The organism is Thiobacillus sp., assembly GCA_024235835.1.
GTDB lineage: Bacteria > Pseudomonadota > Gammaproteobacteria > Burkholderiales > Thiobacillaceae > PFJX01.
In genome coordinates this window covers 741,746-799,416 of sequence record JACKLQ010000001.1, presented here as the reverse complement: position 1 = coordinate 799,416, position 57,671 = coordinate 741,746, and the positions used below count along the sequence as shown (strand labels likewise).

The 57,671-nt window shown below is 65.9% G+C and carries 49 protein-coding genes and 1 pseudogene (2 of these 50 running past the window's edge); 36 read left to right on the top strand and 14 right to left on the bottom strand.

Translation table 11 applies throughout. The annotated features are described in order from the left end of the window. The 5 genes from H6935_03855 to H6935_03835 all read left to right on the top strand — a co-directional run. A protein-coding gene (locus tag H6935_03855; GenBank protein MCP5277479.1) for a 4Fe-4S binding protein crosses the window boundary here: on the top strand, nt 1–1,470 show its 3' portion. The gene continues 57 nt to the left of window position 1, outside the view; the window shows 1,470 of its 1,527 coding nt (coding positions 58–1,527); its start codon lies off the left edge, out of view; its stop codon occupies nt 1,468–1,470. Nucleotides 1,471–1,485: 15 nt separating this feature from the next. Continuing rightward, nucleotides 1,486–2,067 (top strand): 4Fe-4S binding protein, encoded by a 582-nt coding sequence (locus H6935_03850; GenBank protein ID MCP5277478.1) that lies wholly within the window; start codon nt 1,486–1,488, stop codon nt 2,065–2,067. A 13-nt stretch (nt 2,068–2,080) separates the two neighbouring features. Then, complete coding sequence (locus H6935_03845) at nt 2,081–2,959, top strand: Crp/Fnr family transcriptional regulator (protein MCP5277477.1); 879 nt, start codon at nt 2,081–2,083, stop codon at nt 2,957–2,959. A 224-nt stretch (nt 2,960–3,183) separates the two neighbouring features. Beyond that, the gene (locus tag H6935_03840) at nt 3,184–4,122 is read left to right on the top strand and encodes a TauD/TfdA family dioxygenase (protein MCP5277476.1); all 939 of its coding nucleotides are present in this window, start codon (nt 3,184–3,186) and stop codon (nt 4,120–4,122) included. Next, nucleotides 4,097–6,472, top strand: coding sequence for a molybdopterin-dependent oxidoreductase (locus tag H6935_03835; GenBank protein ID MCP5277475.1), 2,376 nt, complete (start codon nt 4,097–4,099; stop codon nt 6,470–6,472). The genes H6935_03840 and H6935_03835 overlap by 26 nt, the downstream gene beginning before the upstream one ends. Before the next feature lie 137 nt (nt 6,473–6,609). On the opposite strand, the gene H6935_03830 is transcribed toward H6935_03835, so the two are convergent. After that, nucleotides 6,610–6,912, bottom strand: coding sequence for a hypothetical protein (locus H6935_03830; protein MCP5277474.1), 303 nt, complete (start codon nt 6,910–6,912; stop codon nt 6,610–6,612). A gap of 38 nt (nt 6,913–6,950) precedes the next feature. Continuing rightward, complete coding sequence (locus H6935_03825; protein ID MCP5277473.1) at nt 6,951–7,262, bottom strand: hypothetical protein; 312 nt, start codon at nt 7,260–7,262, stop codon at nt 6,951–6,953. 162 nt (nt 7,263–7,424) lie between these two features. Between H6935_03825 and H6935_03820 the strand changes: the two genes are divergently transcribed. From H6935_03820 to H6935_03790, 7 genes are all read left to right on the top strand, one after another. After that, the gene (locus tag H6935_03820; GenBank protein ID MCP5277472.1) at nt 7,425–8,141 is read left to right on the top strand and encodes a response regulator; all 717 of its coding nucleotides are present in this window, start codon (nt 7,425–7,427) and stop codon (nt 8,139–8,141) included. Nucleotides 8,142–8,147: 6 nt separating this feature from the next. Further along, nucleotides 8,148–9,557: a HAMP domain-containing protein gene (locus H6935_03815; GenBank protein ID MCP5277471.1), complete on the top strand. Its 1,410-nt coding sequence runs from the start codon at nt 8,148–8,150 to the stop codon at nt 9,555–9,557. Between the two features lie 56 nt (nt 9,558–9,613). Continuing rightward, a complete protein-coding gene (locus H6935_03810; protein MCP5277470.1) occupies nt 9,614–10,207 on the top strand; it encodes an EF-hand domain-containing protein in 594 nt (197 codons plus the stop codon). Nucleotides 10,208–10,397: 190 nt separating this feature from the next. After that, nucleotides 10,398–11,402, top strand: a complete 1,005-nt coding sequence (locus tag H6935_03805; GenBank protein MCP5277469.1) for a DUF1207 domain-containing protein — start codon at nt 10,398–10,400, stop codon at nt 11,400–11,402. A 31-nt stretch (nt 11,403–11,433) separates the two neighbouring features. Continuing rightward, nucleotides 11,434–11,901 carry a cytochrome c gene (locus H6935_03800; protein MCP5277468.1) on the top strand — a complete coding sequence of 156 codons (468 nt, stop codon included), beginning with the start codon at nt 11,434–11,436 and terminating at the stop codon, nt 11,899–11,901. 159 nt (nt 11,902–12,060) lie between these two features. Beyond that, nucleotides 12,061–12,735 carry a hypothetical protein gene (locus tag H6935_03795; protein ID MCP5277467.1) on the top strand — a complete coding sequence of 225 codons (675 nt, stop codon included), beginning with the start codon at nt 12,061–12,063 and terminating at the stop codon, nt 12,733–12,735. 3 nt (nt 12,736–12,738) lie between these two features. Then, nucleotides 12,739–13,491, top strand: coding sequence for a hypothetical protein (locus H6935_03790; GenBank protein MCP5277466.1), 753 nt, complete (start codon nt 12,739–12,741; stop codon nt 13,489–13,491). Between the two features lie 15 nt (nt 13,492–13,506). Here the strand turns inward: H6935_03790 and H6935_03785 are convergent, their stop codons facing one another. Next, nucleotides 13,507–14,376 (bottom strand): LysR family transcriptional regulator, encoded by an 870-nt coding sequence (locus H6935_03785; protein ID MCP5277465.1) that lies wholly within the window; start codon nt 14,374–14,376, stop codon nt 13,507–13,509. A 120-nt stretch (nt 14,377–14,496) separates the two neighbouring features. Here H6935_03785 and H6935_03780 point away from each other — a divergent pair, with 120 nt between their 5' ends. The 8 genes and pseudogenes from H6935_03780 (at nt 14,497) to H6935_03745 (ending at nt 25,175) form a co-directional block, all read left to right on the top strand. Then, a complete protein-coding gene (locus tag H6935_03780) occupies nt 14,497–15,705 on the top strand; it encodes an MFS transporter (protein MCP5277464.1) in 1,209 nt (402 codons plus the stop codon). Nucleotides 15,706–15,770: 65 nt separating this feature from the next. Beyond that, nucleotides 15,771–17,344, top strand: a pseudogene (locus H6935_03775) (IS21 family transposase). Then, on the top strand, nt 17,338–18,072 hold the full coding sequence (locus H6935_03770; GenBank protein MCP5277463.1) for an ATP-binding protein: 735 nt from the start codon (nt 17,338–17,340) through the stop codon (nt 18,070–18,072). Before H6935_03775 ends, H6935_03770 begins: the two are co-directional and overlap by 7 nt. Nucleotides 18,073–18,119: 47 nt before the next feature. Then, the gene (locus H6935_03765; GenBank protein MCP5277462.1) at nt 18,120–19,241 is read left to right on the top strand and encodes a 4Fe-4S binding protein; all 1,122 of its coding nucleotides are present in this window, start codon (nt 18,120–18,122) and stop codon (nt 19,239–19,241) included. 15 nt (nt 19,242–19,256) lie between these two features. Further along, nucleotides 19,257–19,838 carry a 4Fe-4S binding protein gene (locus tag H6935_03760; GenBank protein MCP5277461.1) on the top strand — a complete coding sequence of 194 codons (582 nt, stop codon included), beginning with the start codon at nt 19,257–19,259 and terminating at the stop codon, nt 19,836–19,838. 253 nt (nt 19,839–20,091) lie between these two features. Then, nucleotides 20,092–21,351, top strand: a complete 1,260-nt coding sequence (locus H6935_03755; protein MCP5277460.1) for a biotin/lipoyl-binding protein — start codon at nt 20,092–20,094, stop codon at nt 21,349–21,351. A gap of 103 nt (nt 21,352–21,454) precedes the next feature. After that, complete coding sequence (locus H6935_03750; protein MCP5277459.1) at nt 21,455–24,568, top strand: efflux RND transporter permease subunit; 3,114 nt, start codon at nt 21,455–21,457, stop codon at nt 24,566–24,568. 7 nt (nt 24,569–24,575) lie between these two features. Further along, nucleotides 24,576–25,175, top strand: coding sequence for a class I SAM-dependent methyltransferase (locus tag H6935_03745; GenBank protein ID MCP5277458.1), 600 nt, complete (start codon nt 24,576–24,578; stop codon nt 25,173–25,175). 210 nt (nt 25,176–25,385) lie between these two features. Here H6935_03745 and H6935_03740 read toward each other — a convergent pair whose 3' ends face one another. The 6 genes from H6935_03740 to H6935_03715 all read right to left on the bottom strand — a co-directional run bounded on the left by H6935_03740 (nt 25,386) and on the right by H6935_03715 (nt 31,097). Further along, complete coding sequence (locus tag H6935_03740; protein MCP5277457.1) at nt 25,386–26,246, bottom strand: transglutaminase family protein; 861 nt, start codon at nt 26,244–26,246, stop codon at nt 25,386–25,388. A gap of 82 nt (nt 26,247–26,328) precedes the next feature. After that, entirely contained in the window at nt 26,329–26,544 is a 216-nt protein-coding gene (locus tag H6935_03735) for a hypothetical protein (protein ID MCP5277456.1), read from the bottom strand. Nucleotides 26,545–26,777: 233 nt separating this feature from the next. Next, nucleotides 26,778–26,987: a hypothetical protein gene (locus H6935_03730; protein ID MCP5277455.1), complete on the bottom strand. Its 210-nt coding sequence runs from the start codon at nt 26,985–26,987 to the stop codon at nt 26,778–26,780. Between the two features lie 34 nt (nt 26,988–27,021). After that, complete coding sequence (arfB, locus tag H6935_03725) at nt 27,022–27,426, bottom strand: aminoacyl-tRNA hydrolase (GenBank protein ID MCP5277454.1); 405 nt, start codon at nt 27,424–27,426, stop codon at nt 27,022–27,024. A 434-nt stretch (nt 27,427–27,860) separates the two neighbouring features. Beyond that, on the bottom strand, nt 27,861–30,296 hold the full coding sequence (locus tag H6935_03720; protein ID MCP5277453.1) for a glycogen/starch/alpha-glucan phosphorylase: 2,436 nt from the start codon (nt 30,294–30,296) through the stop codon (nt 27,861–27,863). A 216-nt stretch (nt 30,297–30,512) separates the two neighbouring features. Beyond that, nucleotides 30,513–31,097: a hypothetical protein gene (locus H6935_03715; GenBank protein MCP5277452.1), complete on the bottom strand. Its 585-nt coding sequence runs from the start codon at nt 31,095–31,097 to the stop codon at nt 30,513–30,515. 72 nt (nt 31,098–31,169) lie between these two features. On the opposite strand from H6935_03715, the gene H6935_03710 reads away from it, so the two are divergent. Continuing rightward, nucleotides 31,170–32,018 (top strand): SDR family NAD(P)-dependent oxidoreductase, encoded by an 849-nt coding sequence (locus tag H6935_03710; GenBank protein MCP5277451.1) that lies wholly within the window; start codon nt 31,170–31,172, stop codon nt 32,016–32,018. A 16-nt stretch (nt 32,019–32,034) separates the two neighbouring features. Next, nucleotides 32,035–33,186, top strand: coding sequence for an RNA methyltransferase (locus tag H6935_03705; GenBank protein MCP5277450.1), 1,152 nt, complete (start codon nt 32,035–32,037; stop codon nt 33,184–33,186). A gap of 30 nt (nt 33,187–33,216) precedes the next feature. On the opposite strand, the gene H6935_03700 is transcribed toward H6935_03705, so the two are convergent. Further along, a complete protein-coding gene (locus H6935_03700) occupies nt 33,217–33,513 on the bottom strand; it encodes a cupin domain-containing protein (protein MCP5277449.1) in 297 nt (98 codons plus the stop codon). A 55-nt stretch (nt 33,514–33,568) separates the two neighbouring features. Between H6935_03700 and H6935_03695 the strand changes: the two genes are divergently transcribed. Genes H6935_03695 through H6935_03685 form a run of 3 tightly spaced genes read left to right on the top strand, consistent with a single transcriptional unit; the run spans nt 33,569 to nt 35,998 of the window. Then, complete coding sequence (locus H6935_03695; GenBank protein ID MCP5277448.1) at nt 33,569–35,248, top strand: DUF1538 domain-containing protein; 1,680 nt, start codon at nt 33,569–33,571, stop codon at nt 35,246–35,248. After that, a complete protein-coding gene (locus H6935_03690; protein ID MCP5277447.1) occupies nt 35,245–35,622 on the top strand; it encodes a P-II family nitrogen regulator in 378 nt (125 codons plus the stop codon). The genes H6935_03695 and H6935_03690 overlap by 4 nt, the downstream gene beginning before the upstream one ends. 10 nt (nt 35,623–35,632) lie before the next feature. Further along, nucleotides 35,633–35,998: a hypothetical protein gene (locus H6935_03685; protein ID MCP5277446.1), complete on the top strand. Its 366-nt coding sequence runs from the start codon at nt 35,633–35,635 to the stop codon at nt 35,996–35,998. A 139-nt stretch (nt 35,999–36,137) separates the two neighbouring features. Here H6935_03685 and H6935_03680 read toward each other — a convergent pair whose 3' ends face one another. Then, nucleotides 36,138–38,900 (bottom strand): pyruvate, phosphate dikinase, encoded by a 2,763-nt coding sequence (locus H6935_03680; GenBank protein MCP5277445.1) that lies wholly within the window; start codon nt 38,898–38,900, stop codon nt 36,138–36,140. 345 nt (nt 38,901–39,245) lie between these two features. Next, nucleotides 39,246–40,226 (bottom strand): MBL fold metallo-hydrolase, encoded by a 981-nt coding sequence (locus H6935_03675; protein MCP5277444.1) that lies wholly within the window; start codon nt 40,224–40,226, stop codon nt 39,246–39,248. Between the two features lie 75 nt (nt 40,227–40,301). Here H6935_03675 and H6935_03670 point away from each other — a divergent pair, with 75 nt between their 5' ends. From H6935_03670 to H6935_03635, 8 genes are all read left to right on the top strand, one after another. Then, nucleotides 40,302–40,913 (top strand): hypothetical protein, encoded by a 612-nt coding sequence (locus tag H6935_03670; GenBank protein MCP5277443.1) that lies wholly within the window; start codon nt 40,302–40,304, stop codon nt 40,911–40,913. Continuing rightward, complete coding sequence (locus H6935_03665; GenBank protein MCP5277442.1) at nt 40,910–41,806, top strand: cobalamin biosynthesis protein; 897 nt, start codon at nt 40,910–40,912, stop codon at nt 41,804–41,806. Before H6935_03670 ends, H6935_03665 begins: the two co-directional genes overlap by 4 nt. Nucleotides 41,807–41,820: 14 nt before the next feature. Then, nucleotides 41,821–43,053 (top strand): hypothetical protein, encoded by a 1,233-nt coding sequence (locus H6935_03660; GenBank protein ID MCP5277441.1) that lies wholly within the window; start codon nt 41,821–41,823, stop codon nt 43,051–43,053. A gap of 33 nt (nt 43,054–43,086) precedes the next feature. Further along, complete coding sequence (locus tag H6935_03655; protein ID MCP5277440.1) at nt 43,087–47,043, top strand: DUF748 domain-containing protein; 3,957 nt, start codon at nt 43,087–43,089, stop codon at nt 47,041–47,043. A gap of 38 nt (nt 47,044–47,081) precedes the next feature. Next, nucleotides 47,082–48,731, top strand: a complete 1,650-nt coding sequence (locus H6935_03650; GenBank protein MCP5277439.1) for a methyl-accepting chemotaxis protein — start codon at nt 47,082–47,084, stop codon at nt 48,729–48,731. 101 nt (nt 48,732–48,832) lie between these two features. Beyond that, nucleotides 48,833–50,335, top strand: a complete 1,503-nt coding sequence (gene ppx, locus H6935_03645; GenBank protein MCP5277438.1) for an exopolyphosphatase — start codon at nt 48,833–48,835, stop codon at nt 50,333–50,335. A gap of 290 nt (nt 50,336–50,625) precedes the next feature. Continuing rightward, nucleotides 50,626–51,756 carry a methyl-accepting chemotaxis protein gene (locus H6935_03640; protein MCP5277437.1) on the top strand — a complete coding sequence of 377 codons (1,131 nt, stop codon included), beginning with the start codon at nt 50,626–50,628 and terminating at the stop codon, nt 51,754–51,756. A 42-nt stretch (nt 51,757–51,798) separates the two neighbouring features. Beyond that, nucleotides 51,799–54,363, top strand: coding sequence for an EAL domain-containing protein (locus H6935_03635; protein ID MCP5277436.1), 2,565 nt, complete (start codon nt 51,799–51,801; stop codon nt 54,361–54,363). Between the two features lie 39 nt (nt 54,364–54,402). Here H6935_03635 and H6935_03630 read toward each other — a convergent pair whose 3' ends face one another. Further along, on the bottom strand, nt 54,403–54,822 hold the full coding sequence (locus H6935_03630) for a winged helix-turn-helix transcriptional regulator (GenBank protein ID MCP5277435.1): 420 nt from the start codon (nt 54,820–54,822) through the stop codon (nt 54,403–54,405). Between the two features lie 98 nt (nt 54,823–54,920). Between H6935_03630 and H6935_03625 the strand changes: the two genes are divergently transcribed. Continuing rightward, complete coding sequence (locus H6935_03625) at nt 54,921–55,481, top strand: DUF1282 family protein (GenBank protein ID MCP5277434.1); 561 nt, start codon at nt 54,921–54,923, stop codon at nt 55,479–55,481. Here the strand turns inward: H6935_03625 and H6935_03620 are convergent. Then, a complete protein-coding gene (locus H6935_03620; protein MCP5277433.1) occupies nt 55,438–56,346 on the bottom strand; it encodes a LysR family transcriptional regulator in 909 nt (302 codons plus the stop codon). The two genes, H6935_03625 and H6935_03620, sit on opposite strands and share 44 nt — an antisense overlap. A gap of 140 nt (nt 56,347–56,486) precedes the next feature. Here H6935_03620 and H6935_03615 point away from each other — a divergent pair, with 140 nt between their 5' ends. After that, nucleotides 56,487–56,924, top strand: coding sequence for a TusE/DsrC/DsvC family sulfur relay protein (locus H6935_03615; GenBank protein MCP5277432.1), 438 nt, complete (start codon nt 56,487–56,489; stop codon nt 56,922–56,924). Nucleotides 56,925–56,985: 61 nt separating this feature from the next. Next, on the top strand, nt 56,986–57,671 hold the 5' portion of the coding sequence (locus H6935_03610) for an MFS transporter (GenBank protein MCP5277431.1). The gene runs 580 nt beyond the window's last position; only the first 686 of its 1,266 coding nucleotides appear in the window; the start codon lies at nt 56,986–56,988; its stop codon lies beyond the right edge, outside the window.

The following is a 57,671-nucleotide window of genomic DNA, read 5'->3' as shown; positions in this document are numbered from 1 at the left end:
ATGCTGCTGACCCTGGTCTGGGCGGTGCGCGCACCGCTCGCCGCAACCGGCATGGGCAGACCTGCCCTGCCGCTGATCGGTCACGGCGTCAAGGCCAGCTTCCCTACCCTTGGCCCCGGCCTCCTCCTTGCCTTGAAACTCGTGACGGTTTCGCTGTTTCTGCTGGTGATTGCCGCCGGTTTGTTCGGCTCGCCCATCCCCGAGAGAAATCTTGCCACCGTGCTGACCTGGAACCTGTGGTGGGCCGGGCTGGTGTTTTCGATCTTCTTCCTCGGCTCGGCCTGGTGCGCGGTCTGCCCCTGGGATGCCCTGGCGCAGTGGCTGGTGCGACGAAAAATCTGGGGCCGCGCCGAACTCAACAATTCACTCAATCTCGTGGTGCCGCGCGGGCTGCGCTGCGTGTGGCCGGCCCTGGGGCTGCTCGTCGGTCTGACCTGGCTCGAACTTGGCTTAGGCATCACCCTCGACCCCTATGCCACGGCCTTGCTCGCGCTTCTCATCGTGGTGCTGGCCACGGCCTCCCTGGCGATTTTTCGGCGCCGCGCGTTTTGCCACTATTTCTGCCCGGTAGGCCGCACCGTGGGGGCCTATGCGCAACTGGCGGCGGTGGAACTGCGCCCCGTCGACACCGACCTTTGCGCCCGCTGCAAGACCCTGGATTGCCACCACGGCAACGCAGCGGTGGAACCGTGCCCCACCGGTCTGGTGATGGGGCGGCTCACACAAAACACCTACTGCACGTCCTGCGGCAACTGCGCTCAAAGCTGCCCGCACGGCAACGTGGCCTGGCGTTTGCGTTCCCCCGGCATCGAAGCCGAACAGGGCGCGCGCCCGCATTGGGACGAGGCGGTCTTCATGCTCGCCCTGCTGGCGCTCACCGCCTTGCATGGGCTGTCCATGATGACCTTCTGGGAAGACTGGATGCGCACCCTGGCCCGCGCCATCGGCGACAGCGGCCGCCTGCTGTGGAGCTTCAGCCTTGGGCTTGTGGCCTGTCTTGCCGCCGTGGCCGGGGCCTATGCCCTCACGGCAGCGGCCACCCGCCGCCTGACCCGCAGCCGCCTGCCGTTCAAACGGTTTCTGACCACTTTCGCTTTCGCGGCACTCCCCCTCGCAATCGCCTACCACATGGCGCACAACCTCAATCATCTGGTGCGGGAAAGTGCGGGGGTCACCCAGGTATTGCACAACCCGCTGGGCACGGGGGCACTGCCCTTCAGCATGGCGGAAAAACAGGTGCGGCACATGAACCTGCTGCTCTGGCAGGACACGCTCTTTGCCATGCAGGCCGGCCTGCTGGTGCTGGGTTTTCTCGTCGCCGTGCGCATCGTGCGCCGACGCGGCGCGGCGGTGCTCGAAGCGGATCGGGCAGGGCAGGTCTGGCGGCTCCTTCCGATGCTGCTGTTCGCCGCCGGCATCACCGGCTTCAACCTCTGGTTGCTGATGCAGCCGATGGTGATGCGCTTGTAAATTGGGTGAAAACGGATGGATCGTCGAGCGTTCTTCCTCCAGGCCTTTCGCAATACGGGCGAAAAAGTCGTCAAGCTGTGCGATGCCAAGGCCAACCAGCAGGCCGCCCACTGGATTCGCCCGCCCTACGCCCGGGACGAGCTGGAGTTCCTGCTGGCCTGCACGCGCTGCGGTGCCTGCATGGAGGCCTGCCCCCACGAGGTGATCTTTCCACTGGCGGTCCGGCTCGGTATCACCGTGGCCGGCACGCCAGCGTTGAACCTGCTCCACAAGGGCTGCCATCTGTGCGACGGGTGGCCGTGCGTCGCCGCCTGCGAACCGGGCGCCCTGAGAAAGGCCGCCGAAGATGCCGAGGCGGGGCTGCGGCCTTTTGCCCGGGTCCATATTGATACAGAGGCTTGTCTGCCCCACCAAGGCCCGGAGTGCGGGGCCTGCGAGGGCAGTTGTCCCGTTCCCGGCGCACTCGTGTGGGATCTGTGCCGCCCGCGCATCGACCCCTTGCACTGTGTGGGCTGCGCCCTCTGCCGCGCGGCCTGCATCGTGCAGCCTTCGGCCATCAAGGTCGAAGCCCTGGCACGCACAGCCGACGTTGCCTGACAAGAAAATCGCCGTGAACAACCCGAAAAAACCCGCCAAACCTCCGTCCGCGCAGCCTGCCGAAGCGCCAGAGCAGAGCCCGGCTACGGAAGATGCCTGGCGCTTTATCGTCAATCTGCCACGCACCCGTATTCCACGGCGCAGCAGCTTGGCACCTGCTGTGGCCGAGCGTCTGAGTGAGGCAGAGATGATTGAACGCTTGCGCCGCTTCGAGATGTTCGAACCCTTGCCGGATGCGATTCTTAAGAAGCTCGCCAAGTCGGCCAGCATTCAGGTGTATCGCGCGGGAGATCGGCTCTGGAATCAGGGCGAACCCAATGAGCGTGTGGTGTTCATCGAACAGGGGCTGGCCAAGACCGCACGCCGCACACGTGGCGGTGACAGTCGGACTTTTGGCCTGTATGGCCCCGGTGATTCGATGGGCATTTATGCCATCTGGGCTGGCATGAAATACCCCACCGATGCCTGGGCCATGAGCGATGGCATGGCGGTGATTCAGCTTGATCCGCTCACGCTCCTGCAATGCGCCGAAAAACAGCCGCGCCTGTCCGTAGCGCTCATGGCTGAAATCAGCCGCTTTACCGAGGCGCTGGTGCACAAGATCGAAATCGTCGGGGCAGGTTCCATTTCCGAACGCGTGGCGGCCCTGATGGTGATGCTGGTGGATCGCTACGGCATTGAAGTGGGTGAAGGCAAGGCCTGCCTGCCGGTTTACCTGACCCTGGAACAGATCGGCGAGATCGTCGATTCACGCATGGAAACCGTAAATCGGGTATTGGCCAAGTGGAAACGGCAAGGCTGGCTGACCGTGAATGCCAGCGGCTATCACTTTCTGCATTTCGACAACGTACGTGCTTTATTGCCGGAATTTCCGGCCCGAGACGGTTTTTGAGCGTTGCCGCCGGCTACCCCGCCGGGAGGGTGCGGCTACCTATTCTGGAGGAGTGTTTGGGGTGGGTTCCGGGCTGAAAATGACAAGTTCTTGAACTGCCCGTGCCGGGGATAGCCGGCGCGGTCGCTTTGCAGCCGGAGATTCCAAAGTCCGACAGGCTCCTGGCGGCTTTGCCAGGTTGATTGACCCCGTTTATTGCCTCCCTTCGTTTTCAGGAGCGCTTCATGTCCCTCGCCGTTCGCCCCCAGGCCCAAGCCACCCCATTCAGCCCCTTTGATCTCGATGCTGATGCCCTTTACCAACGCTGGCGCGACGCCAAGCTCAAGGATTACCCGCAAAACCTGGGTGACCTGGTGGTGGAAATCAACGACCCACGCCGCCTCGCCGAAGCCGAACACGCCGCCATGCTGGCGCGCTGCCGCAAGGCCAACATGGTGGTGTACGTCGGCAAGACCGGGGCCGACCCCGACCCGGAAATTCCCCTCTCGCTCGCGCGCCGCTTTGGCCTGCAGGACATCAACAAAAACTGGCTGGCCGACGAGACGGGCCTGACCTCGCTGACCGTGCGCGAAGAAGGTATCCGCCAGCACTACATCCCCTACACCAACCGCGCCATTCACTGGCACACCGACGGCTACTACAACACCGCCGACAAACAGATTCACGGCCTTAACCTGCATGTGGTGCAGCAGGCCGCCACCGGCGGCGAAAACGCGCTGATGGATCATGAAATCGCCTACCTGATGCTGCGCGACAAAAACCCGGATTACATCCGCGCCCTCATGGCCCCGGACGTGATGACCATTCCTGCGCGCATCGACGAAGGCGGCACGGTGGGCCGCCGGGAAGAACCCGGCCCGGTGTTCAGTCTGACCCCGGCCGGCAACCTGCACATGCGCTACACCGCCCGTGCCCACAACGTGATCTGGACGGAAGACCCGGTAGCCCGCGAAGCGCTGGCCTATCTGCATGACCTGCTCACCGGCAACTCATCCTATGTGTACCGGGGCCGCCTTGAATCCGGCATGGGCCTGGTCAGCAACAACGTGCTGCACGACCGCGCCGCCTTCACCGACGACGCCACCCACAAACGCCACTACTACCGCGCCCGTTATTTCGACCGCCTCGCAGGCACGGATGTGGCGGAGGTGTACGCGCTGTAGCGCGGATGCAAGCGAGCGACATCGAGCAGCGCCCAAGATGGGCATCGAACTGCGCCGCGGCTACTGCGCCCTGTGCATCTCTCGCTGCGGCTGCGTCGGGCTCATCGAGGATGGTGTGCTCACCCGTATCGATCCCGACCCGGACCACCCCACCGGCCAGGCCCTGTGCATCAAGGCGAAAACCGCGCCGGAATCGGTCCATGCGCCGGAGCGCCTGCTGTACCCGCTGCGCCGCACCCGGCCCAAGGGGGAGGCCGATCCGGGCTGGGAGCGCATTTCCTGGGAGGCGGCGCTCGATCTCGTCGCCACCAAGGCGAGGGAGGCCATTTCCCGCCACGGCCCCCAGGCACTGGCCTTCGGCGTGGCCACCCCGAGCGGCACGGCGGTGGCGGATGCCTTCGCCTGGATCCACCGGCTCGCCCATGTGCTGGAAAGCCCCAACCTGGTGTTCGCCACCGAAAACTGCAACTGGCACAAGGATTTCGCCCCTGCCTACACCTGGGGCGCGGGCATCGGCATGCCGGACTACGAACACACTGGCTGCATCCTGCTGTGGGGCTTCAATCCCGCCACCACCTGGCTGGCGCAATCCACGCGGATAAAGGCGGCGCAAAAACGCGGGGCGAAGCTCATCGTCATCGACCCGCGCCGGGCGGGGCTGGCCGCCGGGGCCGATCTCTGGCTGCGCCCCCGGCCCGGCACGGATGCCGTCCTGGCTCTGGGGCTGGCCCATCAACTGCTGGAATCCGGCCATTACGACCAGGATTTTGTCCGGCGCTGGAGTGATGCGCCGTTTCTCGTCGCCGAGGCCGATGGGCGGGTGTTGACCCAGGCCGATCTGGAGGCAGGAGGCGATGCAAGCCGCCCCCTGAGCTGGGATGAAGCGGCAGGCCGGGCCGTGGCCTGCCCGGTACGTCCGCCCAATACGAACACGGAAACCCGGCTGGCCCTGGAAGGCCGATTCAGTGTGCCGACCCGACACGGCCCCCTCGTCTGCCGGCCGCTGTTCGCCCTCTGGCGTGAGCGTTGCCGAGACTATCCGCCGGAGCGGGTGGCAGCCCTCACCGGCATTCCCGCCGCGCAAGTCAGCGAAGCCGCCGACCTCCTCGCCGGCTACGGCCCGGTTTCCTTTTTCACCTGGACCGGCACGGCCCAGCAGGCCAACGCCACCCAGACGGGCCGCGCCATCGCCGCCTTGTATGGTTTGACCGGCAACCTGGATGCCCCCGGCGGTAATGTCTGGTTCGCCAAACCACAGGTCGCGGACATGATGGCCTTCGACCGGGTCGTACCCGCCACCCGCCGCCTCACCCTGGGGCTCACCGAGCGCCCCCACGGCCCGCCGCAAAAGGGCTGGATCACCTCCCGCGACCTGTTCCGCGCCATCGTCGAGGAACGGCCTTACCCCATCACCGCCTTCGTCTCCTTCGGCGGCAATTTCCTCTCCTCCAAGCCCCACACCCGGCTCCAGGGCGAAGCCCTGGCGAAGCTGGATTTCTTTGCCCTGGCCGAGCAGGTGGAAACCCCCACCGCCCGCCACGCCGATCTGCTCCTGCCGGTCTGCACCGCCTGGGAACGGGAAGGGCTGCAAGCCGGCTTTCAGGTGGATGCGGCGGCGGAAGCCCGCGTCCAGTTGCGCCCCGCCTTCGTCCCGCCGCGCGGGGAAAGCCGCGCCGATACCTGGATCGTGTTCGAACTCGCCCGCCGCCTGGGGGTGGCCCACGACTTCTTCGGCGGCGACCCGGAAGCCGCCCTCGCCGCCGTCCTCGCCCCCGCAGGACTGACCCCGGAGGCCCTGCGCGTAGCGCCCGGGGGCCTCGACCTGCCCCGGCAAACCCGTTACCGCAAATACGAGCAAACCGGTTTCGCCACCCCGAGCGGGCGCTTCGAATTCCTGAGCGCACGACTGACGGAAGCGGGCTTGGATGCCTTGCCGGAGGCCGTGGAACCGACTCACGGATCAACGCCAGACCCGGATTTTCCGCTCCTCCTCACCACCGCCAAATGGCCGCAGTACTGCCACAGCCAGCAGCGCCACATCACGGGCCTGCGGCGGCGGATGCCGGAACCGCTGGCGGAATTGCACCCCGCCACGGCGGCGGCGCGGGGAATCACGGAAGGCGACTGGTTTGAAATCGTCACTCGAATGGGCACCCTGCGCGCCCGCGCTCGTCTCGATACGCATCTCGACCCCGATGTGGTCTGCGCCCAATACGGCTGGTGGCAATTTGCCGATCATGCGGGGGACGCCAACCGGGTCATCGACGGCGAATGTTTCGACCCGGCCTCCGGCTCCAACTGCCTGCGCCGGTTTCCCTGCGAGGTGAGACGGGCGCGGCGCACCTTATAAGACAGTGGATCGAAACTCCAATGGGCAATCCGGGTTGGCTGCGAGCGTTGGCGGCTGCATGCCCGCCCCTCTCCCGCAGGCGGGAGAGGGCACGGCCGGCTGAACGACGGCCTCTCCCCGCGAGGAGGGACTGCCACTCATGGTGTGACCGTAGTGGTCTCGGTGGTGGGCGTGGCCGTCTGCCGATGCTCCTGGCGCATCTGCCGATTCTGCTGCGCGCCGCCTTCCTGTGAAGCATCGCGGGTGCGGGTGCGGGTCATGTCGCCTTGTTGCTGGCCCTGGCCGCCCATTTGGCCATAACCGCCGGAGCCCTGGTACGAGCCGCCACCGCTCCCGCCACCGCTCCCGCCTCGGCCGCCGCGGGCCTGGGCGTCCAGGGACAGGGTCAGGGTGGTCAGCGCCACCAGGGCAATCCGGGTAAGTAGAACCGTCTTGTTCATGAGATTTTCCTTTCGATCGATTTGAGGGATGTCGATCTTCAGCGTCCCCGTCCCCGGCCTCGGCCATATCCCCCGCCCCCCGTACTTTGCCGGGCTTCGTAGCCGGCACCGTAGGGCAGGCCGCCGCCCTGCCGCGCCGCACCGGCATGGTCCATGCGCGAGCCGCCCAGGTCGGGCAGCGGCATGGCATTTCCGGCGGAAGGCGGGGGCCAGACTTCGGCCAGGGCTTCGCGTGGCAGGGAGAGATCCAGTAGCCGGCGCGCCGCCCCCTCGCCCGCGCCATCCGCCGCGGCGGCGAGCGCCGGGGCGAGCAGGACGCCGAGCAGGAAGGGGAGGGTCGCGCTTTTCATGGCGGTTTCAAATTCGGGAGCAGGTTCGCCTCGGTTTCGACACGGTGCATTCTGGGCAGGCTTTGTAGCCACACATGGGCAACCGTGTAGCGCCGTGTATCGCTTTGTATCTGTGCGTGGCCAAACCAGCCCGCCAGCCGCCGCCACGATTACACTGCCGCCATGAACTCACTCTCACGCATCCTGGTGGTGGATGACGACCCCGCCTTGCGGGCGTTGCTCTCCGCCTATCTGTCCGACACCGGCTTCGTGGTCGATCTGGCCGGCGACGGGGCCGGCATGCGCCGCGCCATCGAACAGGCCCGGCCGGATGCCATCGTGCTGGACCTGATGTTGCCCGGCGAGGACGGCCTGACGCTCACCCGTTCGCTGCGGGCACAAACGGGGGCGGCGGCGATCCCCGTTCTCATCCTTTCCGCCCGCGGCGAGGAGATCGACCGGGTGGTGGGCCTGGAGATGGGGGCCGACGACTATCTGGCCAAGCCCTTCAGCCCGCGCGAACTGCTCGCCCGGCTGCGGGCGCTGTTGCGGCGTGCCCGGACCGTGCCCGCCGCGGCGGCAGCGCAGGCGATCCGCTTCGGCCCCTATCACCTGGACCTGGCGGCGCGGCGCCTGCTCAAGGGCGATGGCGATCTGGGGCTCTCGGGCGCGGAATTCGATCTGCTCAAGGCCTTTGCCGAACGCCCCAACCGGGTGTTGACCCGCGACATCCTGATGGATCTGCTCAAGGGCTACGACTGGGATCCCAACGACCGCACCGTGGATATTCGGGTGGCACGCCTGCGGCGCAAACTCGAACCCGATCCCGCCAACCCGGTTTACATCCGCACCGTGCGCGGCGAGGGCTATCTGTTCAACCCGCGCGGTGCCGCGGCCTGAGCCGCCATGAAATCCGCCGCGAAGCCCGCATTGAGCCTCAGCCAGCAGAATGCGATCCGGCTCGCCCTGGTGTTCGTGCTGTTCGAGGTGCTGGCCGTGCTGGCCGTGGTTTTCTTTCTTCTGCTGCCCCTGGCCCGCCGCGCGGCCAGCGATCTGGCCGGCCTGATGGTGCTTTCCGCGCAGACCTGGAGCGAGTTGCCGCCCGACACCCGGCCGGCCTTCGAGCGGGAACTGGCAACCGCGCATGGGCTCAGCCTCGCCGCTTCCGAGCCCGTCATCACCGCGCGGACCCTCAAGGGCAGCCCCTATCTGCGCCTGCTGGAATCGGAACTGGCCCGGCGCGCGAGGACGGCTGTCGCGTTTGCGAGCAAGGAACAGGCGGGCGAGACCTGGCATTGGGTCGGCCTGCCCAGCGGGGGGCGGGTATTGTGGGTCGGTTTTTCACATGGCCGCATCGGCCCCCAGCCGCTCGCCGCCGGGGTGTCGATTCTGGCCGTGGGGCTGATCCTGGCCGGGCTTGCGGCCGGGTGGCTGGCGCGGCGCACGGTGGCCCCGCTGCAACGTCTCGATGCCGCCGCCGCCAGCCTGGGGCGGGGGGAAACCCCCGATCTGCTGCCCGAATCCGGCCCCCGCGAGATCGCTGCCCTGTCGCGCCGTTTCAACGCGCTCGCCAGCCAGGTGCGCGATCTGCTGGATGCGCGCACCACCCTGCTGGCGGGCCTGTCCCACGACCTGCGCACACCGCTGGCGCGCATGCGGCTCGCCCTGGAAATGCAGGCCCGCCGCCCCGATCCGGCCTGGATCGCGCGGCTGGACCAGGATGTCGAGGAGATGAACCGCCTGGTGGGCGATCTGTTGAACCTGGCGCGCGGCCTGGGCCGGGAAGAAGCCACCCGGATCGACCTGGCCGGGTGGCTGGAGGAACTGGCCGGGCGGGCGCGGGAGACGGGCAGCGAGGTTCATGTGCACTGTCCGCCCAACCGGATCGACGCCCCGCCCGCGGCCCTGCGCCGCGTGCTGGCCAATCTCCTGGCCAATGCCCAGCGCTATGCCGGCGGCAACCCCGTGGAACTGAGGGTCGAATCGGATGCAGGCGAGTGCCGCATCGGCGTGCTGGACCGCGGGCCGGGCATCCCGGAAGACCAGTTGGAGGCGGTATTCCGCCCCTTCCACCGGGTGGAATCCTCACGCAGCGCCGCCACCGGCGGCACCGGTCTGGGGCTGGCCATCGTGCGCCAGCTCGCCCAGGCCAATGGCTGGCGGGTCTGGCTGGAGAACCGGCCCGAGGGCGGGCTTGCGGCCTGGGTCGGCTGCCCCGTCCGACAGGCGGCCGGGCGGGCGATCCACACCCCGCCTGCGCAGGGCGAAAGCGGGCTGAAACAAAGCGATACATCGGGATACGGCCGCGATACCTGACGCCGTGATGATGGCGGTGTTGTTCGAGGGTTCGGACAAACTTCCAAGGAGACATCATGAGCAGCGCAATCGGCGGTATCGGAGGAAGTTCCTCCATGATGATGCAGGGCATGGGGCGGATGCAGCGCCCGGATGCGTCGAAGATGGCGGAAGCACTGTTTTCAAAACTCGATACCGGCGGCAAGGGATATATCGAGCAAGCCGATCTTCAGGCCGCATTCCAGCAGGTTCCCACAGCCAACAGCGGCAGCGCCGAGGAGGTCTTTGCCACCCTGGACGGCGACAGCGACGGCAAGGTGACCCGCCAGGAGATGTCGGACAGCCTCAGGAAACTGTCGGAGGCCCTGGACGACCAGTTCAACAGCATGCGCATGCGTGGGGGCGGAGCCGGCCTGACCGCAGCGGATCTGAACGGCGAGCTGGCCGCCATCGGCAATTCCGACAGCCAGCGCGCCGACACCCTGACCCGCCTGCTCGAAAACTTCGATCAGACCGATGCCGACAGCAAGGTCAACCGCGAGGAAACCCAGGCCGACAGGCAGTCGAGCCAGAACACCGCCGAGGTCATGAAACAGATCATGAATCTGGCCCAGGCCTACGGCCTGGACGGGGGGCAGGCCGGCAGCATCGGCCTGTCGGTCAGCGCATGATCGACGCATGCTTGGCAGCCTGTCGGACTTTGGAATCTCCGGCTGCAAACCGACCGCGCCGGCCCATTTTTCGCCCATTTCTTGGGCAATATTCTGGATATTCCCCAGCGAAATGGTCGAAAACTGATCTCGGCGGGGCCGATTTTCGCTATCGGAGCCCAAAGTCCGACAGGCTGCTAGCGAGGACACCATGAACCGCCTGGCCATTGCCCTTCCCTGGTTGCTGGTCGCCGGTACGGCATGGGGAGGCGGGCAGATTCCGGCGGCCGACGAAGAGGTGATCCGGCTGCGCGCCGAAGTGGCAACCCTGCGCGCCGAAATCGAAACCCTGCGGACGCGGAGCGAGAGCGGGTTGCGGCCGGCCGCGGTGCAGCAGATGCCAGACGGTGGCCTGCGGGATGAGAGCGGCGCCGAGGCCGTGCACACCACGCCGCTGCCTGCAAACGAACTGTTTGCGCCCCTGCGCGCCGACCCCAAGGAGCCGCGTTTCTTCGTCAGCGCGCTTCAGGTCGATTCCGCCCTGCGCGAAACCACGCTCGGCGCGGTGGGGTTTGGCGAGCACTTCGGCCTGGTGCGCCGCGAAACCCGTTCCGGGCTGGCCTGGCAACTGGGCATCGCGGGTGCGGTATTCGCCCAGTTCGATCTGGAAGCGCCGTCCTCCGATCTCATGAATGCCGACTATGTCATCGGCCTGCCGCTGACCTGGCGGCAGAACGACTGGTCCGGGCGGGTGCGCCTGTATCACCAGAGTTCACATCTGGGCGATGAATTCCTGCTGAGCGCCCAACCGCAGCGGGTGAATCTCAGCTTCGAAGCCATCGAAGCGATCATCGCCCGCGACTTCGGCAATCTGCGCGTCTATGGCGGCGGTGAAACCCTGTTCGACCGCGATCCCGCCGATCTCGGCCGGCATCTGCTGCATGCCGGCCTCGACTGGCGCGGGCGTGAAACCGCGTTCCGCCTGGGTGGCCTGGGCGGCGCGCGCTGGGTGGCCGGCCTGGATGTGAAACGGTGGCAACAGAACGACTGGGCGGCCCAGATCAGCGCCAAGGCAGGGCTGGAGTTTGCGCCGCTTGCCGAAACCGGACGCCGCTGGAATGCGCTGCTGGAGTTTTATGACGGCCCGTCACCCTACGGCCAGTTCTATCCACAGGATGTGCGCTACTGGGGTATCGCCATCCAGTTGGGCCTGTAAGCACTCTCTACAACCTCCAAAGAGCAAGACCATGAAACGATCCCTTTTCACGCTTTCCATCCTGACGATCCTGGCGGTGCCGGGCGCGCAGGCCGAGTCAACCCAACCGCCCACCCAACCGCCCACCCAACCGCCCACCCAGCCGCTCGCCCTGCGCGGCATCATGCAGGACCTCGGGCGGCACATGGAGACCATCACCCAGGCCCTGGCCCGCGAGGACTGGACGCGGATCGAGGAAACCGCGCCGCTCATCGCCGACCATCCCCAGCCGCCCTTCATGGAGAAGGCGCGCATCCTGGCCTACGTCGGCACGGACATGCGCCGCTTCAAGCGCCACGACCAAAAGACCCACGAAGCCGCGCAGGCACTGGGCCAGGCGGCCGGCAAGCAGGACGGTCAGGCGGTCGCCGCCGCCCTCCAGACCCTCCAGGGCCGTTGCAACGACTGCCACCAGGAATTCCGCAAGCCCTTCGTCGAACACTTCTATGGGGCGCGCTGAAACGCCCCTGAGCCGCCCGTTTCGCGTTTGCCGTGGCGGGCAGGTACGGCCCAATACGGACCGATACACACCGCTACAGGGTTGCGGGATGCCGGTTACCCATGCCGTCCAGAATGGGTTGCGGCGAATGGCCGCCGCGAATGAAACAGGAGACGCATCATGCAGACGGACGACAGGAAAGGATTCGACCACGCGCATTTGCAGGCATGGTGGGCCGCCACCCGCGACTACCTGTCCGCGGATCTGGAAAATCTGCCAAGGGCCATTGACCGGGCCGGTGATGGCTGGCCGCCGTCGCAGATGGACAGCCACGGTGGCCGCAAACGCTTCATCGCCCGGGCAAGAGGCCGGTGCCTGCGTTCGCTCGGATGCGGGGAACACGACGATCCGCTGCGGGAACTGGAGCGCGCCTTCCAACGGCAGATTGCCTTCATCGCGTGGCATCCCGAGGTTCCCAGACGCTTGTTGACCTGGTTGCGCCAGGACGGCGATGTACGCCTGAGACGGCGTATCCAGGCGCTCATCGGCCACTATGCCGGCCGTCTCGCCAGGCTCATCGGCCAGGCTCGGCAACAGGGCCTGGTCAGGTCCGACATCGAACCGCAGTCCGAGGCGATGCGCCTGGTCGGGCTGATCCAGAACCTGGCGCTGGGCATCGACCCGTGCACCACTCACCGGGAAACCCTGTTCAGGGAGGCGGCCAGCACCTTCGCCCTGTTCCGGGCCGGGCTCTCGAACCATTCGCCAGGCCCAGACTACGGCGCGGACGCTTTTGCCGCGTTGGGGGCTGCGCTGGTCCAGCCTTTGGATTGCCCCCGTGCGGCAGTGGAGTAAACGATGCGGATGAAGATGCTCCCCCGGCAAGACGCGATGGCCGCACTGCGTTTTCCCGTCGTGATCGGTATGGGTCTGGCCTTGCTCGGCTGCGCCAGCCCGCCGCCCGCGGTTAGCCCCGCGCGTCCGGCCGTTGCCGAAGCCGATGTGCATGCCTCCGTCCCCGCCGAGCGGCCATCCCACGCCAGGCCGGATTTTTCCGGGCACTGGAAGCTCGATGCCAAGGCCAGCGACGACCCGCTGGAAAAGGCCAGGAAGTCCACGCAGACGGCGCGACAAGCCAGCGGCGGCGGGCGCGGCATGGGCCGGGGTGGTGGCATGGGCGGCAAACGCCAGGGGCGCGGCACATCGGCAGGCAGGGATGGCGGCGGGCTGCCATCCGGCGAATTGGCTGCGTTGCTGGTGCCATTGGCGGAACTCCACATCACCCAGCAGGACCCGATGCTGCTGATCACCGACGAAAACGACCGGCACCAGCGCCTCTACACCGATTTTCGTGGTGCCAGCGTTTCCGCCTCGGGCGGCTTGCGGCAGCGGGTGAGCATCGCGGGCTGGGAAGGCGGCACCCTGGTGGTCGAGTCCACGGTGCTCGGCGGGAAACTGACCCAGCGCTACCAGATCGACGAAACAGGACAACTCGTCATCGCCTCGGTGGCCCAGGTTTCCGGGGCGCGGCCGGTTTCATATCGTCTCGTGTATGGACGCATGCCGCCCGGGGCCGCGCTGGCAAGCCGTGGATCGGCCGAGGGTCAGTGAACCGGGTCTATGCCGCTACGGTCCCCCGACCGCCGACGCCGTCCGTTCCTCGCCCCCCAGGTCGCGCAGCACCTCCAGCGCACCGGCCAGGATTTCCTTGCGCCGCTCCAGGGAATACACCATGTAGGCCGGCAGGGTGAAGGACGGCTGCCCTTGCAGCAGCCACAACTCGCCCGCTTCAACCAGATCGCGGGTGATGCGCCAGGGGAAGTAGCCGCTGCCACCGCAATGAAGAATCTGCTGCATCACCAGCCAGCCGATGTTGGCGGTGATGGCCGGGGCGGCCAGATCGGGAAAAGCGGTGCCGAACTGGCTGTGGAATTCCGCGCCCCAATCCATGTGGATGTAACCCGGATCGGGCCAGGGCCGGGCGGGGTCGGTCGCCACCAGCACCAGTTTTTCCTCGAACAGCCGCTCGATCCCCAGACCCGGCCGGTTTTCCGGGGTGTACAGCAGGCCGATGTCCACCGTGCCTTGCACCACGCCTTGCAGGGTGTCTTCCTCGAAGCCCACTTCCAGATGCAGGGATATGTCCGGATGATGTGTGCGCATGCGCGCGACCCACTGCGGCAGAAAGCCATCCCACAAGGCGATGCGCCCGCGCAGGGTGAGGCTGCCCTTGAAACCGGCCGGCAGGCCCACTTCGTGGCGCGCCTGTTCCAGGGTGCGCACCAGGGCATGGGCATGGCGCAGGAAGCGGTGCCCGGCGGGGGTGAGCTCCGCGCCGCCGCGCCCGCGCAGGAACAACTGCGCGCCGAGCTGGGTTTCCAGGGTCTGGATGCGCGCGCTCACCGTCGATTGGGTGACATGCAGGCGCTGCGCCGCGCCGACGAAGTTGCCGGTGGCGGCCACGGCGAGAAAGGTCCGGGCGAATTCGATGTCCATAGCGCGATGTCCATAGGGGTTATGTATCGGGAAAACGAATATTAAAAGCCAAATAAAAGCGTTTGTCTGATGGAATGCTGCCCCTTAGCCTGAAACCCCGCCATATACAGGGTCACGGCCATGACGCATCCGGATAGCCATCTTCACCTGCCCCAGCCCACCGGCAATACCCGTGTGCTGTGGATTTCCTTCCTGGCCTTTTCGCTGGGCTTCGCTGTCTGGGGGATGTTTGCCGCCCTCGGCCCGTTTCTCATCAAGTGGTATCACTTCAGCCCCACCCAGGCGCTTATCCTCGCCGCGATGCCGCCTTTTTTCGCCACGGTGGTGAGCATTCCGCTGGGCATCCTGGCGGATCGCTACGGTGGCCGTCCGGTGTTCACGCTGCTGCTGTTGAGTCTGTGCCTGCCACTGTTCTCCGGGCTGTTCGCGGAAAGCTATCTCTCCTTCCTGCTTTTGGGCCTCATGCTCGGTCTGGGCGGGGCGAGTTTCGTGGTGGGCAATGCCCATGTCTCGTCGTGGTATCCCAAATCGAAGCAGGGCACGGCACTCGGGCTGTTCGGCCTGGGCAACATCGGTATCAGCCTGGGCATGGTGGCGGTCGCCTATCTCATCACCCATGTGCTGGGCGGCCCGGAAGGCTATGCGCCGCTGCCGGCCAGATTCAGCTTCGGTGCCTTCTCCGGCTGGCGATTGATCTTCCTGATCTTCGCCATTCCCACGTTTTTCATGGCGCTGGCCTATTGGTTCTTCACCGCCGATTCACCGCACAAGCAGCACAAGGGCGTGTCGCTGCGCGAGGTGGCGGCGGTGTACCGCTCGGGCAAATTGGTATGGCTGGTGACTTATTTGTATTGGGTGGCTTTCGGCACCCTGACCTTCTTCGCCGCCACCCTGCCGACCTATCTGGTCGATCAATGGCGGGTGGACAGTACCGATGCCTCGATGGTCTATACCGCGCTACTCGTCGTGTGCGTCGCCATCACCCGGCCTCTGGGCGGCTGGCTGGCCGACCGCATCGATACCCTGAAGCTGTTGGGCTGGATGTTTGCGGCCACGAGCCTGCTGGCGTTCATTCTGATAGGACAGGTCTCGTTGCCGGTGCAGTTGTTCGCCGTCTATGCGCTGGCCCTGCTGTCAGGGGCGTCCGCCGCCGCGGTCATCAAGCTGATTCCGACCTATTTCAGGCATGTCGGCGCGGTGAGCGGGCTGGCCAAGGCGGCGGGCGCGGCCTGCGGCTTCACCATGACGGTCACCCTGGCGGCCAGCAAGCATCTTTTGGGTGGCTATACTGTTAATCAGCGTGCAAATCTGACCAGGCAACCGGGGTAAACAGCGTGCAAATTTGACCACCCTGGTTGAGTCAAGATGCCGCCCTTTTGGCGGAGCAACCTGGAGTGATCAGCATGGAGAGTTTGTTGAAGCTGCGGCGAAAAGCCCTGGTCAAGGGGGAACCGATCAGCCGCATCGCCCGCGACCTGAACCTGTCGCGCAATACCGTCAAGAAGTACCTCAAGGCCGAGATGGAGCCGGTCTACCAGAGAAGTCACCAACCCTGCCCCAAGCTGGGCAAGTACCGTCAGCAACTGGAGACCTGGCTGGAACAGGACGGCCAACGCCCCAAGGGGCAACGGCGCACTGCCCGGCGGCTGTACGAAGATCTTCAGCGGGAGGGCTATGCCGGCGCCTACGACAGCGTGCAGCGCTTCGTGAAGCACTGGAAGGGCAAAGCCCCCACCCCCGCCTGCGACGCCTATGTGCCCCTGAGCTTCCCCCCGGGCGAGACCTGCCAGTTCGACTGGAGTCATGAGCAGGTGGAACTGGGCGGCGTGGTGCAGACCGTCAAGCTCGCCCACTTCCGCCTGGCCCACAGCCGCCAGACGTTCCTGGCGGCCTACCCCCGGGAAACCCAGGAGATGGTCTTTGACGCCCACAACCGGGCCTTCGCCTTCTTCGGAGGCGTACCCGAGCGGATGGTCTACGACAACCCCAAGACCATCGTCCAGGTCATTTACGCGGGCAAGGAACGCCAGTTCAACCGCCGCTTCCTGGCCCTGGCCAGCCACTACCTGTTTGAGCCCGTGGCCTGTACTCCGGCTTCAGGTTGGGGCGAGGCAGGGTTTCGCAAAGCATGCTTTGCGCTGCCGCAGCCGGCCCGGTATGCAGACCGGGCCGTGGGGCGCGGAGCGAGGGGCAAGTGGAGAACCAGGTGGGCAACGTCCGGGAATGGCTGTTCACCCCCCGACCGTCCTTTGCTGACTTCAGCGCACTCAACGCCTGGCTGGAAGTCCGCTGCCGGGAATTGGCCCAGCGTGCCCACCCCGAGCAGAAGGACCGCCCCATCGCCGAGGTGTTCACCGAGGAACAGGCCCGGCTGCGCCCCATCGCCGCCCCCTTCGACGGCTACTTCGAGCAACCCTGCCGGGTGTCCAGCACCTGCCTGGTGAGCTACGACCGCAACCGCTACAGCGTCCCGGCGGAGTTTGCCGGCCAACGGGTGTCCCTGCGCGCCTGGGCGGATCGAATCGGGGTGGTGGCCGAAGGCCGTCTCATCGCCGAGCATGTCCGCAACTTCGGGCGGGAACGGTTGATCCTCGACCCCTGGCATTACCTGCCGGTGCTGGAACGCAAACCTGGGGCCCTGCGCCATGGCGCCCCCTTCCAGGGTTGGAAGCTGCCCGCGCCCATCTTCGCGGTGAAGGAACGCCTGCTGAAACAGCCCCAGGGCGACCGGGCCTTCGTGGAGGTGCTCTTGGCCCTGCGGGAACACGGCTCCGAGATCCTGACCGTGGCCTGTGATCTGGCCCTGGAACACCGTACCGTCACGGCGCCGGTCATTCTCAACCACGTGGCCCGCCTGGTGGCGCCGCCGCCGCCCCTCTCCACTGTGGTGACCGCCCTGATGCTCAAGGAAGCCCCCGCAGCCAACTGTGCCCGCTACGATGCCCTGCGCGGGAGGTCTCCATGCTGACCGAGTCCATCCAGTCCCTGAAGGCCATGCACCTCTATGGCATGGCCACCGCACTGGCGGAACTGGAGGCCGAGCGGTCCCGCATCCCCCCCAGTCCGGAGGTCTGGCTCAAACGCCTGATCGAGGCCGAGCAGGTGGATCGCCAGACCCGTTCCCTGCGTTATCAGTTGCGGGTGGCCAAGTTCCCCATGCACCGGGACTTCGCTACCTTCAATTGGCAGGAGTCCAGCCTCGACCAGGCCCAGGTTCAGCAACTGGCCACCGGGGCGTTCATGGCAGCGGCCCATAACCTGATCCTGGTGGGCGGGACCGGCACCGGCAAGACCCATGTGGCCATCGCCCTGGGGGTGGCGGCCATCCATGCCGGCAAGCGGGTGCGCTTCTTCAATGCGGTGGACCTGGTGAACCAGTTGGAGCGGGAGAAGGCCCAGGGCCGGGCGGGCGCCCTGGCCCGGCATCTTGCCCAGATGGATGCCGTGATTCTGGATGAACTGGGATATCTGCCGTTCCCGGCAGCGGGTGGGGCTTTGCTGTTCCACCTCATCAGCCAGCTCTATGAACGCACCAGCCTGATCGTCACCACCAACCTGGCCTTCGCGGAATGGGTCCAGGTCTTCGGGGACGCGAAGATGACCACCGCGCTCCTGGACAGGCTCACCCACCACTGCGACATCCTCGAAACCGGTAACGATTCCTTCCGTTTCAAGCACCGCAATCAGCCACGCTGACCCTGGTCAAAATTCAACGCTGACAGGTGGTCAATATTGCGCGCTGATTGACACTCAACAATTCACTCAATCTCGTGGTGCCGCGCGGGCTGCGCTGCGTGTGGCCGGCCCTGGGGCTGCTCGTCGGTCTGACCTGGCTCGAACTTGGCTTAGGCATCACCCTCGACCCCTATGCCACGGCCTTGCTCGCGCTTCTCATCGTGGTGCTGGCCACGGCCTCCCTGGCGATTTTTCGGCGCCGCGCGTTTTGCCACTATTTCTGCCCGGTAGGCCGCACCGTGGGGGCCTATGCGCAACTGGCGGCGGTGGAACTGCGCCCCGTCGACACCGACCTTTGCGCCCGCTGCAAGACCCTGGATTGCCACCACGGCAACGCAGCGGTGGAACCGTGCCCCACCGGTCTGGTGATGGGGCGGCTCACACAAAACACCTACTGCACGTCCTGCGGCAACTGCGCTCAAAGCTGCCCGCACGGCAACGTGGCCTGGCGTTTGCGTTCCCCCGGCATCGAAGCCGAACAGGGCGCGCGCCCGCATTGGGACGAGGCGGTCTTCATGCTCGCCCTGCTGGCGCTCACCGCCTTGCATGGGCTGTCCATGATGACCTTCTGGGAAGACTGGATGCGCACCCTGGCCCGCGCCATCGGCGACAGCGGCCGCCTGCTGTGGAGCTTCAGCCTTGGGCTTGTGGCCTGTCTTGCCGCCGTGGCCGGGGCCTATGCCCTCACGGCAGCGGCCACCCGCCGCCTGACCCGCAGCCGCCTGCCGTTCAAACGGTTTCTGACCACTTTCGCTTTCGCGGCACTCCCCCTCGCAATCGCCTACCACATGGCGCACAACCTCAATCATCTGGTGCGGGAAAGTGCGGGGGTCACCCAGGTATTGCACAACCCGCTGGGCACGGGGGCACTGCCCTTCAGCATGGCGGAAAAACAGGTGCGGCACATGAACCTGCTGCTCTGGCAGGACACGCTCTTTGCCATGCAGGCCGGCCTGCTGGTGCTGGGTTTTCTCGTCGCCGTGCGCATCGTGCGCCGACGCGGCGCGGCGGTGCTCGAAGCGGATCGGGCAGGGCAGGTCTGGCGGCTCCTTCCGATGCTGCTGTTCGCCGCCGGCATCACCGGCTTCAACCTCTGGTTGCTGATGCAGCCGATGGTGATGCGCTTGTAAATTGGGTGAAAACGGATGGATCGTCGAGCGTTCTTCCTCCAGGCCTTTCGCAATACGGGCGAAAAAGTCGTCAAGCTGTGCGATGCCAAGGCCAACCAGCAGGCCGCCCACTGGATTCGCCCGCCCTACGCCCGGGACGAGCTGGAGTTCCTGCTGGCCTGCACGCGCTGCGGTGCCTGCATGGAGGCCTGCCCCCACGAGGTGATCTTTCCACTGGCGGTCCGGCTCGGTATCACCGTGGCCGGCACGCCAGCGTTGAACCTGCTCCACAAGGGCTGCCATCTGTGCGACGGGTGGCCGTGCGTCGCCGCCTGCGAACCGGGCGCCCTGAGAAAGGCCGCCGAAGATGCCGAGGCGGGGCTGCGGCCTTTTGCCCGGGTCCATATTGATACAGAGGCTTGTCTGCCCCACCAAGGCCCGGAGTGCGGGGCCTGCGAAGGCAGTTGTCCCATCCCCGGTGCGCTGGTGTGGGACCTGTATCGCCCCCGCATCGACCCCGAGCATTGCGTGGGCTGCGCCCTGTGCCGCGAGGCCTGCATCGTGAAACCTGCTGCCATCAGGGTCGAGGCGATTGCGCGTACCGCAGAAGTTGCCTGAAATTCATTGATATCCCCGGTCATGGATCAGCCTGCAGGTCAGGAAGGGGCGGCATGAGCTGATTGACCCCCTTGCCGGGCGTGGGCCGCGCCGATTCCGGGGTGACGATGCAGTGGGGGGCGGTCATGGAAAGGGTACCGGCCCTGCCTCGCCGCCGGTACTGCTGGAAAAGGGCTGGGCGCGAAGCACGGATGGGCTTTGAGAAGGCTCCATACCGCCGGATAATCAGGGCTCCTGGTTTTCTCCGCTTCCCATGAACATGAAAAAAGTCCTGTTGCCCCTGCTGTTGCTGGCCCTGGGCATCGGCGGCTTCATGGCCCTCAAGGCCACCCGGCCCAAGCCCCCCGTGGCCCAGGCCCAGGAACCCGTCTGGCGCGTGAAGGCCGTGCCCGTGCGGGTGGAAACCGCCAGTCCCGTGCTGAACCTTAACGGCAAGGTGGAGAGTCCGGACGAGACCCAGGCCGCCGCGCCGGGGGTGGGCCGGGTGCTGGTGGTGCGGGTCCGGGAAGGCCAGGCGGTGGCGAAGGGACAACTGCTGCTGGAACTGGACCCACGGGACTTCCTGCCCAGGGTGGAGCAGGCCCGGGGCCAGGTGCGGGAATTGGAGGCGGCCATCGCCAGCGAGCACCTGCGCCACCAGGCGGACCTGGACCAGCTGGCCCAGGAGCGGCGCCTGCAGGATTTCGCGGCTGCCGACGTGGACCGATTCGAGCGCCTGCAAAAGGAAAACTTCTATTCCCAGGCGGCGGTGGAACAGAGCCGTTCCAACCTGTCCCGCCAGCAGATAAGCGTGCGTGGCCGGGAACTGGCCATCGCCGACCACAAGGCGCGCCTGGCCCAGCTCCAGGCCAGGCTGGTCCAGGCAAATGCCAGCCTGGACCAGGCGGACCTGGCCTACCAGCGCAGCCGGGTTGTGGCCCCCTTCCCGGGACATGTGGCCCAGGTGGCCGTGGCGGCGGGGGACCAGGTAAACACAGGCCAGGCGCTGGTGAAGATGTATCCCTCGGCTGGCCTGGAGGTGCGGGCCAAGCTGCCTGCTCCCCTGCAGGACGAGTTCCTCGCCACCCTCCGCCAAGGAGAACATGCCCAGGCCTACGCCCGCATGGGGGATGCCGTGCTGAGTTTCCGCCTTGCCCGGGTGGCTGGCGCCGCGGATGCCCGGGGTCTGGACGGCTTCTTCGTGCTGGCCCGGGGCGCTGCCGTGCTGCGGGTGGGCGAACTGGTGAGCCTGAACGTGGTGCGGGCGCCCCTGGTGGGGGTTGTGTCCGTGCCCTACGGGGCCCTCTTCGGTGGCAACCGGGTCTATCGCATCGAAGGCGACCGCCTCAATGCGGTGAACGTGGAGGTGCTGGGCGAGGCGGCCAGCAACGAGGTGGTCAGCGGTGAACCGGCCCAGGCGGGCCAGCCCGCCCGCCTGCTGGTACGCGCTGCCGCCCTGAAGGACGGTGAGCGGCTGCTGGCCACCCACCTGCCCAATGCCGTTACCGGCTTGAAGGTAGAGGTGATCAAGTGAGTGGATCAGTGAAGGGAGAAGGGGGAAGGGGGAAGGGTAGAACCCGGCCCCACGCTGACCTCCACCCTTCACCCTTTACCCTTCCCCCTTCACTCCGCAAAGCATGAAACGCCAGGATCTCCTCGGTTCCTTCGTCCACCATCCGGTGGCGGCCAACCTGTTGATGATCATGCTGATCCTGGCGGGCTTGTTTGCCCTTTCCCGGCTCAACGTGCAGTTCTTCCCCAACTTCAACCTGGACGTGGTCACGGTCAGGGTGGAATGGCGGGGGGCGGCGGCGGAGGACGTGGACGAGGGCATAACCACGCCCATCGAGCAAAAGCTCAAGACGGTCTCCGGGGTGAAGCACGTCACCTCCACCTCCAGCCAGGGCGTCAGCAGCATCAGCATCGAGTTCCATGAGGGCGTGGACCCCGTAAGCGCCGTGGACGAGGTCAAGCAGGCGGTGGACCAGTTCCGTAACCTGCCCCAGGACGCCAAGCAGCCGGAGGTGGCCCGGGTGATCCGCTACGAGCCCATCGCCCGGGTGCTCCTGGTGGGAGACAGCCTGGAGGAACTGCGGCACCTGGCACGCCGGTTCGAGAAGGACCTGCTGGCCCGGGGCGTGGACAAGGTGGACCTGCTGGGACTGCCCGACGAAGAGGTATCCATCGACGTGCCCGCCCGGGAGCTGGAGCGACTGGGCCTGACACTGGACCAGGTGGGGAGCCGCCTGGCCGCCACCAACCGGGACCTGCCCGCCGGTGCCGTGGGCGGCGAAGGGCCGGGGGGCGAGGTGGAGCGGGAAGTGCGGGGCGTGAACCTGCGCAAGGACCCCAGGGACTACGCCGACCTGCCCCTGGTGACGGAGGCGGGCACCCGGGTGGAACTGGGGCAAGTCGCGCAGATCAGCCGGGGTGCCCGGGATGGCAGCGTATTCATGGAGGTCGGGGACAAGCCAGCAGTGCAGTTGTTGCTGCAGCGGGCGGAGGAGGGCAACTCCCTCAAGGCCGCCGAGCGCATGCAGGCCTGGCTGGAGGCGGCACGGCCCACCCTGCCGCCCACGGTGCAGCTGCATGTTTACGACGAAACCTGGAGCCTCATCGAGGACCGCATCGGACTGCTGGTGAAAAACGGCGCCCAGGGCCTGCTCATCGTGGTGCTGATCCTGCTGCTGTTCCTCAACGGCCGGGTCACCTTATGGGTGGCCATGGGCATTCCCACCGCCTTCATGGCCACCCTGGGGGTGGTGTGGCTGGTGGGAGGCTCCATCAACATGATCAGCCTGTTCGCCCTCATCATGGCCCTGGGGGTCATCGTGGACGACGCCATCGTCGTGGGGGAGGATGCCTACGCCCACCACAAGATGGGGGAGGACCCCCTGTACGCCTCGGAAGGCGGCGCCCGGCGCATGTTCTGGCCCGTCATCGCCTCCAGCCTCACCACCGTGGCGGCCTTCCTGCCCCTCATGCTGGTGTCCGGTCCCATTGGCAAGATCATGTTCGACATCCCCTTCATCATGGTGTGCGTGCTCATCGCCTCGGTGGTGGAGTGCTTCCTCATCCTGCCGGCCCATTTGCGCAACGCCTTCGTCAAGGACACGGGGCACCAGGCCAGTCGTCTGCGGCAACGCCTGGAAGGCGGGTTCGCCCATTTCCGCGACGGCATTTTCAGGCCCCTGGTCACCCGGGCCATCGACTATCGAGGCGTGACCCTGACCACCGGAGTGGCGGTGCTGATCCTGGTGGTGGGGCTGCTGGAAGGCGGCCGCGTGAAGTTCACCTTCTTCCCCACGCCGGAACCCTCCGTGGTGTACGCCAACGCCACCTTCGCCAGCGGCACCCCCCGGGCCCGGGTGGACGATTTCCTGGCCCATCTGCGCCATACCCTGGCGGATACCGAGAAGTCCTACGGCACGAAGCTCATCCTCCAGGCCGTGAGCCAGAGCGGCGCCCTCACGGGCGCCAACGTGCGCCAGGGTGACCAGTTCGGCGCCGTCACCGTGGAGCTCATCCCTTCCGACCACCGGGAAGTGCGCACCGAGTCTTTCGTTCAGGCCTGGCAGGACCGCATCCATGTGCCCGCCGGCATGGAGAACTTCGTGCTGGTCACCCGGCGCCAGGGTCCCCCCGGGGGTGATCTGGTGATCCGGCTCCAGGGCCAGAACCCCCATACCCTCAAGCAGGCCGCCCTGGAACTCCAGACCAGCCTGCGCCAGATCCAGGGGGTGTACGGCATCGAGGACGACATGCCTTATGGCCGGGAACAACTCCTGTTCAAGCTCACCCCTGCCGGCGAGTCCCTGGGCCTGACCCTGGACGAGCTTTCGCGCCAGCTGCGCGCCGCCCTGGACGGCAAGCTGGTGCAACTCTTCCAGGATGGGGCCGACGAGGTGGAGGTGCGGGTGCGCCTGCCGGCGGAGGAGCGGGCCAGCCTGTCCCTGCTGGACCGCTTCAACGTACGCACCCCCGACGGCAGCTGGGTGCCTCTCACCACCGTGGCCACCTGGTCCACTCGCCAGGGTTTCGAAGCCCTGCGCCACGCGGAAAACAACCTGGCGGTGGAGGTGAACGCCACGGTGAACAGTACCGAGGCCAACGTCAACGAGATACTCTCTGGCCTGTCCGAGAACGACATGCCCCGCCTGGAAAACAAGTACGGCGTGCGATGGACCTTCGAGGGCAGGGCGGCGGACCAGCGGGAGACCATGGCGGACATGAAGACCGGGCTCATGCTGGGCCTGGCCTTCATCTACCTGATCCTGGCCTGGGTGTTCGGGCATTACGGCTGGCCCCTGATCATCATGCTGGCCATCCCCTTCGGCCTGGTGGGGGCCGTCACCGGCCACTGGCTAATGGGCATCGACCTCACCGTGCTGTCCCTGTTCGGCCTGTTCGGCCTGTCTGGCATCGTCGTCAACGATTCCATCGTGCTGGTGGAGTTCTACCGCCAGGAACGCCAGAAGGGCGTGCCCGTGCGGGAGGCCCTCATCAACGCCGCCTGCCTGCGCCTGCGCGCCATCCTGCTCACCTCCCTCACCACCATCGGCGGCCTGTCCACGCTTATGATGGAGACTTCACTCCAGGCCCAGTTCCTCATCCCCATGGCCACCAGCATCACCTTCGGCCTGGCGGCCACCACCTTCATCGCCCTGCTTTGGCTGCCGGCCATGCTCTCTCTGTACGAGTCGGGCCACGTGCGCCTGATGCGCCTGATGGGCAGGCCGGCACCGGTTTGAGGGTGCCATGGACAAGCACGCCGTCCGCTTCTTCGACACCCAGTTCCAGCGCCAGGTGGCCGGCGGTGAATTCGATCTTAATCCCTTCGAGCGCCTGGCCCTGCCATACCTGGAAGGCGAGGTGCTGGACCTGGGCTGCGGCCTGGGCAACCTGGCCCTGGAGGCGGCCAGGGCCGGCTGCCGGGTCACGGCCCTGGACGGAAGCCCCGCAGGCATCGCCTACCTGAGGGAGATGGCCATGGGCGCCGGACTGGAACTCGTGGTCCACGAGGCGGACCTGGCCCATTACAGGCTGGACCGGGAGTACGACACCATAGTTGCCATCGGCCTGCTCATGTTCTTTCCCCAGGCCCGGGCCGAGGCCATGTTGGCGGACATCATCGCCCACGTGCGGCCTGGCGGCGTGGTGGCCCTGAATGTGCTGACCCAGGGCACCAGCTTCCTGGGCATGTTCGAACCCGGCCACTATCACCTTTTTCCCCAGGGGGGCCTGGAAGATGCCCTGGGCGGCTGGGACATGCTGGCGGTATCCCGCCACAGATTTCCCGCCCTCCGGGACACCTGCAAGGACTTCGATACGGTCATCGCCCGACGGCCACGGCGGTAGGTTCAGGGAAATTTTCCCGGCATCTCCTGGAGTGCAGCTCGACCGCAGGGTAGTCCCAAGTGCTTCATGAGCAACCAGTGTGGTCGCTAGTCCAGATTGCCGTCCCGAGGGTTCAGCCGCCGGGCCATGATGGACTGGGTGTCCCATGGCGTCCTACTGCAAGAAATATGGCGCACCGCTGGACACGCCACGGTTGCACGCCAACCCGGGTCACGCCGGGAGCGAGTTGACCTGCACCGACACTTTGAGCAAGGGTATCTGGCCAGGGGGGCCGATGAAGTTGCCTGCCACCGGCGGTACGGCTTCCGGGTGACGGGCCACGGCCGTGGCGATGTGCCGATTGCCCACCACCTCGCCGCTGGTGGGATCGAATCCCTTCCAGCCGGCGCCTGGCAGATAGACCTCGGCCCAGGCATGGGTCGAACAGTTCTGCGCCTCGGTGGCCACCGAGTAGAGATAGCCGCTGACGAACCGGCTGGCCAGCCCAAGGCACCTGCATGCCTCCATCAACAAGGCCGCGAAATCCCTGCAGGACCCGCTGTTGCGCGACAAGGTCAGCCCGGGGGGCTGAACGCCCTCTTCCTCCCGCATCTGATAGAAAAACCGCGAGGCGATTTCCCGGTTCATCCGGTCCACCAGCACGAAGGTTTCCATGGACTGGAGCAGGCCCAGTCCCTCCAGCCAGCACCGCACAGCCTCTGTGCCGGACGGATGGATGGATTGCAGGAAGGGCACCAGGTCGGGCAGTTCCGCCTGGTTGTAGTCGAAGGGGTGGATGACCGCGTAGTCATCCACCAGGAAATCGAAGGGGTTGTCCTCGTAATGCTGGATGACCACGTTGCTGGCAAAACGCACCCGGTCGGAAGGCTCGACAAAGCTCACCAGCGCCATCGAGTTGTCCAGCACATCCCGCTTCCACTGCAGCAGATGGCCAGGAAAGATATCCAGGGTCGAGGATTCGATCCTGACGTTGTGGTTCTCCCGTGGGCGCAGCAAAAGCCTATGGGGCAACAGCGATACCGGTGCAGCGAAGAGGTACTCCGTGACGTGGCTGATATTCAGGCGACGCATGAAAGCCTGGCAGTGGAATAGGCGGGAGTGGTTGCCTGAGGGCGTTTAAAACATGCACCACCAACCCGTGAACGGGGGTCGCTCATGCCAGGAGCCGCTTGAAGATCCACTTGCGGTTGGCGTTGTCATCAGGGGCCTGCATCAGTTCCCAACCCTGGGCGCCGAGTTTGTTCAGCGCCATTTCCACGGCCTGGTCATAGGCCTTGGTCCGTTCGCGTTCCCTGCCGCCATGGCCCCGGGAGGCATTTTCCGCCTCTTCATGGAAATCGCTGCGGACCAGGTATTCAAAGCGTGTCATGGAAGTTCCTTCGGGGAGACACCGGAAAGGCCGGTGAAGGACCCAATGTAACGCAGTAGGGCGGCCGATGCCGAACAGGCAGGTAGCCCTTGCCGACAGAACGTACGGCCAGGCATGGCGCATTCATGAAGATCCGCCCCTCAATCCATGCTCACCATGCTTGCCCGGTGTGTCCACATCCGCTTGCCGCATCCGCGTACTGGACCGTCCTGGCGCCCCTTACAAGTGGAGGCTTAAAGGGTGGTTATGGAGTATTGCTTGAACACGGCGCGGGCGTCCTGATGGGCCCGGTCCAGGGTGCGCAGGGAAGGGTCGTCGTCGTGGTCGACAAAGAAGTCATCGGCCTGGGCGCGCATGACCATCTGGACGGCGGCCTCTTCGCTCACGTCGTAGTTCTCGTAGATCAGGGTGGTGACTTCGTCGAGGAATTCTTCGTAGGTCATGGGCGTTCAGGTTTTCTATGATGTTGTCCGGCCGCTATTCGCGGACCTTGCCCCGCTGGGCCTTAACCGTGGCGCGCCGGGCCTTGTCCTCCCTGCGCCGGGCGACGGAGGCCCGGGTGGGCCGGGTGGGGCGGCGGGCCTTGGGGGGCGCGGCGATACCGTCGATGAGTTCCTCCAGCCGGCGCAGGGCTTCGGCGCGGTTCTTTTCCAGGCTGCGGAATTTCTGCGCCTTGATGATGACCACGCCATCCTTGCTGATGCGCTGGTCGCCCAGTCTGAGGAGTCGCTCGCGGATGTCCTCCGGCAGGGAGGAGGCGGTAATGTCGAAGCGCAGGTGGACGGCGTTGGAGACCTTGTTCACGTTCTGCCCCCCGGCGCCCTGGGCGCGGATGGCGCTGAATTCCACTTCCTCAGGCGGGATGGTGATGGGGGGGCGCATGGAACGGTATGGGCTGGGAGGCAGGCCGTGGGGCAGGATTGTGGCGACATTGTAGGGCGCTGCTCCAGGTGCCGCGAATAAATGCGCCTTGTGTCGCCACAGGCCTATACTCAGGGCACTTGAATGGCTCCGGCCGCAGTCAGTGGCGGGTCGTGGGGGCAATGCCCTCCCGTTCCACCGCTCATCGCTCCTCGGGTGCACCCACAACATGATCAGGAGCAAACACCATGTCCAAGACCCAGAAATCCAACAAGGAAGTGAAGAAGCAGGCCGCGTTGAACCCCAAGGAGAAGAAGGCGGCGAAGATGGCGAAGAAGCACGCGGGGGACGTCGTTCCCCTGACCATCAAAGCCAAATGAGTCCCTGCTTTAAGCCCTGCCCCGTAAGGTAAACCCGATTTAGCCCCTTTCCGGCCGGGAAGGGGCGGTACGGGGTTACTTTGCCGGCGCCACCTTGGGCAGCTTCCAGATATCCGTGTTGTATTCCTCCATGGTGCGGTCCGTGGAGAACTTGCCGCTGGTGGCGGTGTTGAGAATGCTCATGCGCACCCAGTGCTCCCGGTCCCGATAGGAGGCGGCTGCCATCTCCTGGGCATCCACGAAGGCGCGGAAGTCGGCGGCCACCAGCCAGGGGTCGTGGGGGCTGCGGATGGCTTCGATGATGGGGTCGAACAGTCCGGGTTCGAAGTGGTTGAAGAGGCCGGATTCCAGCAGGCGCATGACCCGGCCCAGATCCGGGTCGGCGGCGATGAGGGCGTTGGGGTCGTAGTGGGCGCGGGTGGCATCCACTTCAGCTGCGTTGAGGCCGAAGAGGAAGAAATTGTCGTCGCCGGCTTCCTCGCGGATCTCGATGTTGGCCCCGTCCAGGGTGCCGATGGTGATGGCGCCGTTCATCATGAACTTCATGTTGCCCGTGCCGGAGGCCTCCTTGCCCGCGGTGGATATCTGCTCCGAGAGATCGGTGCCGGGGGCGATGATCTCCATGGCGGACACCCGATAGTTGGGCAGGAAGGCCACCTTGAGGCGGCCGTTCACGGCGGGGTCGCCGTTCACCATGTCCGCCACCTTGCAGATGAGGGTGATGATGCGCTTGGCCATGAAGTAGCCGGGCGCGGCCTTGCCGCCGATGAGCACGCAGCGGTCGGTCCAGTCCTGGTCCTCGCCGTTTTTCAGGCGGGCGTAGAGGTGGATGACGTGGAGGATGTTGAGAAGCTGGCGCTTGTATTCGTGGATGCGTTTCACCTGGACGTCGAACATGGCGTCCGGATTGAAATCCACCTTGCAATCCTTCTTCACCAGAGCCGCCAGGCGGACCTTGTTGGCCCGCTTCACATCATGCCAGCGGGCGCGGAAGGTTGGGTCGTCCGCCTTGGCCGCCAGGGTCTTCAGGTCTTCCAGCCGGGTGACCCAGCCGCCGCCGATGGTCTCGGTGATGAGCCGGTTGAGGCCCGGGTTGGCGGCAGCCAGCCAGCGGCGCTGGGTGACGCCGTTGGTCTTGTTGTTGAATTTCTGCGGCCACAGCTCGTGGAAGTCCCGGAACAGGCCCTGCTTGAGCAGGTCGGAGTGGAGCGCGGCGACGCCGTTGACGGAAAAGCTGCCGACGATGGCCAGGTAGGCCATGCGCACCTGGGGCTCGTGGCCTTCCTCGATAAGGGACATGCGGGACATGCGCTCGTTGTCGCCGGGCCAGCGCCGGGCCACCTCGGTGAGGAAGCGGGCGTTGATCTCATAGATGATCTCAAGCAGCCGGGGCAGGAGCTGGCGGAACAGGCGCACGGGCCACCTCTCCAGGGCCTCGGGAAGCAGGGTGTGGTTGGTGTAGGCCATGGTGCGGCTGGTGATGGCCCAGGCCTCGTCCCACTCCATCATGCTCTCGTCCATGAGCAGGCGCATCAGTTCCGCCACGGCGATGGTGGGATGGGTGTCGTTGAGCTGGAATACGTTCTTCTCGGCGAAGTGGCTCAGGTCCATGCCATGGTGGAGTTCCCAGCGGGCCAGCACGTCCTGGAGGCTGGCGGAGGCCAGGAAATACTGCTGCTTCAGGCGCAGTTCCTTGCCGTTCTCGCTGGCGTCATTGGGGTAGAGCACCATGGTGATGTTCTCGGCGGCGTTCTTGGCCGCCACCGACTCGGTGTAGGAACCGGCGTTGAATTCCTTCAGGTCGAACTCGTCCGTGGCGGAGGCGCTCCACAGGCGCAGCACGTTCACGGTGTCGTTCTCGTAGCCGGGGATAGGGGTGTCGTAGGGCACCGCCAGCACGTCCTCGGTGTCCACCCAGCGCACATGCTGGCGGCCCTTGCTGTCCACGTAGGTTTCCGTCAGGCCGTAGTACTGGATGCGGCGGGTGTGTTCCGGCCGCTCCAGTTCCCAGGGGTTGCCGTCCCGCAGCCAGTGGTCAGGTTCCTCCACCTGGCGGCCGTGCTCGATGTGCTGGCGGAACATGCCGTATTCGTAGCGGATTCCGTAGCCCATGACGGGCAGCTGCAGAGTGGCGCAACTGTCCAGGAAGCAGGCCGCAAGGCGGCCCAGGCCGCCGTTGCCCAGGCCTGCGTCGTGCTCCACGTCCATGAGCTCTTCCAGGTCCAGGCCCAGGCGCTTCAGGGCCTGGTGGGCGGCCTCGTCCAGGCCCAGGTTCAGCAGGGCGTTGTTGAGGGTGCGGCCCATGAGGAATTCCAGGGACAGGTAGTAGGCGTGCCGGGCGTCGGCCTGTTCGTAGGCGGTGCGGGTGCGTTTCCAGCGTTCCATGAGGCGGTCCCGCAGGGCCAGGGTCAGGGCCTGGTAGGGGTAGTGGGTGGAGCGGCAGTGGTTGTCACGGCCAAGAAAGCTGCCGAAGTAGCGGCGGATGTCCAGGGCCAGGGCCTGGTCGTCCATGCCCAGGGCGGGCATTTCGTAAAGCTCGCTGGTGGGCTGGCTATGACGCAGGGGTTTCATGCGGAGGGAGGCGGGCTTGGGGACCATGGTGGCGGGCGATATGAATATTGTTGTAGCCCCACAGCATAATGGCCCTGTCGGGGCATGCAAACATCAGGGATGGCCCCGGGCTGTTTTGGCGGGGGCTTTGTAGCCTGGAAGTCCAGGGGTTCCAGGCTAATGGGGTGGGTATTCCTTTCGCAGCCGCGCCAGTTCGGCCCGGTAGCGTTCCCCGTCGCCGTAGTCGAGGAACCGGTGGTAGCGCGCGTGGGGCTGGGCCTGGCGGCGGGCGTGCTTGATGGGGCACCAGAATTGCTCGGTGCGGGCCACGATCTCCCGGGCGAAGGCCATGAGGCCGTTGGCGTAACTGCAATAGGCGCAGTTCACGCGCTCGATCCAGTTCAGGTAGGGCAGCAGGCCACGGTCGAAGACGAAGTAGTCGGCGCGGCGGATGGGTGGAATGCCGTACACGGGAAAGCAGACGCCTTGGTAGACCGTCACCATCAGGTCCAGCAGCAACAGGGGGACGATGGAGGCATAGATCACCGGGGCGGTGAGCAGGTGGCTCGGGGGGGTGTCCAGCAGGTAGCGCAGGCTGCCCGTGCGGAAGCGGAGCTGCATGGCCCGCATCTCCTGTTCGATGCGCACCCGATGGTCCTCGATGCGGTAGCGGAACTTGGCCCGCTTTGACTCCAGGTCTGCCTCCAGCTCGGTTTCCAGTTCCTGGATGCGGCGCAGGAGTTCTTCGATTCGGGGATTCATGGTGCGCTCCAGGGTAACAGGCCGGGATGATGGTACAGGGCAGGCAACCCGCGCCATGCGAAAATCCGCGCCATGAAAAACCAAGCTTCCATCCTCATCACCGGTTGTTCCTCCGGCATCGGCCTGGCCGTGGCCAAGGGCCTGGCTGACCGGAACTGGCGCGTGTTCGCCACTGCCCGGCGCCAGCAGGACGTGGACGTCCTGAAAGCCATGGGCCTGGAGAGCCTGGTCCTGGACCTGGACGATTCCGCCAGCGTCCAGGCCGCGGCCACGGAGGTGCTGGCCCGGGCCGGGGGGCGCCTGGATGCCTTGTTCAACAACGGCGGCTTCGGCCAGGTGGGGGCGGTGGAAGATCTGACCCGGGCAGCCTTGCGGGAGCAGTTCGAGACCAACCTGTTCGGCTGGGTGGAATTGACCAACCTCCTGCTCCCCGCCATGCGGGCCGCCGGCCGGGGGCGCATCGTCCTCAACAGCTCGGTGCTGGGCTATGCCGCCTTCCCCTACCGGGGAGCCTACGTGGCCGCCAAGTTCGCCCTGGAGGGCCTGGCCGACACCCTGCGCCAGGAACTGCAGGGCACGGGCATCCACGTCAGCCTGGTGGAGCCGGGTCCCATCACCTCCCGGTTCCGGGAGAACTGCCTGCCCCACTTTGAAAAGCATGTCGACTGGCGCCACAGCGTGCACCGGGCCAGCTACGAGCGGCAACTGGAGCGCCTGCGCAAGCCGGGCCCCGCCGCCCCCTTCACCCTGCCGCCGGAGGCGGTGCTGGAGAGAGTGATCCACGCCCTGGAAAGTGACCGGCCCCGGGCCCGCTACCCGGTCACGGTGCCATCCGTGGCTTTCTGGTGGCTGAAGCGGCTGCTGTCCACCCGCATGATGGACCGGGTGCTTCTGAAAGCGTCAGGCGGGGGAGGGCGGTAGGGTGTCGGGATTGGAAATGCCGCTCCCTCACCCCTGCCCCTCCCCCGAGGGAGGAGGTAGGGATTGGCTCCATCTCCCACCGGGAGAGCACCCTGAAGGCCATAATGGTGAGGGTGAGGGAACAGCGTCTCGAGTGGCACTTCCCCCACGTCCCCGCATCGCCGACCTGCGCCACCACCTGCAAGCCCTGGGCGCCCTGCCCAAGCACCAATACCGCGTCCTGCGGGCCTGGGTGCAGCGGGCTTCCCTGGACACCCGCTACCGCAAGGCGGAAGACTTCCTGCCCAAGGCGGTGCGTGAGGCCCTGCCGGACCTCATGGACGGGTTGCAGGGCCTGGCGCGCCTGGTATCCCGGCACCCGGGGGCCGACGGCTCCTCCAGGCTGCTGGTGAGGCTGGCCGATGGACAGACGGTGGAGAGCGTGCTCCTACCCCGGGACGGCCTGTGCGTGTCCACCCAGGTGGGCTGCGCCGTGGGTTGCACCTTCTGCATGACGGGCCGGGAGGGCCTGAAGCGCCAGCTGGGCAGCGCCGAGATCCTGGCCCAGGTCGCCCTGGCCCGGTCCCTGGCCCCCGTGAAGAAGGTGGTATTCATGGGCATGGGGGAGCCATCTCATAACCTGGACAACGTGCTGGAAGCCATCGAGTGCCTGGGCCAGGAGGGGGGCATCGGCCACAAGAACCTTGTGTTCTCCAGCGTTGGCGACCCGCGCGTGTTCGAACGCCTGCCCCAGGGCCCGGTGAAGCCGGCCCTGGCCCTGTCCCTGCACACCACCCGCCCGGAATTGCGGGCCCGCCTGCTGCCCAAGGCGACCCCCATGGATCCCGCCGAACTGGTGGCCCTGGGGGAGGCCTACGCCCGTGCCACGGGTTACCCCATCCAGTATCAGTGGACCCTGCTGGAGGGCATCAACGACACGGACGATGAGGTGGAGGCCATCATCCGGTTGCTGGCCGGCAAGTACGCCATGATGAATTTCATCCCCTTCAATGCCGTGGAGGGGCTGGATTACCGGCGCCCCGACCTGGAACGGGCCGCCCGCATGGCCGGCATGCTGCACCAGCGGGGCATCATTGCCCGGCTGCGGGACTCCGCCGGCCAGGACATCGACGGGGGCTGCGGCCAGTTGCGGGCCCGGGCACTGGCACAGGCCGAAGCCCAAGCCTAGTCCCACCCCCGGGCCTGGGGCAGTGTCAGGTCATATGATGCAGCAGGCTGGCGTCAGGCCCTCGGAACGGTAGTGGCGCCGCACCAGGCTGTGGACCTGCCACAGGCACCGGCCCGCGGGGATCACCACCAGGTCGCCGGCGTTCACCGTGACCGGCTCCCCGCCCTCCGGTGTCAGGGTGGCGCTGCCCGCCAGGAAATAGCTGTTCTCGGCGGCGTCGTAGGGCAGGGTGCGCTCGCCCTCGGCATCCTTCCAAGTAGGCCAGCCATGGACTCCCAGCTCGGTCTGTCTGGCCTGGGAGATGGCGCGTTCCACAATAAGAGACATGGGTATTATCCCTGCAAGGTAATCGGGGTATGAATTAGGGTATGTTATGGCGGCCATGACGAAAAGAATCCGCTACGGTGACTACCTGGGTCAGGTCCGGGTGCGCCAGATCGCCATCAGCTACAACCATGTCACCGCCTACGACGCCCAGCACCGGCGCCGTCCCCGCCTGCGTCCCCGGGACATGTACCGCCTCGTCGCTCCCTACGTGAGCACCCGATTCCTGGACCAGTTCCGTGCGGTGATTCCGGTGGCGATCTTCCTGGCCCTGTTCCAGTGGCTGGCCCTCCAGTCCCACGTGCAGGGGGCCACGGGCATCGCCCTGGGCATCGGCGTGGTGATCCTGGGGCTCATGCTGTTCATGGAGGGCCTGAAGCATGGCCTGATGCCGTTTTCTGAGAATATCGGCCACCTTCTGCCGACCCGCTCCTCCCTGGCCTCGGTGCTGGGGGTGGCCTTCATCCTGGGGGTGGCGGCCACCTTCGCCGAGCCGGCCATCGGCGCCCTGCGCACGGTAGGCCAGTTGACCGACAGGGAACAGGCGCCCCTGCTTAATTACCTGCTCAATACCAACCCCGAGGCGGTAGTCTATGCCGTGGCAGGCAGCGTGGGCCTGGCGGTGCTGGTGAGCATGCTGCGCTTCATGCGGGGCTGGAACCTGAAATGGCTCCTGCTGCTGGTGGCCGTGCCCTGTCTCCTGCTCACCGCCTACCTGGCCATGGACCCCCTCCTGAGCCCCATCATCGGCCTGGCCTGGGACTGTGGCGCCATCACCACCGGCCCGGTCACCGTGCCCGTGGTGCTGGCCCTGGGCATCGGCGTGTCGGCGGCGGCGGGCAAGGAGAACAATGCCCTGGACGGATTCGGCATCGTCACCCTGGCCTCCCTGTTTCCGCCCCTGGCGGTGATGCTGCTGGGCCTGTTCATTGGGCATGGGGGACTGCCGGCGGACCTGGCGGCTGCCTCCCCCCCGGCCGCCAATGCCGGGTTGATGGAGGACGTGGCGGCGGCCCTGCGCGCCATCGTGCCCCTTACGCTCCTGCTGTGGCTGGTGCAGCGCTTCTGGCTCCGGGAGCGCGTCCAGCATGCCAACCTCATCCTCTATGGCATCTTCCTCTGCGTGCTGGGCATGATGGGCTTCAACATCGGACTTTCCGAGGGCCTGAGCCCCCTGGGGGTGCAGGTGGGGGACCAGCTCTCCTCGGCCTTCCAGGCGGACGGCGCCCTTTACCCCTATTGGGTGGGCCTGGCCCTGGCCCTGCTGTTCGCCGCCTGCCTGGGCTTCGGCGCCACCATGGCGGAGCCCGCCTTGAGCGCCCTGGGCACCACGGTGCAGAACCTGACGGACGGTGCCCTGCGCAAGCGCACCCTGATCCACGCCGTGGCTGCCGGGGTGGGACTGGGCACCCTGCTGGGGGTGGTGAAGATCATCTTCGGCGTGCCCCTGGCCTGGCTACTGCTGCCAGCTTACGGCCTGGCCCTGGTGCTGACCCTGTTCGCCAGCGAGGAATATGTGAACCTGGCCTGGGACAGCGCGGGCGTCACCACGGGGCCGGTGACCGTGCCCCTGGTGCTGGCCATGGGCCTGGGCCTGGGCCGGGCGGTGGAGGCCCAGGAAGGCTTCGGCATCCTGGCCATGGCCTCGGTGGGGCCCATCATCAGCGTGCTGGTGGTAAGCCTGTGGGTACAGATCCGGGAATGGTTGTATCGATTCGATTTCGGGAGAGTGGCATGAAGACCACCAAGGAAGGCACTGAGGAGCTCATCGTCCTCACCGACGCCGTGCTCATCACCTGCATCGTGCAGCGGGGGGCGGCGGAGGCGGCGGTGCAGGCCGCCCGCCGGGCCGGGGCCCAGGGGGCCACCATCTTCTACGCCAAGGGCACGGGGGTGCGGCAGAAGCACCTGGGCATCCTGGGGGTGACCCTGTCCGCCGAGAAGGAGGTGATTTACATCGTCGCCGCTTCGGACCAGGCTGACCGCATCTTCGACAAGATATTCACTGCCGCCCAGCTGGATACGCCGGGCATGGGCATGATCTACATGACCCCCCTGGAAAAGATGGCCACCTACGTGCCGGCCGAGATCATCGAGCGCTTCGCCCACTGAACGGCTGACCATGTCCATACCTCGCTACAAGGTCATCCACTGCCTCCTGCCCTCAGGCCGCGCCGTCGAGGCCCTGGAGCGGCTGCGCCAGGAAAAGGGCATCGCCGACGTGTTTCACCACCATGCCCGGGGCGGTGGCATCAGCACCCGCAAGGGACGGGAATCCTTCCACTACATCGAGCGGGAGATCGCTACCGTGCTGGTGCCGGAGGAACGGGCGGACGAGATCTTCGAGTTCCTGTACTTCGCCACCGGGGTGAACCAGCCCCACTCGGGCATGGTGCTCATGGAAAAGACGGTCATGGCCAGGCCCATCGTCCTTCCCCCGGATATGGAGGGAGACGGGGAGGCACCGGGTGCTGACCCGGTTCCCTGAAGTGGCGCGGGCAGTTCTTGCCCAGGGAGCGATGCGCCCGTCTGTTTGATCGGCGCGGGCAATCCCACCCTGGGGCCCAACCGGCCAGCCCCAGGCAGGTGGATGGCCGGGGATGGGGTGGCGAGGCCACCCCGCCCTGTCAGGCCCTGGAATCCCCGGAACCGCCGCTGGTGATGGCCGCCTGGGCCGCCGCCAGGCGGGCGATGGGTACCCGCGGCCCGGAGCAGGACACGTAGGTCAGGCCGATCTGGTGGCAGAAGCGGATGGAGGCCGGGTGGCCGCCATGCTCGCCGCAGATGCCCACCTTCATGTCCGGCCGGGTGCCCCGGCCCCATTCCACGGCCAGCTGCATCAGCTTGCCCACGCCCTTGGTGTCCAGCACCTCGAAGGGGTTGTCCTGGAGGATCCTGCTCTGGTTGTACATGGGCAGGAACTTGTTCTCCGCGTCCTCCCGGGAGAAGGAGAAGGTGGCCTGGGTGAGGTCGTTGGTGCCGAAGGAGAAGAACTCGGCCTCCTCCGCCAGCATCTCCGCCCGCATGCAGGCCCGCACCACCTCCAGCATGGAGCCGAACTTGAAGTTCAATTTCACGCCCGAGCTGGCTTCCACGTCGGCGCGGATGTCTTCCACCCAGGACTTCACCTTCCGCAATTCCTCGGCGGTGCAGACCTGGGGCACCATGATCTCCGGGTGCACCTCGACACCGGCCTGCTGGCACTGGGCGGCGGCCTCCAGGATGGCGCGGATCTGCATGGAGTAGATCTCGGGGTAGGTCAGGCCCAGACGCACGCCGCGATGGCCCAGCATGGGGTTCACCTCGAACAGGGCCCGCACCTTCCTGAGCATGGCCTCCTTCTTCTGGATGGCCTCGTCCACCAGCACCGGGTCGGCGGGCAGCTGCACGTGGGGATGGATGTCCTTGGTGCGGTACATGAAGTCCACCGCGTCATGGAGCACCTGCATGCCGCGGATGGTGTCCCGCAGGTGGCGCAGCTCGGTGAGATCCTCCACCAGCTGGTCGGCGGTGGGCAGGAACTCGTGGATGGGCGGGTCCAGCAGGCGGATGGTCACGGGCCGGGGGGCCATGGCCTTGAAGATGCCGGCAAAGTCCTCCCGCTGGATGGGCAGCAGCTTGTTCAGGGCCACCTGGCGGTCCGCCGGGGTCTCGGCGACGATCATCTCCACCACGATGGGCAGGCGTTCCACGGCGTTGAACATGCGCTCCGTGCGGCACAGGCCGATGCCCATGGCGCCGTATTTCAGCGCCTGCTCCGCATCTGGGGGGGTATCGGCGTTGGCCATGACCTTGAGGCGGGCCATCTCGTCGGCCCAGCCCAGCAGGGTGTCCAGCTCGGCGGAGAAGTCCGCCTCGATCATGGCCACCTCGCCCACGTAGACGTTGCCCGTGGTGCCGTCGATGGTGATGATGGCCCCCTCGCCGAACACCTGGTCGCCGACGATGGCCTGGCGGGTGTGCACGTCCACGTGGATGCCTTCGGCGCCGGCCACGCAGGGCTTGCCCATGCCTCGGGCCACCACGGCGGCGTGGCTGGTCTTGCCGCCCCGGCTGGTGAGGATGCCCTGGCTGGCGAAGAAGCCGTGGATGTCTTCCGGCTTGGTCTCCTCACGCACCAGGATGACCTTCTGGCCGCCCCGGCCCAGCTTCTCGGCCCGGTCCGCGTCGAATACGGCGATGCCCGAGGCGGCGCCGGGGGAGGCGGGCAGGCCCCTGGCCACGGCCTTGGCCTTGGTCTTGGGGTCCAGGCGGGGGAACAGGAGCTGTTCCAGCATCTCCGGCTGGATGCGCATGAGGGCCTGGGTCTTGTCGATGATGCCTTCCTGGACCATCTCCACCGAGGTGCGCACCAGGGCGGTGGCGTTCATCTTGCCGTTGCGGGTCTGCAGGCAGTAGAGGGTGCCCTTCTCGATGGTGTACTCGTAGTCCTGGATTTCCTTGTAGTGGCCTTCCAGCTGGTCGCGCAGCTCCACCAGCTGCCGGTACAGGTCCGGCATCTCCTTTTCCAGTTCCGCCACGGGCTTGGGGGTGCGGATGCCCGCCACCACGTCCTCGCCCTGGGCGTTCACCAGGTACTCGCCGAACATCACGTTCTCGCCGGTGCCGGGGTCCCGGGTGAAGCCAACCCCTGTTGCCGAGTCGTCCCCCATGTTGCCGAAAACCATGGCCACCACGTTCACCGCTGTGCCGTTGGCCATGTCCGGGGTGATCTTGAATTCGCGCCGGTAGTCCACGGCCCGCTTGCCGGACCAGGAGTTGAACACCGCCTGGATGGCGATCTCCAGCTGTTCGTAGGGGTCGGCGGGGAAGGGCTTGCCCGTGACCCGCTCCACTACCTTGAGAAAGCGCTCGGAGATGTCCGCCAGGTGCGCGGCTGACAGGCCCACGTCGTGCTTCACGCCCGCGTCCGCCTTCACGGCGTTGAACTCGGCGTCGAATTCCTCTTCCGGCACGCCCAGGGCCACCTTGCCGAACAGCTGGATGAAGCGGCGGTAGGCGTCGTAGCCGAAACGCTCGTTGCCGGTCTGGGCGACGAGGCCCTGGAGTGTGTCCGCATTGAGGCCCAGGTTGAGGATGGTATCCATCATGCCGGGCATGGACAGGGCGGAGCCGGAACGCACCGAGACGAGGAGAGGGTTCTCCCGGCCGCCGAAGGTCTTGCCGCTCTTCTCCTCCACTGCCGCCATGTGCAGGCGCACCTGTTCCATGACGCCATTGGGCAGGGCCTTTTCATCCAGGTAGGTCAGGCAGGCCTCGGTGGTGATGACGAATCCCGGTGGCACCCGCAGGCCGATCTGGGTCATTTCGCAAAGGTTGGCGCCCTTGCCGCCCAGCAGTTTCTTGTTCTTGCCGTCGCCCTCGGCGAAGGCGTAGACCCATTTGCTCATGGTGTGTTTCTCCCAATGACTATCCCCGCCAGGGATGCGGTGACGACAACGTACGGCACACAGGGGGATTTTTGATGAAAACGGTTCCGCAACGAGACAGCGGAATGAATGTATGGTGACACAGAGTTCTGACCTGGGCTAAACGCGAATGTTCACCGACTGTCGGCAGGCGATAGCCGCCGGGGACGGGTTGCATGGCCGCCGGCACCAGACGGGCAGACGCGGTGTTCGCTGAACTAACCTTAGCCCGGGTGAGGCTGGAGCGCTACCGGTTGCGGCGGCACACTGGCCTAATTGCTAACCAGCCCATGTCGTGCCATATCGATCTGTTCCGGGAAGAGACCCCTACTTGGACAGGCTTTCCTTCTCCATCAGGATGTAGGTGTTGTAGGCGTTGCGCCGGTTGGCCTCGATGAAGGCGGGCATGTGCTCGTACCTGGACCAGTCGGTGTTGAAGTACGCCTCGTCGAAGGGCACCAGGTCCGCCACCGCCTTGCCCATTTCCGCCCGCACGAAGCGCAGGTAGTCCCGGGTCAGGGTCAGGTCCTGCACCGGGGTGTCCGAGGCGCCGCCGTGCCCTGGCACCAGGTACTTGGGCTGGAGGGCGATGAGCTTGTCCAGTGCGGCGAGCCACAGCTTGGAGTCGGCATCCCCCACGAATGGCACGCGGCCCTTGAACACCAGGTCGCCGGCATAGAGCACCCCGTCTTCCTGCACGAACATCACCATGTCCTCGGGGGAGTGGGCGGGACCCACATGGCGCAGGTTGAAATGCACGCCCCCCAGCTCGAAGTCGGTATCGCCGGAAAGCCACTTGTCCGGTTCGGGGAAGCGCTGGGTCTTGTCGTTGATCCACTTGCCCAGGATGGTCTTGCGCTGCTCGAAACGCAGCTTCTGGGCATCGGTGCCGTTGGCCATCTTCGCGCTCTCGTGGGCCCATACCTCGGCACCCAGTTCCTGGAACAGCTGCATGCCGTAGTAGTGGTCCGCGTGGTAGTGGCTGACGATGGCGATCCTGATGGGCTGCCGGGTGACCTCCCGGATGCGCTTCACCATGGCCTGGGCCAGGGAGGGGGAGCCCAGGGTGTCGAATACCACCACCCCCGCCGGCGTGACCACGAAGCCCGCGTTGGACATGAAGCCCTCGTTGCGGGTGCTGGCGGCGCCGGCCAGTCCCGGCACGTAATAGCTGTGGGGCGCCAGTTGCGCGGCCCGGACTTTCACGCCAACGGGCGGATAGGTGGACGCCGCCAGGGCGCTCAGGGCGGACAGGCAGGCCAGGAAGAGAGATAAAAGGGCGAGGGACCGTGGGAGTTTTGCATTCATGGAAGGGATTATAGAAAGGCCCGCTTCGGGAGGGATGTAGTATCTTTGGGCCGTTTGCCATAGCCCATTTCGCCTGTGAACGCCCCCAGGTTCCTCAAGCCGTTCATTCCCTTCCTTCTGGCCTTTGTCCTGCCCCTGGTGGCCATCTACGCCTGGTGGGGCGGCTTTCGCGATGTGGCCATCCAGCCGGGCACGGGTGGGCCCTACGCCTATGTCTACCTGGAACAGAAGGGCGACTACTCCAAGCTGACTGAACTGGCGGGGGAAGTGGCCAGGGAACTGGCGGCCCAGAAGATCGAACCGGGCCTGCCCATCACCGTGCTGTACTCCAATCCGGACCTGGTGGACGTGGGCAAGCGGGTGGGGCGCGCCGGCTACCTCCTGCCGACGGGTGTCCAGGTCCGGCCACCCCTGCTGCAGGACACCATTCCCGCCCGCCCGGTGCTCATCGCCCGCATCCAGGCAGGCAGCCTCCTGGCCCCCGGCAAGGCCTACGCCGCCCTGGATGAATACCAGCAGGCCCGGGGCCGGGGCATCGTGATGCCCACGGTGGAGATCTACCGGTCTTCCGGCACACCCCTGGAGATGGGGTTGCTGACGGTGGAGATGGAGGATGGCCCCCAGCGTGCCCCCGAGGGACAAGGCTCCCTCCGTGAGGACCAGGAATCTTCCGGGGAGGACCGATGAACCTCCTCGCCCTCATCGCCGCCATGTTGTGGGAGCGCTACCAGCCGGATCTGCCCGTGCGCCCCCGGGAAACCGCCCGGCGCTGGATGATCTGGCTGCTGAACAACGTCAACGCGGGGGACGAGCGGCATGGCCTGCTGGCCTGGAGCCTGGGCGTGCTGGCCCCCGCCCTGGCGGTGGGCCTGGCTGCCATGCTGTTGCACGGCATCTGGACGCCCCTGGGCTGGGCTTTCGAGGTGGTGGTGGTGTATTTCTGCCTGGGGTTCCGGCGCGCCTCCTACCAGGCTTCCAGCGTGGCCCGTGCCCTCCAGGGTGGCAGGCTGGAGGCGGCCAAGGCCAAGCTGGGCGAATGGCGGCCCAGCCTCATCATCGGCGATGGCGGCGATGACGTGGCCCTGCAGGCTGCCGAGGAAATCCTGCGCCAGGCCCTGGTGCGGCTGTTCGGCGTGGTGTTCTGGTTCGTGCTGCTGTCGGGCCTGGGGGCGGTGCTGTTCCTTCTCAGCCACCTGGCCCGGGACCAGTGGCACATGGAGCCCCGCTTCGGTCGGGTGGCCGCCCGGGCCGTGTATTACCTTGACTGGCTGCCGGCCCGGGCCACGGCCTTCAGCTTCGCCATCGTCGGCAACTTCCAGGATGCCCTGGAGAGTTGGCGGGGACAGGCCCATGACTGGGGCGACGAGAACGAGGGCATCCTCCTGGCCGCCGGCGCGGGGGCCCTGGGCATCCAGTTGGGCGGCACCGTGCTGCTGTCGGGAGGCGAACTGCAACGGCCAGTGCTGGGGAGCGGCGATCCACCCTCCGCCGAATCAATGAACGGCATCGTCGCCCTGGTCTGGCGCGCCGTCCTGCTCTGGGGGGCCATCCTGGGCCTGTTCTGGCTGGGCAGCCTGTAAACGGCTGAACCCGAATGCTCAACACCCTGTGGGTCAGCTTCTTCGCCATCGCCTTCGGGGCCTCCGTCCTGCAATTCATCGGCGGTGACCCGGCCATCTTCGGCACGGTGATGAAGGCGGCCTTCGAGGCCGCCAGGACCGCCTTCGAAGTGGCCCTGGGCCTCACCGGCGTCATGTGCCTGTGGCTGGGGGTGATGAAGGTGGGGGAGCGGGCGGGCTTCCTGGACCTGCTGGGCCGGGCCCTGGCACCCCTGTTCGCGCGCCTGTTCCCCGACGTGCCGAAGGGGCATCCCGCCCTGGGCTCCATCACCATGAACATGGCCGCCAACGTGCTGGGCCTGGACAACGCCGCCACGCCCATGGGCCTGAAGGCCATGCGGGAATTGCAGACCCTGAACCCCAGCCCGGACACGGCCAGCAATGCCCAGATCCTGTTCCTGGTGCTCAACGCCTCGTCGGTGACCCTGCTGCCTGTGACCATCTTCACTTACCGGGCCCAGATGGGGGCGCAAGATCCCACCGACGTCTTCATCCCCATCCTCATGGCCACCTATTGCTCCACCCTGGCGGGCTTCCTGTTCGTCGCCACCATGCAGCGCCTGCGCCTGGACGCGGTGGTGCTGGCCTGGCTGGGGGGGCTGACGGCGGTGGTGGGGGGGGCGGCCCTGTACTTCGCCCAGTTGCCGGCGGAGCAGATGACCGCCCAGTCCTCGGCCCTGTCCAACTTTCTCCTGCTGGGCCTGGTGACCCTGTTTCTTCTGGGGGCAATGGCGAAAAGGGTGAATGCCTACGAAGCCTTCATCGACGGCGCCAAGGACGGCTTCCAGACTGCGGTGACCATCATCCCCTACCTGGTGGCCATGCTGGTGGGCATCGGCATGCTGCGGGCCAGCGGCGCCCTGCCGGCCTTCGTGGAGGGTGTGCGCGGCATCGTGGCCGGCCTGGGCTTTGACACCGCCTGGGTGGATGGCCTGCCAACCATTTTGATGAAGCCCCTGTCCGGTTCCGGCGCCCGGGCCATGATGGTGGAGACCATGCAGGCCAGCGGCGCGGATTCCTTCGCCGGCCGCCTGGCCAGTATCGTCCAGGGCAGTACGGAGACCACCTTCTACGTGCTGGCGGTGTATTTTGGCGCCGTGGGCATCAAGCGGGTGCGCTATGCCGTGGCAGGGGGTCTGGTGGCGGACCTGGGCGGCTTCGCGGCGGCCATTGCGGCGGCCTATCTGTTTTTTGGCATCGCTGCCTGATGTCCTAGGACTGGAAGAAACGAGGAGATGTCGATGTTGTCCCGGCTTCGCGCTTTCCTGGCAAACCTGTTGGTGAAGACCCCCGTGCGGGTCATCCTGGCTCTGGTGGTGGTCTATTTCCTGTTCGGCTGGTTCGCCTTCGAGCCCCTGGTGAAATGGGCCGCCCCCAAGGTCGTGGCGGACAATAGCCGGCATCACCTGGCCATCGCCACGGCCAGGTTCGACCCTCTGGCCCTCTCCGTCCAGGTAAAGGGCCTGGCCCTGAAGGAACCGGACGGCAAGCCCTTGCTGACCTTCGACGAACTGTTCGTGGACTTCGAGGCCAGCGGCCTGCTGCGGCGCGCCTTCGCCTTCAGTGACATCCGCCTGGTGGGGCCGGATGCCCACCTGGTGCTGCTGCCGGATGGAAAGCTCAACTGGACGGCCCTCATCGAGGCCTTCAAGAGCGAGGAGGAGGATGAAGACAAGGAACTTCCACGCCTGCTCATCGACCGCATCTCCCTTGCCAAGGGGCAACTGCACTTCACCGACCACAAGATTGCCCAGGGGCACACGACCAATCTGCACGACCTGCATTTCCAGTTGACGGATCTGTCCACCCTGCCGGACGACAAAGGCGCCTACACCCTTTCAACCCGCATGAACAACGGCGCCCGGGTGCGCTGGAAGGGGGAGTTGAGCCTGAACCCCATCCTGGCCACGGGGAAGCTGGCCCTGGAAGAACTGCATCTGGCGAAGGTGTGGCCTTACCTCAAGGACAGCCTGAACATGAGGACGCCGGGCGGTGTGGCGTACCTGGGTTTCGACTACCGGGCGGCCTACGACAATGAACAGTTGTCCCTCTCCCTGGATGACATGGGCTTCAAGCTGGAGGGCCTCGCGTTGCAGGGCAAGGATGCCGCCGAGCCGGCGGTGGCCCTGGGTAGCCTGCAAGTGAGCGGTGGCCGCTTCGACCTGCAACAGCGACGACTGGACATCGCCAGGGTGGCCCTCCAGGGCGGCCATGTGCACGTGGCGCGCCGGGTGGACGGCAGCTTCGACCTGACAGACTGGTTCCGGCCTTCTGACGATGCGTCCCAGGCCGAAGCGACAAGGGGTGGTCAGGAGGCCGTGCCTGGATCGCCTCCCCTGGTGTCTCCAGCCAAGGGCACGGTTGCCGACCTGGACAGCATCCTGCCCGGCGGCGAGGTGCGGCTTGGTGGCCTGGCCTTTGCCTACAAATCCACCAGGCTGCACCCGGACAGCAAGCCCCGGCTGGACAAGGTGGTGCGGGCCATGCGGGACAAGCCGGACCTGCGGGCCCATATCGGCGGCCACTCGGACAGCGTCGGCAGCGATGCCTACAACCTGCGCATGTCAGCAGCCCGGGCCGAATCGGTAAAGGCCTATCTGGTCGACAAGGGCATCAGCCCGGAGCGCATCGCCACCCGGGGTTACGGGGAAAGCAGGCCCGTGGCGGACAATGCCACTGACGCCGGCCGCACCGCCAATCGACGGGTTGTACTGCGCTTCCATCTGCCGGGCGAGGACCCGGATGGTCCTGCGGCTCCAGGTGGTTCCGCCGCGGGTGTATGGACCGTGAACCTGGGCGATTTCCTGCTGGATGGCCTGGGCGTGCGCTATCGAGATGCCGGCTTCGAGTCACCCCTGGGCGTGGAGGTAGGCAACGTGAAGGTGGGTTTCCAGGCCCAGGCCCAGGCGGGTGCCGGCATCCCCCAGGCCAGGGTTGACGGCTTCGGGGCCAGTCTATCCGGCATTCGGCTGACTTCCGAATCCATTCACCAACCCATCCTTGTCATGGGTGGCATCAACCTGGAAGGGGGGCGACTGGACCTGGCCGCCCGGGACGCCAGCCTGTCCAGGCTGGCCCTGGTGAATGGCAGGGTGGTGGCCGAGCGGGATGCCCAGGGGCGCATTCCCCTGGCGGCAGCCTTCAACCCGGCTGCGGCGGCCGGCCCGCGGACCACGCCGGTGAACAACGGCGAAAGCGGCGGCAATGGCGCCGGGGAATCCTGGAAGTACCGTCTCGATGCATTCGAACTGACGGGCTTCGAAGTGGCCGTGCAGGATCGCACCACCAGCCCGGCAGCCGGCCTGACCTTGCAGCAGATCCAGGCCAGTCTCACCGGCCTGAGCCAGGACATGGGGGCGAACCTGCCCTTGAAGCTCAGCCTGAGGGTGAAGGAGGGCGGTGCCTTCCAGGCGGACGGCAAGGTCGTGCCCGCCAAGGCGGCGGCTGACATCCGCCTCAAGCTCACCAATCTCAGCCTCCTTCCTGCCCAGCCCTACGTCAGCCAGGCCGCCAACCTGATCCTGGCTTCCGGGGCGGCATCCGCATCCGGGCGCGTGAAGTTCGACAAGCAGCTGAAGTTCGACGGCGGCTTCCGGGTGACGAACCTCCTGCTGAACGAGTCCGAGGGCGGCGCCCGTTTCCTGGCCTGGAAGGCGCTGGAGAGCGATAGCGTGAGCTACCGCCCGGAGGCCCTGGACATCGAGGAACTCAAGCTGGATGGCCTGGGGGCCAAGCTGGTGATCTACGAGGACAAGACCGTCAACCTGAAGAAGATCCTCAAGCCCCAGGTGCCGCCCGCCCAGGGGCCTTCTCCGGCGCCTGCCATGCCCCGGGCCGACAAGGACGCTCCCGCTACCCGCATGACCATCGAGCGGGTGCGGGTGGCCAATGGCGAGATGGATTTCGCCGACCACTCCCTGGCCCTGCCTTTCGGAACCCGCATCCACAAGTTCCAGGGAGCACTCAACGGCATCTCCACCCAGCCTGGCAGCGCGGCCCAGCTGGAACTGGACGGCCAGGTGGACGAATACGGCCTGGCCAGGGCCGTGGGCCAGCTGGACCTGTTCGATCCCACGGCCTTCATGGACATCAAGGTGGTTTTCCGCAACGTGGAAATGACCAGCCTGACGCCCTACACGGCCACCTTCGTGGGCCGCAAGATCGCATCCGGCAAGCTTTCCCTGGACCTGGAATACAAGATCAAGGAACGCCAGCTCCTGGGCGAGAACCAGATCATCATGGACAAGCTGACCCTGGGCGAGCGGGTGCAAAACTCCACGGCCAAGGATCTGCCCCTGGACCTGGCCATCGCCATCCTCCAGGACAGCGACGGCCGCATCGACCTGGGCCTGCCCGTGTCCGGCAGCCTGGACGATCCCCAGTTCAGCTACGGCCGCATCATCTGGAAGGCCATAGGAAACATCATCACCAAGATCGTCACCGCTCCCTTCCGTGCCCTGGCCAGCCTGTTTGGCGGCAATGGCGAGAAGTTGGAAAAGCTGGCCTTCGAGCCGGGGGAGGCGGGCCTGACGCCGCCGGAGAAGGAGAAGCTCAAGCAGATCGCCACCGTGCTCAACAAGCGGCCCGGGCTGGCCCTGACCGTGCATCCTGCCTGGTCCGCCGACATCGACCGTCCCGTGGTGCGGGAAGCCCGCCTGCGCCGGGCTGTGGCGGAAAAGATGGGCCGCGGGCTAGGGCCCGACGAGGAACCCGGACCCGTCTCCACCGCCACTCCCAAGGTCCAGGCTGCCCTGGAGGCCCTCTACGCCCAGCGCGTCGGCGAGGAAGCCATGAACACGCTGAGGGCCAGGTGGCTCCAGGCCAATCCGGACAAGAAGCAGGAGAGTGGCGCGGGCAAGCTCATGTCCCGCCTGAAGGGGTTGCTCAAGAAGGAGGAACCCCTCTCCGAGTCGGACATGAGCGCCCTCAAGGGCACCGAGCTCCATGCCTTGCTTTATGAACGCCTGCTTGCCAGGGAGACGGTCACGGATGACGATTTGCGTGCCCTGGCCGGCAAGCGCGGCAAGGCCATCTTGGCCGGCCTGGCCGGCGCGGGGATTTCCGAGGCGCGGGTCAGGCTCGGGGAAACAGAGCCTTTCACCCAGGAAGGCAGGGAAGTGCCGGCCCGCATGGAGCTTGGCGTTGCCAAGTCCTTGAGCCAGGACACTCAAGTTTCTTCCGATAATGCCGAAAAGTAGAAATCTGTCACCTTCCAGCCCGGTATTCGGGAGTGCATATGCTCAACAAGCTCAGCATTGCTCAGCGTTTCTGGTTCATTTCCGTGCTGGCCGGAACCCTGTTCGCCATATCCGTGGTCCTTGGCTGGATCGGCCTCCAGGCCGCGCGGGATTCCCTGAAGACTGTTTACGAGGACAGGGCCGTACCGCTCCATGACCTGGGCCAGATCCAGCACCTGATCGACGAAAACCATGCTCATGTGCTGGCGGGCTTCCAGCATGATCCGAATGGCCTGCTGCATGCCGCTCATGATCATCCAATGTCCCTGCACACCGATGCAGTGCGAGGGAGTAAGAGCAAGATCGATGTACTGTGGGACAAGTACATGGCGACCTTCTTGACGGAGGAAGAGAAAGCGCTGGCGGCGGATTTCAAGGCCAAGCGCAAGGTCTGGGTGGAGAAGTTGCTGGTAGCAGTGGCGGCCCTGGACCGCGGGGATTTCAGCGTCTCCACCCTTTCCGACTTCCTTGCCGCAAGTATGGAGGAGCGCAAGGCCGCCTCGGATGCCCTGACGGCCTTGATGGATTTGCAGCAGCGGGTGGCCCGGGAAGAATTCGAAGCCGCCGAGGCCCGTTATCACCTTGATCTCAAGCTCTTCGGGGTACTGCTGGTCATCGGAGTGGTGGGCGTGCTGGGCACGACCTGGTTCACCATCCGCCGCATCAGTGCGTCCCTGCATGCCGCCGGGGAAGCGGCCGAAGCCATTTCCCAGGGCGATCTTTCCCGTACGGTGCCCGACATGGGAGCGGACGAGCTGGGACAGCTTTTGAAAAAGCTGGCCACCATGCGCGAGGGCTTGCGCAGTCTGGTGGGCGCCTTGCGCCAGAACGTTGACAGCCTGAACCAGGCGTCGTCTGAACTGGCTGCCGCCGCTGGCAACAGCGCCAGCGTTAGCGAAAGCCAGTCCGAGGCCGCCTCCAGCATGGCCGCTTCCGTGGAGCAGTTGTCCGTCTCCGTGGACCAGGTGGAGGAGCATGCCCGGGATGCCCGCAATGTCACGCTGCAATCCGGCTCCCAGTCGGAGGAGGGCGGGCGCATCATCCACGAGGCGGCCAACGAGATGGGCCAGATCGCCGAGGCGGTCAACGCCACGGCGGGCACCATCCGCGAGCTGGAGGATTTCTCCGGCCAGATTTCCAGCATCGTCAACGTGATCCGCGACATTGCCGACCAGACCAATCTGCTGGCCCTGAACGCGGCCATCGAGGCGGCCCGGGCCGGAGAGCAGGGCCGAGGCTTTGCCGTGGTGGCGGATGAGGTGCGCAAGCTGGCCGAGCGGACCGGCAAGTCCACCCAGGAAATCACCGACATGATCACCAAGATCCAGTTGGGTACCCAGCGGGCCGCTCATGAGATGGAGTCCGGCGTGCGTCGGGTCAGCGAAGGCGTCAAGCTGGCCCACCAGGCCGGGGATTCGGTCATCGGCATCCGCGCCAGCGCCGACCAGGTCACCAAGGCCGTGGACGACATCAACCTGGCATTGAGGGAGCAGGCTGTGGCGGCCCGGGAGATTGCCCAGAAGGTGGAGCGCATCGCCCAGGGCGCGGAGGAGAACAGCGCGTCCGTGGCCCAGACCGCCGCTTCCGCCCGCCAGCTGGCTTCCCTGGCCGGGGAACTGCAGGATATGGCGAGCCGCTTCAAGGTGTGAGCGGGTTATACCGGGAGGGGAGTGCCTGAGCCAAGCCTGTTCGCGGGCTTGTCATGTTTCTGTCAGATAATCGCAAACTTCCTTTCCCCCATGCCCAAGTCATGCAGGAATACCAGACCCTTGCCGCCATCGACCTCGGTTCCAACTCCTTCCATCTACAGGTGGGGCGAGTGGAAGGGGAACAGCTTTTCTACCTGGACTCGCTGAAGGAATCTGTGCGCCTGGCTGCGGGGTTGACGGAACAGAAAAAGCTGGATGGCGCCGCCCAGAAGCGTGCCCTGAACTGCCTGGCCCGCTTCGGCGAGCGACTCCAGGGCATGCCGGCCGGCGCCGTGCGGGCGGTGGGTACCTCGGCGTTGCGGGTGGCCAAGAATGCGCCCGCATTCCTGGAAAAGGCCCGGGCTGCCCTGGGTTTCGACATCGACATCGTGGCCGGCCGGGAGGAGGCGCGCCTCATCTACCTGGGTGTGGCCCACAGCCTGCCACTCACCCGCAGCCCGCGTCTGGTGGTGGACATCGGCGGAGGTTCCACGGAGTGCATCCTGGGCGTGGGCTATGAGCCCGGGGAAAGGGAAAGCCTGCGCATGGGCTGCGTCGGCTACACCAAGCAATTCTTCGCCAGCGGCCGCCTGGACAAGGTCGCCTTCTGGAACGCGGAGACCACTGCCCGGGTGGAGATCCAGGCCGTGGCATCCGGCTTCCGCGACGGTGCCTGGGAGGAGGCGGTGGGCTCCTCCGGCACCGCCAAGGCCCTGGGGGAAATCTGCATGCAGAACGGTTTCTCCGACGGGGCCATCACCCTGGGAGGGCTTCTGTGGATGCGGGAACAACTCATCAAGGCCGGTTCCCTGGATCGCCTGGAACTGGATGGCCTCAAGCCGGACCGGCACCCCGTCATTCCGGGTGGCCTGACCGTGATGCTGGCCCTGTTTCAGGAACTGGGCATCGAATCCATGACCCCGGCCCTGGGGGCCATGCGGGAAGGCATCCTCTGGGATCTGCTGGGCCGGGTCCACGACCAGGACATGCGGGACGTGACCGTGTCCCAGTTCCAGCGCCGTTACCAGGTGGATCGGCGCCAGGCCGAACATGTGGAGGGGGTCGCCATGGGCCTGCTGCGTGACATCGCGGGCTCGGTGCACGAGCCCATGGAAGAGGTGCGCCATCGTCTGGCCTGGGCCGCCAGGCTCCACGAGGTGGGCATCTCCATTGCCCACTCGGGCTTCCACAAGCACGGCGCCTATATATTGGAGAACGCCGACATGCCAGGCTTCTCCCGCCGCGACCAGGCGAACCTGGCCACCCTGGTGCGGGCCAGCCGGGGCAGCCTGAAGAAGTTTCCCCTGCCCTGGGGCGATGCCAACTGGCCCCTGATCCTGTGCCTGCGCCTGGCCGTGCTGTTCGGCCTGGGTCGTCGGGACATGGACCTGGCGGGCCTGCGCCTGGCCAGCCGGGGAGGGGACAGATCGGACGAGTGGGAACTTGTCGTGCCGGAAGCCCTGTTGCAGGCCAACCCCCTCACCCAGGCGGCCCTGGAGGACGAACTCCAGGAGTGGGCCGCCGTGGCGCCCTCGGTGCGTCTGGCGAGGATCCGGGGGGGTTGACCCCACCATTTCCCGGCGCGAGGCGGGCTTAGCCTTGCAGGCCGCCGCTCCAACGCCGCCCGTCGCGGCGGATAGCCCGAAAATTGAAATTTTCTTGTCGAAAGTCAAGCCAGCGATTTCAGCTTCCCTGCCTCCGGGCCGTAATTAACAAGGTCATGGGGCGGCTATCGCGATGCCTGCGCACTATCACTTGTTCAGAGCGGGTTTCAGGCATCGGGACTCCGCATGCGTAGTGTCGCCGAAACGACAACGGCTAAGGAGATTCGGACTTGAAATCATTGTTCTTGCGCATGCGCATGGTGCATTGGCTGGGCGTCGCCCTTCTGCTCGCCAACGCTACCTTCTTCACCGACAACCTGTTCGGTTCCATCGTCCAGTACGTGGTGGCCCTGGTGGTCCTGATCCACGACATCGACGAAAAGCGCTGGGGCGTGGACACCGTGCGCCAGGTCTCCGCTTACCTGGCCCACTTCAACGCCCGGGACCTGTCCAGGGCCGCCGACATCGACGCCCGTTTCAATATGGAAGTCCAAGACATGCTGACGGTGATCGACCAGTTCCGGGAGAACATTCGGGTGGCCCTGAACGATGTCAAGGACGCTTCGCGGGAAAACAGCCGGACCTCGGCCGAATTCTCCGAAGCATCGCGCCGCATCGGCCAGCACGTTGAAGTGGAAACCGGCCTGGCCACCCAGGCGGGCGACAGCGCAGCCGGGATCGCGGAGGCGGTTTCCGCGCTGACCCGGGACGCGGAACACACCGCCAGCAACATGGAGGAAGCCAGCCGTCAGCTGAGCCAGGCCCGGGAAGAAGTCCAGACCATGATCCAGCGGGTGGCGGACAGCATCCGCACCGGCGACGCCCTGTCCGAGAAGCTGGCTCGGCTTTCCGATGCCTCCGTCCAGGTCAACCAGATCCTCGCCACGGTATCCGCGGTGGCGGAGCAGACCAACTTGCTCGCTCTCAACGCCGCCATCGAGGCGGCCCGCGCCGGGGAACAGGGCCGCGGCTTCGCCGTGGTTGCCGACGAGGTGCGCAAGCTGGCTGAGCGGACCCAGAATAGTGTCGCCGAAATCGGTGAAACCCTGGCGGGCATCAACCGGTCGGTGGCCGACACCACCCAGGAGATGGATCTCCAGGCAGACATGCTACGGGGCCTGGGAGAGGCTTCCCGCAAGGTCGAGAGCGTCATCGACGACAGTGTCCGCTGGTCTGCCGAGGCCGCCACCATGGTCCAGCGCACCGTTCAGGTAACGGGCCAGGCCAGGCTTGGCGTCGAACAAATCGTCCAGCAGATTTCGCGCATTCGGGAGTCCTCCCGGGCGAACGCCGAAGAAGCGGCCGGCATCATCGGCAACGCGGACCGCATTGCCAGGCTGGGCGAGGAATTGGACGGACGGCTCGCCCGCTTTCAGACCTGATGCCCCCATGAAACCTGAACATGGCCGCGACGGTGCGCCGGCATGAAGCTGAAGCTGAAGATCTGGCTGCTGATGGGTGCCCTGCTGGGGGCCGTGCTCGCCCTAGACCTGATCTTCAGCTTTCAGAAACTCAAATCGGAAACCCGGGCGGAAATCGAATACGACGCCAAGACCATCTATGGCTTCATGATGGCGACGCGGCGCATCTACCAGGAACAGTTCATCGCCAGTGGCCTGCCGGTGGACGAGAAGACCATCGGTTTCCTGCCGGCCCATTCCTTTTCCCGCATCTCCAGGGATTTCGCCAACTGGAATCAGAGTGGCATTGTCTTCAACAACGTCTCCGACATGCCGCGCAACCCGGGCAACAAGGCGGATCGCTTCGAGATGGAGGCCATCGCCTGGTTCAAGGCAAATCCCCAGGCCACCGAGAGGTTGTCCGACATCGTCACCGACCGGGGTGTGGGCTACCAGCTCTTCACCGCACCCATCCGCATCGAGCCCTTCTGCCTCAGATGCCACGGCGACCGGGAGGCGGCACCGCCCAGCATCCGCGCGCGCTACGCCACGGCCTACGACTATCGGGTGGGCGACCTGCGCGGCGTGGTGAGCATCCGCATTCCCACCGCGAAATTCGAGGAGAGGGTGTGGCGCCTCTGGAGCAGCCAACTGGTTAAAAGCCTGGTCGGCTACGCCGCGGCCTTTCTGGCCCTGGGCCTGATCCTGGACCGCCTGGTGCTGCGCCGGCTCGCGCGCCTGCGCGAAGGCGCGGAGCGCATCGCCGACGGCCAGTACGGTACACGCATCGACCGGAATCTGGTGCCCACCACCGGCTCAGGTAGCGAGGACGAGATCGGCGGCCTGGCCGCTACCTTCAACCGCATGGCTGACGAGGTCCAGAGCCGGGACAAGGCTTTGGTCAAGCTCTCCCAGGCGGTGGAGCAAAGCCCGGCGAATATCGTCATCACGGACCTGCAAGGACGCATCGAGTACGTCAACACGGCCTGTGTCCGGGATACGGGATATACCCGCGAGGAACTGCTTGGTGCCAGCCCCAGCATACTGAAATCCGGCAGGACGCCACCAGAAACCTACACCGCCATGTGGGCTGCGTTGAGGTCGGGCCAGACCTGGGAAGGCGAATTCATCAATCGGCGCAAGGGCGGGGACGAATATGCGGAGTCCGCCATCGTGGCGCCGGTGCGCGACGCCGACGGCGCCATCACCCATTACCTGGCGGTCAAGCAGGACATCACCGAGAAGAAGCGGGCGGAGGCCGAAATCCACAACCTGGCCTATTTCGATCCCCTCACCAACCTGCCCAACCGGCGGCTGCTCATGGATCGCCTGGAACAGGCCCTGCGCGCCGGCCGTCGCGGCCAGAGCCACAGCGCCCTGCTGATTCTCGATCTGGACAACTTCAAGGCCCTTAACGACACCCGGGGGCACGGCGAGGGCGACCAGTTGCTCAAGGAAGTGGCAAGCCGCCTGGTGGCCTGCGTACGTCAGGAAGACACAGTATCCCGTCTGGGCGGCGACGAGTTTGTGGTCATCCTGGAGAACCTGGGGCTCGATGAGACCACCGCTGCCCGCCAGGCGGAGGCGGTGGCCGAGAAGATCCGCGCGGCGCTGGGTCAGCCCTACTTCTTGCAAGGCAGCGAAGGGCCTTACCAAACCACAGTCAGCATAGGCATCATCCTCTTCCAGGATCACGAGGAGCCCAAGGAGGTGTTGCTGAAACAGGCGGATGTGGCCCTCTACCAGGCCAAGGATGCGGGCCGCAACCAGACCCGATTCTTCAACGTCGCCATGCAGGCCACCATCGATGCCCGCGCTGCCCTGGAAAGCGCCCTGCGCCAGGCCCTGGCAGGAAGCGAGTTGCGGCTCCACTACCAGCCCCAGGTGGACGAGCATGGACGGGTCACCGGCGCCGAAGCCCTGCTGCGCTGGCCCCGCCCGGACGGTACCCTGGTACCGCCCTCCCAGTTCATTCCCCTGGCGGAGGATTCCGACCTGATTCTGGCCATCGGGGAATGGGTGTTCAAGACGGCCTGTGCCCAGGTCAAGGCCTGGTCCCTTGATCCCCGTACATGCAATCTGGACCTGGCGATCAACATAAGCGGCCGCCAGTTCCACCAGCCGGATTTCGTGGCCCGCATCGCCTCCTGCATCAGCCAGTGCGGCATCGACCCTTCCCGTCTAAAGCTTGAAATCACTGAAAGCGTGCTTCTGGACAAGCTGGGTGAAGTCATTCAGCGCATGCGGGAACTAAAGGCCCTGGGCGTGAGATTCTCCCTGGACGACTTCGGCACGGGGTACTCCTCCCTCTCATACCTGAAAAAGCTGCCCCTGGACCAGATAAAGATCGACCAGTCATTTGTCCGAGACATCAGCGTGGATCCCAATGACGCCGCCATCGTCCGCGCCATCCTGGCCATGAGTCGTTCCCTGGGGCTGGATGTCATCGCCGAAGGCGTGGAAACCCCCGCGCAAAGAGACTTCCTGCGGGAAAACGGCTGCGTCGCCTTCCAGGGCTACCTCTTCGGCAAGCCTACCCCCATCGAGGACTGGCGCTTCCCGTCCTCGCCCCCCGGGGAAGCTGGCTGACCCTTTCCTGGGACCAAGCCACGCCGGGGAGAAAGGGGCTCAGCTCTTCGCCCGGCCAAATTCCCGCAACAGCTGGTGCAGCTCATCCTGGTGCAGGCATGCGATGCGCTCCAGCTTCTCCTCCCCCGGGGGCAGCAGATGGATCTCCACCACCCGCCGGTCCAGGCGCCCGGGGCGGCGTTCCACCAGGCCGAGCTTTTCGCAGCGGTCGATCAGGGCTACCACGCCATGGTGCTGGGCCTGCAGGCGCTCGGCCAGTTCGCCGATACTGGCCCAGTCACGGCCAGGGGAGCCCCGCACGTGCAGCAGCAGCTGGTATTGCAGGGGCGTCAGGCCGTGGGCCTGACAGATGCGCTCGCTGATGCGCAGGAACCGGCGCAGGCGATGCCGGAAACGGGACAGTCGTTCGTAATCGTCCTTGCCCAGGGTGGCGGGCGGGGGGAAATTCGAGCTTGACATGGTCATGAGCGGGGTCTACGAAAAAAACATCACGACGTGATGTAAATACGGAGTGATTGCCGGGCGAGATGCCCGTCCATCAAGTGAGGAGATCGATCATGAAACTGAGCGTCATATCCCATCTGCCGTTATCCTCGTACCAGGGCTGGCCTGAAATCGAGCGCATCCATCCGCGCCTGGTCAAACTGTTCGCCTTCATTGTTCTGCCACTGTCCTTGTTGCCGCCAGCCATGCTGTACTACGCGGGCTCGCAATACCCCGAGGCCTTCCTGCCCCAGGCGTCGCCCAAGGACTGGAGTGTGGTGGCCGCGGCCTTCTTCTTCACCGAGCTGATCACCGTGCTGGCCATGGGCTGGCTCATCAAGCAGGTGGCCGAGACCGACGGCCTGCGGATGGACTACCACGATGCCTACCTGTTGGCCGGCATGGCCCCCATTCCCTTGTGGCTTTCCTCCCTGGGACTGTTCGTGCCGAGCCTGGGCTTCAACGCGATCCTTACCCTGGCCGCCCTGGGCCTGTCCTGCGGCATCATCTACCACGGCATCGAGGGCCTGAGCCATACGCGGGAAGACGTGACCGCGGCCAGCATCGTGCAGACCGTCATCGGCGCCGGCCTCATCGCATGGGCCCTGCTGCTGATGCTGGTGGTGCTGTTGTAAGGGTTGTCATCGGCGTGGCTGGCCTCTCCTCGGCGCCCAGGGCGCGCAAGGCCTCCAGGGCAACCGAGAGGGTATCCTCGTCCCGCTCCACCGGAAACACCATGTAGGCCGGCAACGTGAAGGACGGCCGGCCTTCCATGAGCCACAGTTGTCCCGCTTCAACCAGGTCGCGGGTAATGCGCCAGGGGAAGTAGCCGCTGCCGCCGCAGTGAAGGATCTGCTGCATCACCAGCCAGCCGATGTTGGCGGTGATGGCCGGGGCGGCCAGATCCGGGAAGGCGGTGCCGAATTGGGCGTGGAATTCCACGCCCCAGTCCATGTGGATATAGCCCGGGTCCGGCCAGGGACGGGCCGGGTCGGTGGCCACCAGCACCAGCCTTTCCTCGAACAGGCGTTCGATGCCGAGGCCGGGCCGGTTTTCGGGCGTGTACAGCACCCCCACATCCACCGTGCCCTGCACCAGGCCCCGCATGATGTCGTCCTCGAACCCTACCTCCAGGTGCAGGGAGATGTCCGGGTGGGTGGCGCGCATGCGCGCCACCCACTGGGGCAGAAAGCCGTCCCACAGGGCGATGCGGCCCCGCAGGGTAAGACTGCCCCGGAAGCCGGCGGGCAGCCCCACCTCGTGGCGGGCCTGCTCCAGGGTGCGCACCAGGGTGTTGGCGTGGCGCAGGAAGCGCCGCCCGGCCGGAGTGAGATGGGCGCCTCCCCTGCCCCGCTGGAACAGCTGCGCCCCGAGCCGGTTCTCCAGGGCCTGGATGCGCATGCTTACGGTCGACTGGGTCACGTGGAGGCGCTGGGCCGCGCCGACGAAATTGCCGGCGGCGACCACGGCGAGAAAGGTCCGTGCAAATTCGATATCCATGGGCGATTCACTCCATACATCAAGAAATCGAATATTAGAGTTCAATTAATATCGTTTGCCAGATAGAAGGGTCCGGCAATAACCTGAAGTCATGCCTTTGTCACGAAATCCTTGACGCCACCAGGAGCGACGAAATGACCATGACTCAGCCCCCCACTTCCGGCAACCCCCCGTTGCAGAACCCCAAGGGCCACTACCTCGAGGAGGCCCGGGACAGCACCAACCCCTACGCCATCTACACCCGGTCCGTCAGGGTGGATGGGAAGGAAATCCTCACCGACCCCGAGGGGTACATCCTGAACATGGATGAATGGAGCCCGGGCTTCGCCCACGCCCAGGCGGCATGGGAGGGGCTGACCCTCACCCACGAACACTGGGAAGTCATCCGCTTCATCCGCGATTACTACGAGCACCACGGCGTGCAGGCCCAGGTGCGCGACATGATTCGGTATTTCCGCGAGGCGTGGGGCCCGGAGAAAGGTAACAACCGCCATCTCCACGACATCTTCCCCATGGGCGGGCCCCAGAAGCAGGGCAACCGGGTGGCGGGTATCCGCAAGACCAAGGGCGAACACTGACCGCAGCGGCGAAATCCGGCTGACGGTGGCGACGCCGGACGATTCAGGCAAAAGGACGACCATGACGCACCATGACAGCTCCCTCCAGTCGATACCTCACCCCGCCGGCAATGCCAGGGTCCTGTGGATATCGTTCCTGGCCTTTTCATTGGGTTTCGCCATCTGGGGCATGTTTTCCGCCCTGGGGCCCTTCCTCATCAAGTGGTACCACTTCAGCCCCACCCAGGCCCTGGTCCTGGCGGCCATGCCGCCGTTCTTCGCCACCGTCGTGAGCATTCCCCTGGGTATCATGGCGGACAAATACGGCGGCCGGACGGTTTTCTCGCTCTTGCTCCTGAGCCTGACCATTCCGCTGTTCACGGGGCTGTTCGTCGACAGCTACCTGTCGTTCCTGTTTCTGGGGATGCTGCTGGGCCTGGGCGGGGCCAGTTTCGTGGTGGGCAATGCCCATGTTTCGTCGTGGTACCCGAAGAACCAGCAGGGCACGGCCCTGGGCATCTTCGGCCTGGGCAACATCGGCATCAGCATCGGCATGGTGACTGTCGCCTTCCTGATCACCCATGTGCTGGGCGGCCCCACGGACTATGCCCCGCTGCCGGCCCGGTTCACCCTGGGAGACTTTTCCGGCTGGCGGCTGGTGTTCCTGATCTTCGCCGTGCCCACCCTGCTGATGGCCCTGGTCTACTGGTTCTTCACGTCCGATTCTCCCCACAGGCAGCACAAGGGGGTCTCCCTGCGGGAAGTGGC

Excerpts from the sequence above, each read along its gene's own strand:
- H6935_03735 (MCP5277456.1), bottom strand. The coding sequence starts at position 26,544 with ATGACACGCTTTGAATACCTGGTCCGCAGCGATTTCCATGAAGAGGCG.
- H6935_03740 (MCP5277457.1), bottom strand. The coding sequence starts at position 26,246 with ATGCGTCGCCTGAATATCAGCCACGTCACGGAGTACCTCTTCGCTGCA.
- H6935_03665 (MCP5277442.1), top strand. The coding sequence starts at position 40,910 with ATGAACCTCCTCGCCCTCATCGCCGCCATGTTGTGGGAGCGCTACCAG.
- H6935_03715 (MCP5277452.1), bottom strand. The coding sequence starts at position 31,097 with ATGAATCCCCGAATCGAAGAACTCCTGCGCCGCATCCAGGAACTGGAA.
- H6935_03655 (MCP5277440.1), top strand. The coding sequence starts at position 43,087 with ATGTTGTCCCGGCTTCGCGCTTTCCTGGCAAACCTGTTGGTGAAGACC.
- H6935_03825 (MCP5277473.1), bottom strand. The coding sequence starts at position 7,262 with ATGAAAAGCGCGACCCTCCCCTTCCTGCTCGGCGTCCTGCTCGCCCCG.
- H6935_03800 (MCP5277468.1), top strand. The coding sequence starts at position 11,434 with ATGAAACGATCCCTTTTCACGCTTTCCATCCTGACGATCCTGGCGGTG.
- H6935_03760 (MCP5277461.1), top strand. The coding sequence starts at position 19,257 with ATGGATCGTCGAGCGTTCTTCCTCCAGGCCTTTCGCAATACGGGCGAA.
- H6935_03685 (MCP5277446.1), top strand. The coding sequence starts at position 35,633 with ATGTCCATACCTCGCTACAAGGTCATCCACTGCCTCCTGCCCTCAGGC.
- H6935_03675 (MCP5277444.1), bottom strand. The coding sequence starts at position 40,226 with ATGAATGCAAAACTCCCACGGTCCCTCGCCCTTTTATCTCTCTTCCTG.
- H6935_03745 (MCP5277458.1), top strand. The coding sequence starts at position 24,576 with ATGGACAAGCACGCCGTCCGCTTCTTCGACACCCAGTTCCAGCGCCAG.
- H6935_03730 (MCP5277455.1), bottom strand. The coding sequence starts at position 26,987 with ATGACCTACGAAGAATTCCTCGACGAAGTCACCACCCTGATCTACGAG.
- H6935_03840 (MCP5277476.1), top strand. The coding sequence starts at position 3,184 with ATGTCCCTCGCCGTTCGCCCCCAGGCCCAAGCCACCCCATTCAGCCCC.
- H6935_03805 (MCP5277469.1), top strand. The coding sequence starts at position 10,398 with ATGAACCGCCTGGCCATTGCCCTTCCCTGGTTGCTGGTCGCCGGTACG.
- H6935_03795 (MCP5277467.1), top strand. The coding sequence starts at position 12,061 with ATGCAGACGGACGACAGGAAAGGATTCGACCACGCGCATTTGCAGGCA.
- H6935_03635 (MCP5277436.1), top strand. The coding sequence starts at position 51,799 with ATGAAGCTGAAGCTGAAGATCTGGCTGCTGATGGGTGCCCTGCTGGGG.
- H6935_03705 (MCP5277450.1), top strand. The coding sequence starts at position 32,035 with ATGCCGCTCCCTCACCCCTGCCCCTCCCCCGAGGGAGGAGGTAGGGAT.
- H6935_03700 (MCP5277449.1), bottom strand. The coding sequence starts at position 33,513 with ATGTCTCTTATTGTGGAACGCGCCATCTCCCAGGCCAGACAGACCGAG.
- H6935_03815 (MCP5277471.1), top strand. The coding sequence starts at position 8,148 with ATGAAATCCGCCGCGAAGCCCGCATTGAGCCTCAGCCAGCAGAATGCG.
- H6935_03780 (MCP5277464.1), top strand. The coding sequence starts at position 14,497 with ATGACGCATCCGGATAGCCATCTTCACCTGCCCCAGCCCACCGGCAAT.
- arfB (MCP5277454.1), bottom strand. The coding sequence starts at position 27,426 with ATGCGCCCCCCCATCACCATCCCGCCTGAGGAAGTGGAATTCAGCGCC.
- H6935_03650 (MCP5277439.1), top strand. The coding sequence starts at position 47,082 with ATGCTCAACAAGCTCAGCATTGCTCAGCGTTTCTGGTTCATTTCCGTG.
- H6935_03835 (MCP5277475.1), top strand. The coding sequence starts at position 4,097 with ATGTGGCGGAGGTGTACGCGCTGTAGCGCGGATGCAAGCGAGCGACAT.
- H6935_03830 (MCP5277474.1), bottom strand. The coding sequence starts at position 6,912 with ATGAACAAGACGGTTCTACTTACCCGGATTGCCCTGGTGGCGCTGACC.
- H6935_03720 (MCP5277453.1), bottom strand. The coding sequence starts at position 30,296 with ATGGACGACCAGGCCCTGGCCCTGGACATCCGCCGCTACTTCGGCAGC.
- H6935_03790 (MCP5277466.1), top strand. The coding sequence starts at position 12,739 with ATGCGGATGAAGATGCTCCCCCGGCAAGACGCGATGGCCGCACTGCGT.
- H6935_03820 (MCP5277472.1), top strand. The coding sequence starts at position 7,425 with ATGAACTCACTCTCACGCATCCTGGTGGTGGATGACGACCCCGCCTTG.
- H6935_03640 (MCP5277437.1), top strand. The coding sequence starts at position 50,626 with ATGCGCATGGTGCATTGGCTGGGCGTCGCCCTTCTGCTCGCCAACGCT.
- H6935_03615 (MCP5277432.1), top strand. The coding sequence starts at position 56,487 with ATGACTCAGCCCCCCACTTCCGGCAACCCCCCGTTGCAGAACCCCAAG.
- H6935_03785 (MCP5277465.1), bottom strand. The coding sequence starts at position 14,376 with ATGGACATCGAATTCGCCCGGACCTTTCTCGCCGTGGCCGCCACCGGC.
- H6935_03710 (MCP5277451.1), top strand. The coding sequence starts at position 31,170 with ATGAAAAACCAAGCTTCCATCCTCATCACCGGTTGTTCCTCCGGCATC.
- H6935_03755 (MCP5277460.1), top strand. The coding sequence starts at position 20,092 with ATGAACATGAAAAAAGTCCTGTTGCCCCTGCTGTTGCTGGCCCTGGGC.
- H6935_03660 (MCP5277441.1), top strand. The coding sequence starts at position 41,821 with ATGCTCAACACCCTGTGGGTCAGCTTCTTCGCCATCGCCTTCGGGGCC.
- H6935_03630 (MCP5277435.1), bottom strand. The coding sequence starts at position 54,822 with ATGTCAAGCTCGAATTTCCCCCCGCCCGCCACCCTGGGCAAGGACGAT.
- H6935_03620 (MCP5277433.1), bottom strand. The coding sequence starts at position 56,346 with ATGGATATCGAATTTGCACGGACCTTTCTCGCCGTGGTCGCCGCCGGC.
- H6935_03680 (MCP5277445.1), bottom strand. The coding sequence starts at position 38,900 with ATGAGCAAATGGGTCTACGCCTTCGCCGAGGGCGACGGCAAGAACAAG.
- H6935_03770 (MCP5277463.1), top strand. The coding sequence starts at position 17,338 with ATGCTGACCGAGTCCATCCAGTCCCTGAAGGCCATGCACCTCTATGGC.
- H6935_03850 (MCP5277478.1), top strand. The coding sequence starts at position 1,486 with ATGGATCGTCGAGCGTTCTTCCTCCAGGCCTTTCGCAATACGGGCGAA.
- H6935_03690 (MCP5277447.1), top strand. The coding sequence starts at position 35,245 with ATGAAGACCACCAAGGAAGGCACTGAGGAGCTCATCGTCCTCACCGAC.
- H6935_03750 (MCP5277459.1), top strand. The coding sequence starts at position 21,455 with ATGAAACGCCAGGATCTCCTCGGTTCCTTCGTCCACCATCCGGTGGCG.
- H6935_03625 (MCP5277434.1), top strand. The coding sequence starts at position 54,921 with ATGAAACTGAGCGTCATATCCCATCTGCCGTTATCCTCGTACCAGGGC.
- H6935_03695 (MCP5277448.1), top strand. The coding sequence starts at position 33,569 with ATGACGAAAAGAATCCGCTACGGTGACTACCTGGGTCAGGTCCGGGTG.
- H6935_03810 (MCP5277470.1), top strand. The coding sequence starts at position 9,614 with ATGAGCAGCGCAATCGGCGGTATCGGAGGAAGTTCCTCCATGATGATG.
- ppx (MCP5277438.1), top strand. The coding sequence starts at position 48,833 with ATGCAGGAATACCAGACCCTTGCCGCCATCGACCTCGGTTCCAACTCC.